Genomic DNA, 41,208 nt, shown 5'->3' with positions numbered 1-41,208 from the left:
ATCCGCCACAGGTGTTTTTGATTGCTACGGTGAAAGGGAAACTGGCGGATATGACAGTGAACTTGTTGGCACCCTTAGTGATGAATGGACTCAATCATACAGGTAGGCAGGTCATCTTAGACAAACCGGAATATTCTATCCGGCATCAACTATTTCCAGACGGCTTGCCAAATGAAGCTGTCAAAGGGGGAACGTAATATGTTAGCCCTTACCCGCAAAGTTGGCGAGCGAATCGTTATCGGTGACAACATTGTAGTGACGGTCGTGAGTATAAAAGGGGATAACATCCGTATGACCATTGAGGCACCTAAGGAAATCAAGATCTATCGTGGTGAAATTTTCGATGCCATCGCAGCAGAGAATAAACAAGCAGCTGTTTCCAATGATCTTTCGGAGTTAGATGTGCTAAAAGTATTGGGGCTGTCCTAGAACTTGTTGGTGTTGTTTTCACATTCCCACTTGTGCTTTGTTGTAACCACTTAGAATTTTGGGACTAAGTTTTCACACATCCCCTTAGGTAAGGATTAACAGCTTCCTTTGGTGGACCATACACAAGCATCCTTGAATGGCTAAGACTTGGCTTTTCTGGGATGCTTTAATTATTTGAATTGTCTTCTAATGCGTTGGGGTTGTACCCTTAGGGATTGACCGAAGGAAGCTCCCACGATTATGAAAGTTATCTACTATTCGCGTTCTTTCGCTGTCTTATCTCGTTGGTTTTGGAAAAGGAGACGAAAACAGGAGGAATTAGAAGAATGGTCGACTAATGAATGTATAAATGGTTATTTATGACCGGTATTAGCCCTAAGGTAAAAATCAAAAACTAGCGATATATCTAGTAAGCAATGTAGTAGAAACCTTTTCCCAACCGGCCGGAGGGTTTAAGTATTCTACAGCAAGCAATAGGAAATGCACGGGCAAGGATGCCTGGCATCAAAATCAAGGAGGAATATATAATGATTATTAATCACAACATCGCGTCGCTGAACACCTATAACAAATTGTCTGCTAACAATGCTGCTTCCGCAAAATCTCTGGAGAAATTGTCCTCAGGTCTCCGTATCAACCGTGCTGGTGACGATGCTGCAGGTCTGGCAATTTCGGAAAAAATGCGTGGTCAAATCCGCGGTTTAGACCAAGGTACCCGGAATGCTCAAGACAGTATCTCATTGATTCAAACAGCAGAAGGTGCATTGAGCGAAAGTCACAGCATCCTCCAACGGATGCGCGAGCTGGCTGTCCAATCTTCCAATGATACCAATACCACTGATGACCGCACACAGCTCCAGGGTGAGGTTAAACAGCTTCAGACAGAACTCGATCGTATTGGCAATACCACTGAATTTAACACCAAGAAATTGCTGGATGGTTCGGCCAAAGGTGTCGCTGCCGCAGTATTGGGTGGTGCTTCGATCAACAATAACAGTAGTACGACTGTTTCATTTTCCGCGGCTGTGGCTGCTACATTGACCAGGAATGCGGCCAGTGATGGCGCCTATATGATTGTAAAGGTATCCCAAGCTGGTGCTGGTTTTGCAGCCAGTGATTTCCAGATTATTGGCCCTAGTGGTTCTGCCTCTACTTCATTAACTCTTACTTCATCCATCGTAATCACCCTGAATTCTGGTATTGCTGGTGCTTCGACTGCAACTGCCGATGTTACCAACGGTACACTGAATACCATGAAAGTAGGCGAAAGCATTACTATGGTATTCAACAAATTCCAAGCTGCATCGAATACTCTGGGAGCTTCGGTTATGACCCAAATCGGTGCTAATGCCGGACAGACTGCCTTTATCTCAATGTCCGATATGCGCGCAACTGCTCTGGGTGTAGGTTCTATTGACATTTCCACAAAATTTGGAGCCCAAACAGCTATTGCTACAGTTGATGTCGCTACTGCGAAAGTATCTAGCCAACGGAGTTCTTTGGGTGCTATCCAGAACCGTCTGGAACACACCATTAACAATTTAGGCTCAGCTAGTGAAAATCTGACTGCTGCCGAATCCCGAGTTCGTGACGTAGATATGGCCAAAGAAATGATGAGCTTCCAAAAGAACAATATTCTTAGCCAGGCAGCTACTGCTATGCTAGCCCAAGCCAACCAACAACCGCAAGGCGTTTTGCAACTTCTAAGATAAGAACTTAACTTTATAACTGCATGCCGGGGGCAGAAACGCATGTTTCTGGCTCCGGCTTTAACATATTATTTGATATAACTGTAAGTATCAGCTTGTGAGCGGATTGACAAGACCGAAACAATATATAATATCATTACTTAAATATTGCAAATTCCTGAGAACAAAGTTTCAGTTTGAGATAGAAATAAAGTAATTTACAAAAAAAGGATGATTATTTTGAGGAAGCTCACTTTGAGTATATGTATGATGATAAAGAATGAAGAGATAAACCTGCGGCGTTGTCTGGAGAGTCTAAAACCTTTAATGAAAGAAGTGTCATCTGAACTTATAATTGTTGACACAGGCTCCACAGACAACAGTGTGGAAATCGTCAAGGAATATACCGATAAGCTATTTTTTCATCCTTGGAATAATGATTTTGCTGCCATGCGTAATACGACTATTGGCTATGCCACCGGGGAATGGGTTCTGATTATTGATGCAGATGAGGAATTGGAAAACTATAAAGGAATCGTTGAATTTGTTAAGGCTAAACATGGCAAAAGTGTGGGTGGGGCCTTAATGACAGTTATAAATATTACTGGCCGTAAAAATGAACGGCTCCCTTTAATGTCGGCTCGTGTTTTCCGACGGGCAGCAGATTTCTGTTATTCCGGAGTCATCCACAACCAGCCCCATGTGAAAGGACAATTATTGCCTACTGAGGCCAGTTTGTTGCACTATGGCTATATGACAACTGACTCGGAACTGATGAATAAAAAATTTCAGCGAACCAGCCTGTTGCTCAAAAAGGAATTGGAAAAGGATCCGGAAAATTTCTATTATCGCTATCAGTTGGCGGTAACCTATTCTATGTACGGAGATAACAAGCAGGCACTGCACGAAATCTTAAAGGCATACCATCTCATTAATAGGGATGAAGCATTGTTGAAGCAGAACATCTATATTTTAGGGGCAGTGGTTCAATTTTATGTTGCTGCTGGATATTATGATGAAGAAGTGGTAACCATCGCTCTTAAGACTCTGGAAATGCAACCTGAGTATGTGGATGTAATTTTCTTCCTTGCGCAGACCTATGCACTTCGAGAAGAGTTTGAAAAGTCGTATCAATATTATGATCGCTATTTACTGCTGGTAGAGAATTTTGCACAATTGAAAATCCGGTATGATATATCTATTAGCCATTACACATTAAATAATACAATAGAAGCCCATTTCAACATGGCAACGATGTCTATCAAAGTAGGCGAACTGGAACGTGCTAAAAAACATACTGCTATACTGATGAATTCGGAGATGAAAAACGAAGAGTTTCGCGGTAGTGTATATAAAATGATTGTTCAATTGGATTATGCTCTAGGTAGCTTTGCGGAGAACTATCAATTTTACCAATCAGTGATCAAGGCTGGAGATGAGTTGACGGCAGCTGTAGTGGAAGATGCTGAAACTAGGTGGCAGGGTGCATCAATAGAGGTTCGGGATGCGTACAGTAGTATGTTCGCCGAACTACCTGACCTTTACGGTACTCTGAACCGTGTGAGGTTGGGAAGAAGTACGGTCGCGGATTTGGCAAAGGAAATTTTCCGCAAAGATCCAAACCAAATGCAACCCTATTTTTCCCTTACGCTCTTTGCATTAATGCAAGATGATTTATTATGCGAGATCGGCGGACAGCTTCTAACTGAACAGACTATCCTGAATTTTATGAAACATTTGGAGGACTGCCACCGGCAGGAGTTCCTAAACCGCAGTCGTCAATACGTATTTTCCATCGAGTTGACTGGCGCAGTGACATATAGTAAAGCCCGATTGGCGAAGAATATTGCTAAATATTTGTTGTTTTCAGGTGCACTAGATGAACAAGAGTATAGGCAGGTATTTGCTGTTTATCTTTATAGCGGATCAATATATCTGCAAACTCTCTATAATGAAATTGTATTTGCCAAAGAGCTTGTTTTTGATCTAAAAAATGTGGAAGAAATATATTTGCTCTATATGATGCTTGCAGAACGATCTAAATCCGATGGTAGTAAGAGTGTTCAATATTTAAGGAAGGCTTTGGAAGTTTATCCGGATATGAGCAGAGGTGTTGAAATTATCCTTGGATCCCTATCAGACAAGGAAGATGATGGTGAGATGGAGCAGTTGACTAAACAACTGCTGGCAAATGTGGAGAGCCTTATCACCGCCGGGCAATTAGAGGAAGCACTTAATATGGTTAATGAGTGTGAAACCATCATTGGCGGAGACGTCAGGTTGTTTGCATATAAAACGTTAATTATCAAAAAAAGGCATGAGACAATCAATTAATATCGTCATTAATCGATACGAATAGAGGCAATAAAATGCAAAAAAAAGAAATTTCTAATGATATTGCCTGGTTACTAGAACATGGTTTAATCACCGAAGCTGAGGAAAGCTTACGCCAATACTGCGAGTTTTTTCCTGACGATGTGGAAGGGTACTCCCTGCAGGCGGGACTGCATCTGTCTAAAGGGAATGCCTGTGATGCCATGTTATCCATACGGCAAGGCTTGGAGATAGATCCGTATCATCAGGATTTGCTGCAAAATTTATTGTTTATGGCATCGGCAATTGACAACAACCCTGCGGAGGCAGTTCGTGCATATGCTTTGCTATACATGTTGGGGAATACTATGGCAACAGATGTTTTGGCTAGTTCAAGGTTACCGACGACAGGGTTTAAGGTTTTACAAGGAACAATGGAAATAGCCAATCAGATGAATACGTTGACGGCTGCATTGAAAAGAAAGGGAATTTCGGCCCAGGCGGTTAATTATTACAACAGCTATCTCGGCTATGATTCCGCGCAAGACATATCATTTAGCGACTGTCGAACACAAGAAGAAGCTAATCTGAAAGCGAAGGCATTTGCAGCCGATATGCTCAGTAATTATGATATTTTCCATTTTCATTTCGGTACAACATTAACATTTGATCATTCTGATCTGTCGTTATTGGAGCCATTAAGCAAAAAGAGAGTCATGCATTATTGGGGATCAGATGTGCGGCGTCTTTCTGTAGCACGTAAGCATAATCCGTATATATGCGTAAAAAATACAGATGAATTAAAAATGGTGAATGATATAAAAAAGACGGCTATCCATATTCAGGACTGTATTGTCGGTGATCACGAATTGTATCTTTATGTTAAGGATTATTTTCCCAGGGTCCATATCTTGCGGCAGGCGATAGATTTGAGTAGCTACTATCCAAAGCCAACCCAACCAAATCCCCGTCCGCTATTTGTGCATGCGCCGACAAGTCCGGAAGTTAAAGGAACGGAATATATTTTACGAGCTATTGATACGTTACGCCAAGAGTATGATTTTGACTTCCAACTAATTCAGGGAATGAGCCATAATCAAGCCAAAGCCACTTACCAACAGGCTGACTTAATTATTGATCAGATTCTGATTGGTTCATATGGGCTACTGGCTGTTGAAGCAATGGCCATGGGTAAACCTGTCGTTTGTTGGATTAGCGAATATATGAAGGATAAATATCCTGGGGAATTGCCATTGCTTATCGCTAATCCGGATACAATTACGGATGTGTTAAGAAACGTCCTAAACAATCAAGACATGCTACCTGACTTGGGGCTAAGAGGACGGGTGTATGCGGAACAGTACCATGATGCCAATGTTGTGGCGGAAAAATTGGTTTCTATTTACAAAGGATTATAGGTGCTGTATTCGAGATCGGAGATTAGGAAGTGGGTAGACGAAATGATAAAAAATAAGCGCATATTTATTACCGGTGGTGCGGGCTTTATTGGTTCTACTTTAATTGGTAGACTTATCGATGATAATGAAATTGTGGTATATGATAATTTTGACCGAGACTCTCTTCAGGGGAAACTATATGCGACACACAAAAATCTCCGATTAGTTAGAGGGGATATTTTAGACTATCGGATGCTCGAAAGTGTTATTCAGGGTTCACAGCTCGTTATTCATGCGGCAGCGATTGCTGGTATTGATAATACATTGAAAAACCCTGTAAATACAATGCGGGTGAATATGCTTGGAACCGCCAATGTTTTGGAAGCAGCCTGTAATGCTGGAACGGTTGAACGGTTTATAGATTTTTCGACGTCGGAAGTTTTTGGCTCTCATGCTTTTAAAGTGGACGAGGGGAGTCAGACGGTAACTGGGGCGGTGGGTGAAGCTCGTTGGACATACGCAGTCAGCAAGCTGGCAGGCGAACATTTAACTCATGCATATTATCGCCAGTATGGTTTGCCAACTGTAACTGTTAGGCCATTTAATATATATGGACCGGGCCAGCTCGGTGAAGGGGCCATACAAATATTTATACGCAAAGCGCTAAAAAATGAGGATATTTATATTTTTGGTGACGGAAATCAAATTCGTGCATGGTGTTATGTTGACGATATGATTGATGGAACTATGTTAGCATTAACACATAAGAATGCGGTTGGTGAATCATTCAATATTGGAAACGCTAGAGCAATAACGACAATTTATGGTCTAGCACAAGCTGTTTGTCGAGTATTGGACTCAAAGTCAAAAATAGTATTTCGCGAAGCGCTATCTGCAGACATCGAATTAAGAATTCCAAGTGTACAAAAATCAAGGGAATTACTTGGCTATCAAGCAAAAGTAGACTTGGATGAAGGGATTGTTCGGACGGCAGATTGGTATCGTAAACATATGGATGAGATGCCGGAATTACCAGAAATATTTAAAGCGAAGGTGACACCATGATCCGCTTATCAGTGCCAAGTATTGCTGATGAAGAATGTGCCGCCGTGGAGCGGGTATTGCGGAGCGGGCAATTAGTTCATGGGGAAGAATGTGAACTTTTTGAGCGGGAATTGGCTGAATATATTGGATGCAAAGAAGTGGTCGTGGTATCCTCAGGTACGGCGGCTTTGCATTTGGCTTTGCTGTCTTTGGGAGTAGGTCCAGGTGATGCGGTACTTGTGCCGGATTTTACCTTTCCAGCTACTGTTAATGTAGTAGAATTAGTTGGTGCACGACCTATCTTCGTAGATGTAGATTTATTTACTTACAATATTGCACCAGATAATATACGACGAGCAATTGCAGAATGGCATGGGCCTGAAACAATTCGTGCGATTATGCCTGTCCACGAATTTGGGTGTCCGGTAGATATAACGGCGATTATGCAGATCGCTAAGGAATACGATTTACTCGTAGTAGAAGATGCTGCCTGTGGATTAGGTGCGATACAAAATGGACAGAAGGTAGGCGCATTTGGACGAGTAGGTTGCTTTTCTTTCCATCCGCGTAAAGCAATTACCACTGGAGAAGGTGGCGCCATTGCTACTAATGATACTGAATTATCCGCTAAATTACGTGTATGGCGTAATCATGGCATTCAGCGTACTGAAAAAGGTTTGGACTTTATTTTGCCTGGATTTAATTACCGGATGACCAATATTCAAGCCGCCTTGGGTAGGGTTCAATTATTGAAATTTGATAATTGGCTAACTGAACGAAAAAAAATACAAAAAATATATAGAAATATTCTTATTTCTGATAAAGTCCAGTTGCCTGAAGAGGTAAATGGACATGCGTGGCAAACTTTCATGATTAGGTTAGCTGATTCATGTGACCGTGATCGAATAATATCAATTCTTCGGGAAAGAGGAATTGAAACGAATATAGGTGCTCATGCACTACATATGCTTTCATACTATGCTCGAAAATACAGTGTTGATTGTGAAAAAGCCATAGGTAATAATTCTGAGCGGTTATATAAGTTTGGGTTAGCGCTACCTCTATATCAAGGATTAGATATTAAAATGGTAGATTTTGTTTCAAGGAACACTTTAGATATTCTATCTTTGCAATAAAGGTGAAATGATGAAAGATAAAGTTGTAATTCTAACCTATGGTGGGACCGGTAGAGAGATAGGGGAGATTGCTTCAGAGCAATACACTGTGATTGGCTTTTTAGATGATGTTAAACACTGTAAGGAGATATTAGGTAAATTAGAAGAAATGAGCAATTTTGATGAGGAAGTAAAGTTTATTTCAGGATTAGGTAGCTATCGATCTATGAAACTGCGCAGGAGAAAGTTGGAAGAAATGGAACTGAATAGTTTTATAAATTTAATATCATTAGATGCTAAAATATATAAAACTGCAACTTTAGGACAAGGAGTTGTTGTCTTTCCGCAGACCATCATATCTGTAAATTCGATAATAGGAGACCATGTATTCATATATCATAATTGTGTAATTTCTCATGATGTAATTGTTAAGAACTATAGCATGATCTCTAATTCTGTCTGCGTGTCTGGTGGTGTAAAAATAGGAGAAAATTGTTATATTGGTGCAGGGTCTACGATTTTAGAAGGAGTATCAATAGGAGATAATTGTATAATTGCGGCAGGAGCAACGGTTCTGAATGATGTAGAAGAAAATAAGATTTATATTTCGAACTATGAAATCAAGGAGAATAAATATAACTTATAACATCTTTGTTTGAAGGTTAGGGAAAGTTCTGGCTTTTATTGAGATAGTTTTTATATTAAGACTAAAGATTTTAAACACTTATTACGATACATTTACTAGATGATTGAATTCAGAGGTGTTTAATTTGGATATTAGCATAGTAAAAACATCTGTAGATTTTGGTAGTTCAGCAATTGTAGCGCAGACAAATCCCCCTACTCAATCTATTGTCGGTGTTCCAACGAAGGAGTCAGGTGACATTGGGAATAAATTGCTGACTGCTTCAACTGACGACAAGGCCAAGAACAAGCCGGTAAATCTAAAAGATCTAACCCAGATGACGGAAGCCATGAATCGGTTTGTACAAGCAATGGATGCAACAATTCATTTTAAGGTTCATGAAAAATCGAACCAACTGATGGTTCAAGTAGTTGACCAAACTAATAATAAAGTACTGAAAGAATTTCCATCTAGTGAATTTCTTGATACAATGGCTGCAATTCGGGATTATGTTGGGATACTCTTGGATAAAAAAATATAGCTATTAGTTTTTCGATAGGAGGTTTTAAACATGTCAGTTAGTTCGGTAGGAGGAACTTATGGTCTGTCTGGTTCGGGCATGGACATTGACGCTCTCGTAACAAAGTTAATGGCTGGTCAGCAAGCAAAAAGTGATGCTTTGTTACAAAAGAAAACGGTAGCGCAATGGCAAAAGACTGCTTACAATACAGTGTATGATGATATCAGCAAATTCCGTGATACGTTGTTTAATTATAAACTTCAGGGGACTTTAAGCCCAAATAAGGTCACTTCCAGTAATACTTCGGTAGCAACCGTGACAGCTAATGCAGAGGCAGCAGCTGTGAATCATTCCTTAGTAGTTGCACAGTTAGCTAGTGGCGTGAATCTAACGAGTACGGCGTCTATTTCTAGTACGATACCACCGACGATGGGTACGCTTGCTACACAACTTGGTATGTCAACGACTGATCCATTTATTATAAATATTAAAAATGGTTCAGCTGTAAGCCAGCCGATTTCAATTGATCCTCTAACCGACACTATTAATGATGTTGTGAGTAAGTTTAATAAAGCTGGCGTTAATGTGAAGGCTAGTTATGATGGTATCTTAGATCGATTTTTCCTAACCACCACCAATACTGGAACATCTTCGGAAATTAACTTTGATGGTAGTGATCAGAATGGATTGAATTTTTTAGGGGGAGAGTTAAAGCTATCTGGGGGAACTACTGAGACTTCTGCAGGTTCTGGAATCTATTCAAGTACCCCAGTAAAAGGCTTAAATGCCGAATTTAAGCTTGACGGGGTTTCTTTGAGCCAAGCAAGCAATACTTTCACGATCTCCGGTGTGACATATAGTCTGACGGGTGTAACGCCTGATGCGACAGGAGTCGATATAGCCGCTAAGCTGGCTTCAGGAACGGCAATCAGCGTAAGCGTAATCAATGATACGGATGCTGCAGTTGCCAGTATCCAATCTTTAGTTGATTCGTATAACAAAATCCTAGCTGAGCTTAATAATAAGGTGAATGAAACACGTTATAAAGATTATTTGCCTCTTACAGATGCCCAAAAGTCGGCTATGAAGGAATCGGATATTACAGCCTGGGAGGCTAAGGCAAAGAGTGGCTTGCTCCATAATGACCGGACCTTGGCAAGCCTTGTGAACAGCATGCGGAATTCATTCTCTAGCCCTGTTTCCGGCATTAATGCCACCTATGATCCGAGTACTGGAAAATCTATCGCTTATAATAGTGCGGCCTCAATCGGTATTACTACTGGCAACTATTCCGAAAATGGAAAGCTATACTTAGATACTAATAAATTACGGAAAGCGTTAAGTGCAGATCCTGATGTACTGTATAAGTTGTTTGGTGCTAGTGGAGAGAAAACGGACGGCACTATCGATACCAGCAGCCAAGGGATCGCGGGGCGATTGTATGATAGTATCAAGACTACTATGGATCAATTGAATCAAATAGCTGGCACCACATCTAATACCCAATACGATACGCAAAGCAATTATGCTAAGAAAATTGAGGACTACACTGCGATGATATACAATGCAGCGGACAGATTTGATATTATGCAAGCTGCCTATTATAAGCAGTTCAATGCAATGGAAGTCGCATTGCAACAATTAAACTCCCAGAGCAGTTGGTTATCATCGGTTGGGAGCACTTCGTAGTGGCGGGGTACACAGGACAAAAGATCATTGGGAGGGTTTAGTATGGTGAATCCGCAAATGGCAAATGCCTATAAGAATCAACAGATCATGACGTCCTCGCCGGAACAATTAACGTTATTGCTCTATAATGGAGCTTTAAGATTTTTGACTGAAAGTATTTTGGCGATGGAACAGGGGGATATACCAAAATCCCACAACGCGAATATACGGGTGCAGGACATTGTACGTGAATTTGTACTCACGTTAGATATGAGCTATGAGTTATCGAAAACCTGGGCACAGCTTTATGAATATACGGAACATTGCCTGATTCAAGGGAACATTAAGAAAGATGTTACACTGTTGCAACAAGCTAAAGAGGTTCTACAGGAGTTAAGGGATGCCTGGGTAGAGGCCATGAAACAAACTCAAGTAGCACGAGCAGTTGGCAAGTAATGGTGGAGAAGACGGCGCAAGCCTTGTGGCAAGATTATCAGTTTTTAACCAAAGAAATGCTGAAATTCTTGGCTAAGCAGGATATGGAGCTCTTTTATGACCTTATGAATCAACGGGAGCAGTTACAGGTCATCCTTGAGCAGACTCCTGATAAGGGCTTTAAAATCTCCCCAATAGGGAAGAACTTAATTAGTGAAATCCAGCAAGATAGCCAAGCTATCATTGAGGCAATGCAGATTCGAATGGGTAGCAGCAAGCGACAACATCAGGTTTCAAAAGCCTATAGTGCTGCGAGTACCACGGCAGTCAGCCAAATGAATTGGAAACGATAATGGGCGATTTAGGAGGGATTAGTGATGATCAATCCCATTCAACCGAATACTCAGTCCACCATGATTCCGATGGATGCTTTTCCCGGGCAAAAGCTGGACCGTTCTTTAGAGACTCCTCGTAAGGTCATTAATCGTAAAGGTGAAATTCCCTCTGCCCGTGAAGAAATTCCGCGTGAACAAGTCGAAAGGGCAGCGGAAAAGCTCAATCGACTGATGGGAATTATTGATAAACGATTCGAGTTTAAGGTTCATGAAGATTCTGAGAGCTTCGTTGTTAAGATAATTGATCAATCAAGCGAAGATGTATTAGGTGAGATTACGCCTAAACAACTTTTGGATACTTTAGGTTCTTTTACTCAAATAGCCGGGTTATTGTTCGACGAACTAGTCTAAAAATGAACGAAGCACGTTAATGAAACTCAAAAACTCTCATCATTATACAGTATTATACAGGCAGGGTGCATGCGAATTATGCACTCTGCCTGTTTTCTTTACCCGAAAGTCCTATCGAGTTATGACGAATATACTATTTCTGGGGTCGTTTTTAGATGCTATTCTTAACGCAATACAAAAAGGAGCAAATTTTCGTATTATATGGATGTATACAAAAATATTTTTAAGAGTTTTGTCGAACGAACTATATACGATTTTGCAACTTGATGCTACTATTAGAAAATGGAGTTAAATGACGTTTATTGGTTTTTTTTTGGAGGAATTCGGAAAAAGATAGCGAATTAAAAATAATTAGACCTATTATCTTATAAACCTGTGTCGAAAGTTGCGTACATAAGAGATTAGATAACAGTTTTTCATAGAATGGACTCCCGTTTTAAGGAGATCCAAAAGATAGGAGTGGGCATAGTATGAGCCAAGATGGCGACCAAAACCAGGGGGTCGATCTGGAGGAATTTTTAGAGTTTTACCTATTAGATTCCCAGGAACAGATCGAAAGGCTCGGATCAGGTCTTTTGCAATTGGAGAAAGAGGGAGGGAATATAGGACTCATTAATGATCTTTTCCGCTCAGCTCACAGCTTGAAGGGAGCTTCAGGGACAATGGGTTTCACACCGATTGTTGCACTGACCCATGCGGCTGAAGACTTATTGGATCGGTTACGTCAGGGTAAAATCGAAGTTTCCCTTGAAATGATTGATATTTTATTGGCGGTGACTGATCGAGTTAAAGCGATGCTGGCGCAAGTAGGACAGCGGCAAGAGATTACGATTGGGTTCGAGGATTTAGTTTCCTCGATGCGGTTGTTATTAAATAGAGAAGAACCAGATGTTTCAGCGACCGATTATGCAGTTCAAGAAGAAGTTTTGGAAAATTATGTCCCACTTGATTTCTCCTTAACCCAGCCTGAGCGAGAAAAAGTAAACGATGGTTCTAGCTTGGGACGCGGTGTATATCAGGTGGACATAACCTTAGAGCCGAATACGTTAATGAAGGCAGTTCGCGCTGTCATGGCTACCCAGCGGATCGAGGGAATGGGAACTGTAATTAAGCTTCTTCCGAGTGTTGAAGAGCTGGAAACTGGGAATGCAGAAAGTTTTTCAATGCTCATTATTTGTGATGAATCCAAGAAAGAGATCCAACGGGAACTGTTGGAAATTTCGGAGTTGGTAGATGTGTTCGTCCATCCCTATCTAAATATTGAGGGGATAGAAGAACTGGATAAAACGATCAACGTTATCGATAATGTGTTGGCTGAAGAAAAAATGAAGCCCCTTTCTATTCCAAAGGCGGTCGTTGTACCAAAAGAGTCCGGGAAGGCACTCTCGGCTCCGAATATCGAAGCACCGAATGGAGAAGGGAATACTCAAGTACATACGATTCGCGTGGATACGGCACGGATGGACAACCTTATTAACCTTGTGGGAGAAATGGTTATTACTCGGACTCGTTTGGTACAAATCGGTTTAGATCTGAAGGGTCAGTATAGCACGGACGGTATGGTCAACAATTTGAATGAAGCCAATGTTTACTTGGGTCGTTTAATGAATGACCTCCAAGAAAGTGTTATGCGCTTACGTATGGTGGCGATCGGGACAGTCTTTAATCGTTTTCCTCGTTTAGTTCGAGATCTAGCTAAAAAGACAGGGAAAGAAATAGAGCTTATCCTAAAAGGGGAAGATACAGAACTGGATAAGACGGTCGTGGAAGTTATCGGGGATCCGTTAATGCATCTGATTCGGAACTCGGTGGATCATGGGATCGAGTCACCTGCAGAGCGTCGTGAGGCAGGTAAATCAGATTTTGGTACGATTACACTGAATGCATATCATGAAGGCAATCATATAGCTATTCTTATCTCGGATGACGGGGCAGGGTTAGACCTCGATAAAATACGCCAAATAGCGGTTTCTAAAAGCCTAATTGGAGAGCGAGAGGAACTCTCTGAACGGGATATCGCCAATCTTATCTTTTTGCCGGGCTTTAGCACGGCAGATGTGGTGACAGATATTTCCGGCAGAGGGGTCGGGATGGACGTTGTTAAGAAGGCTCTGAACAGTCTTGGGGGAATGGTGGATATCACAACTCGGAAAGGGAAGGGGAGTACCTTTACCATTCGTTTGCCCTTGACTTTAGCGATCATTCAGGCTCTTCTTGTAGAAGTTGGTCAAGAAATTTATGCTGTTCCACTTTCCTCCGTTTTAGAGACTCTTCTAGTCAATCGAGAGGATATCAAAACCGTGGGTGGACTGCCAATGGTTCAATTGCGTGGCAACACGTTACCACTTATTTCTTTACAGGAGAAGTTCGATCTTCCAACCCCAGAAACCGAAAGTAGTGAAGTCTTTGTCGTCGTTGTCGGCTTTGGCGATAAAGCATTGGGTCTGATTGTGGATGAACTGCGTGGACAACAAGAAGTCGTTATTAAATCTTTGGGTGATTTACTCAATAATCTCCCCGGAATTGCCGGTGCCACGATCCTTGGAGATGGTAAAGTCACCTTGATTCTGGATATCGGATCCCTAATCCAAGACGTTTTAGTCACACGCAGAGCTTAATTCGATGTTCGTGGTTCGAAGTTCGAGGTTCGAATAAGAATAAAAACTTATCAGTTTTTAATACGATTTACATCTGAATCTCACTTCGATCAATCAACATTTCCAGCGCGCATCGAAAAAGGAAACTTAAATAAATTCCTGAAAACTTTTTAAGTTTTTAATCCAGTTCGAACAACGAATATCGAATCACGAACATCGATAAAGGGAGGGTTTAACAATGGCAGAAGAACAATTAGTTACTTTTAGCTTAGGAACTGAGGAGTTTGGCGTTGATATTATGCGTGTTCAGGAGATTATCCGAATTCCGCCGATTACTCGGGTGCCTAAAGCTTCTGATTATGTAGAGGGAGTTATTAATCTGCGTGGAAATGTTATTCCTGTGATCAGCTTGCGTACCCGGTTCGGAATGGAACGAGTGGAAGAGACTGACCTAAGTCGGATCATTGTCTTACAAGTGCAGACGAAGGTTTTTGGTATTCGAGTGGATGCGGTAACCGAAGTTTTGCGTTTAGAAAGTGAAGCAATTGAGCCACCTCCACCGATTGCGTTAGGCATGGATGCTCAGTTCATACGTGGTGTTGGAAAAATTGGAGAGCGCTTGCTCATTCTCTTGGACCTTGATCACATCATGGGTGGAGAAGCAAGCCATGACGTCAGCGCTTAAAACACCTATTGGGGTTCTAATCGTCGATGATTCTCCCTTCATGCGGCTAACCCTACAAAAAATACTCAGTCAGGATCCTGGTATTAAAGTATTGGATACCGCGCGAGATGGGCGCGAAGGGATTTTGAAACTCCAGGCTCTTCGTCCCCAAGTTGTAACAATGGATGTTGAGATGCCGATCATGGATGGGCTGCAAGCGCTGGAAGAAATTATGCGTTGGCAACCGACTCCCGTGATTATCTTAAGCTCGGTGACGACGGAAGGGGCAAAAGACACGTTGAAAGCCCTTGATCTGGGGGCTGTCGATGTTGTGGCCAAACCGTCAGGAAGGCCGGGCGCGGATCTACAGGCGCTTTCCAGTGATCTGATAGAGAAGGTAAAAGCGGCAGCTTTAGTAAATCCTGCTAGGCTCGGGGGTAAAGGGCCAACGATTCAAATTCCTACCTCAAAGGTAGCGGTTCCCGCTTCAACGGTTGTGCCAGGTATATTGCAAAGCTTACGTCCGGCAAGCACGGGTAAAGTGGGCCTGTTACCAAAGCATGCGATTGAAATTGTAGCTATTGGTACGTCGACTGGAGGGCCCTCTGCGTTACAAGCGGTACTGCCGACTCTGCCTGTCAATTTTCCGGTTCCGGTGCTAGTCGCTCAACATATGCCTCCAGGGTTTACTGGACCGCTCGCCCAACGGTTGAATGGACTTTGTGCTCTCAATGTTAGGGAAGGAATACACGGAGAAACGCTGAAAGCAGGAATTGTGTATGTCGCTCCGGCGGGTAAACAGCTTCAGGTCCAGCGTCGATCGGGACAGCTGATCCTTCATATTGGAGATGAAGCTCCAATTCCCACTCTCTATCATCCTTCTGTGGATGTCATGTTTCTTTCTTTGGCGAAGGAAGTCGGAAAAGGTACCCTTGGAGTGGTGATGACTGGAATGGGAAGCGATGGTACGAAAGGTATGAAAGAAGTTAAGGGCTTAGAAGGGTTTGGAATCGCTGAGTCTGAAGAGACCTGTGTTGTCTACGGGATGCCTAGATCTATGGTAGATGCGGGTCTAGCAGATCGAATTGTACCGCTCGGAGAGATTGGGCGAACGATTGTTGAGTGTGTGATGAGGAGGGGATGAATCCGTGGGTCTTTTTGGAGCAATTGATATTAGTGCCTCAGGTTTAACCGCCCAGCGTTTAAGAATGGATCTCACCGCTAGTAACATAGCCAATATCAATACTACACGCACGGGAGAATTAACCGCAGCAGGAAATCAGATACCCTATAGTCGACAAGTGGCCGTGTTCGTTCCGCGTCCCTCGGAATCACCGTTTTCTAAAGTGCTCGGGGATACTCTGGGGAGTAAAAATGTCGGAAACGGAAATGGGAATGGAGTGCAAGTAGCTAGTATTTATAATGAAGTAACTGAACCCTTCCGCTTAGAATATAATCCCGATTCTCCAGATGCCGCTAAAGTAGCTGAGGCAGGATTGCCAGTAGGATATGTGCGGCATCCGAATGTGAATATTGTCACTGAAATGGTCGATATGATGTCTGCTTCACGAGCATATGAAGCCAATGTTACCGCCCTTAATGTTAGTAAGACAATGGCGTCCAGAGCACTTGAAATTGGAAAGGGGTAAAATAGATGAGTATTCAACCCATTGCCCCCATTATGCCCCTCGGAATAATTAATACAATGACTCCAACAGGCGTTGAGGCTTCACCTCATGTCAGTTCTGGAGACGGTGCGTATAAGGCAGGAACAGATTTCTCAAAATTCTTAAGTAATGCTTTGGGTCAAGTGAATGCTTTACAAACAAAAGCAGATGCAGGCAGTCTGGCACTGGCGACCGGCCAAGTTCAAGATTTGTCCGAAGTAATGGTGGCGTTAGAAAAGGCCAACCTATCGTTATCCTTAACCGTAGCAACGCGTGATAAGGTATTAGACGCGTACAATCAGATAATGCGTATGCAGATATAATTCGAGGCACGATGCTCGAAGCACGAGGTTCGATGTTGGAAACGTTCTATAACGAACGTCTCGATTCGTGTATTAGTAGGTTGTTATAAAGAGATACGTTTTTAAGCGTGCTTTTTCAGGGGGTATTAAGAACCCCCATAGATTTATAGAAAATAATTTAATGCGAGGCGCGAGGCACGAGGTTCGTTGTTTGAATCGTTCGAAACGAACGGCTCCATTCGAGCATCGAACATCGAACTTCGTGCATCGAAAATGAAAGGAGGAGCCGAGGGTGGATTTTTCTTGGGCCGGAATTAAGCAATCAGTACAAACCTTTTGGAATAACCTTTCTAGCCCACAGAAAATTATAACGGTGCTTGCTCCTCTTTTAGTTGCTGGAGCGTTGATTTACCTGGTTATGTGGGCTGGGCGCCCACAGTATGTGGCGATCTTTACCAAGCTTAATGATGCTGATGCTGGAGCGATCACGACGAAACTAAAAGACTTGAAAGCGGATTATCAGCTGGCGGATAATGGGTCAACCGTCATGGTCCCGCAACAGTCTGCTGCAGACCTGCGTTTGCAACTTGCCGGTGCAGGGCTCCCTCAAGAAAGTAAATTCAGCTTTAGTAATTTGGATACCATGCGCCTGGGTGAGACGGATGCTGATCGGAAATTGCGTTATGCGCTTGGATTACAGAACGAATTAGAGAATACTTTAAAGACATTGAACGGTGTGGAGGATGCACGCGTACATATCGTGATGCCTGAACCGTCACTCTTTGTGGATAACCAAAAAACGGCAACTGCAGCGGTAACCTTGAAACTTGCCCCGAGCACGAAACTTGGGGAAGATCAGGTGCGTGCCATTGCCAACTTGTTGGCTGGTTCAGTGGAAGGTCTGAAACCGGAGAACGTGACGATTGTGGATGCTGGCGGAAATGTTTTATCAGATGTCTTAGGAAAAAAAAATGACCCTGAAAAATTGACAGTTACCCAATATCAGCTTAAACAAACGATCGAAGAAGATACTCGGAAATCACTTCAGAGTATGCTCGATCGAGTGCTGGGCTCGGGTAAGACGGTTGTTCGAATCAGTGCGGTATTGGACTTTGATCAGAAAAAAATAACTAAACAGATCAATGGACCGGGTGCAGTGGTCAGTGAGCAGAGTTCTAATGAAAGTATTACAAATGGCACTTTAGCGGCCGGAGGGACACCGGGATTGCCTGCCAATGGAGCTCCGACGTATCCTACTGCCCAGGGTGTAAATTCTACTTCTACGAAAATCACCAGTACTAAAAACTATCAGGTGGACACAACACAAGAAGAACAAATGGTCAGTCCTGGTAGTGTTAAACGCCTTTCCGTCTCGGTGATGGCAGATGCAGATATAGTTACCCAGAGCCAGCTGGACCAAATCAAAACGATAGTAGCTTCTGCAGCAGGAGTGGATGCTAACCGTGGAGATGATATTCAAGTTGCTGCTATACCCTTTAATAAAACAGATTTACAGAAAGAATTATCGGCAATGGAAAGCGCTCAAAAACGGCAGCAGCTTGTCTTATATGCCGAAATTGGAGCCGTCGCATTACTCGGCCTTATACTATTTCTCGTTTACTTACGAAAACGTTCACGAAAAGCAAGTGCTGACAAAATGTTAAATCTAAATGGTTCAGAGCCCGTGTCACTCGCTACTGCAGAACTACTCATGGCACAACAGTTAGCAGAAGAAGAGGCGAAACTGAATTTTGCTCAGAAAAGTGCAAAGACCGTGGAAGAAATCCAAAAGCAAAAGACAAAAGAGGCTGTTGAACAATATTCCCGCGATAACCCGGATGAGGCTGCCCGTTTAATGAAAACATGGCTATCGGAGGAGAAGTAGATGGCGCAAACTTTAACGGGAACCCAAAAAGCTGCGATTCTAATGATTGCCTTAGGTTCGGAAAATTCGGCCAACGTGATAAAACATCTTGGGGACTCAGAAATTGAACAGTTGACTCTTGAAATGGCTAATGTCGGGAAAATATCACCCGAACAGCGGGATCATGTCGTAGAAGAATTCCATCAGTTGTGTATGGCGAATGACTATATTTCTCGAGGGGGCATCGATTATGCGCGAGAAGTATTAGAACGGGCTCTTGGAGAAACTCGAGCGTTCGATATCATCAGTCGCTTGTCGACTTCGCTGAAGATGAGGCCTTTTGACCTTGTACGCCGGACAGATCCCAAACAGCTTTTTTCCTTTATTCAAGGTGAACACCCCCAGACGATCGCTCTGATCATGACCCACCTCCCAGTTGAAAAAGCAGCAACTTTACTCGCTAGCCTCAACCAAGACCGACAGGCAGATGTGGCAAAACGGATAGCGACTATGGGCCGCACGAGTCCGGAAGTGCTCAAAGAAATAGAAAAAGTCTTAGAACGCAAGATTTCCAGCTTAGCCCCGACCGATTATACGGCCTCGGGTGGGATCCAAAGTATCGTGGACGTTCTTAATAGGACGGATCCAGGAACAGTTAAAGTTGTCATGGATGCCCTGGAGGTAGATGATCCTGATTTAGCCGAACAAATCAAGCGACAGATGTTTGTCTTCGAAGATATCGTCGTTCTGGACGACCGCGGCATTCAGTTGGTCTTGCGCGAAGTGGAAACTAAAGATTTGGGGTTGGCTCTCAAAGGTTCCAATCCCGAAGTGGCTCAAAAAATTATGGCGAATATGTCCTCACGGGCTGGTCAAATGCTCAAAGACGATATGGAATTCATGGGCCCAGTGCGTTTGCGTGATGTTGAAGAAGCTCAGCAGCGCATTGTAAAGGTAATACGTAAGATTGAGGAAAGTGGTGCGATTGTCATTTCCCGAGGAGGTAGTGATGAGATTATCTATTAACGGGTGCGTTGTCAAAAGTTACGATGTACAGATATCCACACCTCGAATAGTGGAATGCCTGGAAGGGTTTCGCCAGTTGGACACATGTTTAGCGGTTGTCAATATTGGAGAAGAGAGCCAGAACTCTAAAACTGAACTTTTTGAGGATAGGGATACCCTTTTAGTAGTGGAGGAAATCGACCAAGCGGGAAGGATTCTTGGAGACGCTCAAGAGCAGGCGGCGAAAATCCTTGCTGATGCAAAAGCAGATGCGCAGAAAATTTTAGCTCAGGCTGAAGCTAGTGCTCAGGAAATCGTTGCTCAATCTCAAACCGACTTGGAGCGCTTACGTCAAGAAGTTATCGAGAGTGCACAAGCAGAGATTTATCCCGCAGCCCAAGCGGAGGGTTATCAAGCGGGACGGCAAGCGGGAGAAACTGAGGGAAACCGATTGACCGAAAATGCCAATCAACTCTTACTATTAGTAAAGAGGGCGGTTCAAGAGGAATATGCAAAAGTTGACAGTGAGTTACTTCATCTCGCGATAAAAATTGCCGAACGCATTGTTCGTTCAACCATAGCGGTTGAACCCCAACGCTTGCTTGACATCATTCAAGCCTTAACCCTTTTACCCTTGGAACGTCAAGGATGGCGGCTTCACGTGGCTCCCACTGATACTTATTTGCTCGAAGGGAACCTACCCTGTCCTTGGATTATTGATGAGTCTTTGAATTCTGGAGACTGTTTCCTAGAGTGTCAAGAAGGTGTTTTTGACGGTCGACTAGAAGCCCAATTAGATAAATTGGAACATACCCTACGAGAGGAGCTCGAACATGGGGGCCTGGAATCGATTAGCCCAGACTGTGGAACAGACAGAACCGATCTCGGCTCAAGGAAGGGTCTCAAAAATTGTCGGCCTGATGGTGGAGGCAGCTGGCCCGCGAGCCAGTGTGGGTGAATATTGCCATATCATCACGCGTGATGGACGAGAACTTCCAGCTGAAGTTGTTGGCTTTCGGGATTCAACCACTTTGCTCATGCCGTTAGGGGAGCTCGAAGGGATTGCACCGGGAGACCGTGTGCTTTCTCAGCGACAAAAGCTGACCGTGCCAGTAGGGCCAGCACTCCTCGGTCGAATTCTCGATGGATTGGGACACCCGCTTGATGAGCGTCCGCTGCAGACAGAAACAGCGTACCCACTGCAAAACAAACCACCCAACGCTTTATTGCGTCCTCGAATCTTGGACATGTTGAGTGTCGGGGTTCGAACAATCGATGGGCTTCTTACAATTGGCCGTGGACAACGGATGGGAATTTTCGCTGGGTCTGGTGTGGGCAAGAGCACTTTGCTGGGCATGATGGCTAGAAATACCGTCGCTGATGTCAATGTTATCGCTTTGATTGGAGAGCGGGGCCGAGAACTGCGTGACTTTATTGAAAAGGATTTAGGTCCTGAGGGTTTAACCCGATCAGTTATTATTGTAGCAACGTCAGATCAACCTGCTTTAGTCCGTTTAAAGGCTGCGTTTACGGCTACAGCGATCGCTGAGTATTTCCGAGATCAAGGGGAAAATGTGCTCCTTATGATGGATTCGGTGACCCGTTTTGCGATGGCACAGCGGGAAGTGGGCCTTACGGTGGGTGAACCACCTGCGACCCGTGGATATCCACCCTCGGTCTTTGCTCTTTTACCAAAACTATTGGAACGTTCAGGTATGGCGGAGAAAGGAAGTATTACCGGTATCTATACCGTGTTAGTGGATGGGGACGATCATAATGAACCAATTGCGGATTCAGTTCGCGGAATTCTTGATGGGCATATTGTTTTGACTAGGGAACTCGCTATGCAAAATCAGTTTCCGGCGATTGATATTTTACAATCTGTTAGTCGAGTTATGAATGATGTTATCAGTACGGAACAAATGGAATTAGCAGGTAAGGCTCGTGAACATATTGCAATTTACCGTGATGCCAAAGATCTCATTGACATTGGGGCGTATACACAGGGAAGTAACCCCAAGATTGATGCCTCCATCGCCCATATGGACAGCATTCAAGCGTTCACTCGACAAAGGGTAGATGAACATGTCAAATATCAAGAAACGCTTCAACAATTACGGGAAATCTTTACGTGAGGGTTAGGGTCTAACCCAGCACTCAACTTTATCTATCCCAAAAGGTAAATAAAGTTGAGTGCTGGATAAGGAGTGAAAATAATGGCACGATTTCGCTTTCGCTTGGACGCAAGCCTCCAACTAGCTAAACAGGTTTTAGAGTCGGCACAAAGGGAGTACGCGCTAGAACTTCAGCGCTGGCAAGCCTGTGTCATGGCCTGCATGGGACAACAAGCGTGTTATAATGAAGCTCAAGAAGGTCAACGGGAAGCTGGACGTCATCGGCCAGAAGAACTGAAACTTTGCCAACAGTTTGCAGTGCTACAATTGCGGCGCTTACATCACTATGAAGCAGAACGAAGAGAGCAAGAAATTGTCATGGAGACGGCACGGAGAGGTTTATTTGAAGCACATCGTGAGGTCGAGAAATATGAGCGTCTTAAAGAAAAACAAGCTACAGCCTTTCGAGTTGCAGAGTTGCAGAAGGAACAAAAGGTATTGGATGAAACTGGCCAAATTCTTCACTGGCTTGGAAAAAAATCTGTTAAATAACGAGTTAAATTAACGGAGGATTCAAAGATGATTTACGTCACTCGCTTAAATGGAAAAACATTTTCTTTAAATTCCGACCTAATTGAAACGATGGAAGAAACCCCAGATACGGTCATTACGTTGGCGGGTGGAAATAAATACGTGGTGTCAGAACGGATTGAGGAGCTGATTGAGCGGATCGCCGAATTTCGTAGGTGCTGCCAGATTTGCAAAGTGGAGGATTGATCAATTTTATGAAACGAAAATCTCTTATTATTACGATTCTTACGATACTTTTAAGCGTGGGAATAGGTGTGGGTGGAACAATTGGGGCACAAAAGTATATTTTTAAGACTTCGGACAGTACAAGAACTTTAGCTAGCGCACCTAAGAAGTCGGGGCCTTTGCTGCCTATCGGCGAGTTCACCGTAAATTTGCAGGGGGGGGCCTTTCTCAAGACGTCCATTACGCTTCAACTCATCGATACTAAAGCGGAAGTTACCTTAAAGAACGAGGATGCGTTTTTAAAAGACCGAGTTAATACGGTCTTAGCCAACAAATCCCTCAATGATGTACAAACCCCAGCTGCTCGCGAAAAGTTGAGAGAAGAGTTAATAAAACGGCTTAATGAAGTTGCAGAAAACAAAGTAACAGATGTTCTATTTCTGTCGTTAGTCTACCAGTAAAGTGGCGGTACGATATTCGTAGTTTGAATCCCGGGCTACAAACCTCAACTTCAAGTATGAGGTTCGAACCACGAATATCGAACCACGAACATCGATAAAGAGAAGGGGGGGATTTGATGGGAGACGTCTTGACTCAAGCTGAAATTGATGCACTGCTGAGTGCGCTGTCCGAAGGACAAGTTGATGTGGAGGAAATGAAGACAACCAAGATTCAAAAGCGGATTCGAGTGTACGATTTTAAGCGTCCGAATAAGTTTTCCAAGGATCATATTCACTCCCTCCATAATATTCACGAGAATTTTTGCAGAGGGCTTACCACTTATCTTTCTGGAAACTTGCATTCTGTTGTTGAAAGCTCTGTCCTTTCCATTGAGCAAATCACCTATGATGAATTTATTCGTTCTTTACCTAGCCCCACTGTCTTAGGCCTTTACTCATTGGAGCCGTTGGAAGGGACTGTTTTAATTGAGGTCAGCCCTGCACTCACGTTTGCTGTGGTGGATCGCCTTTTGGGAGGGCAAGGGCAAGGAGGAACAGAAAAGAACCGTGATTTAACGGAAATTGAAAGGACTATCATTGAAAATCGATTAAGCCAAATGATTTTAATTTCTGAAGAGGCTTGGGGAGAGGTTTATCAACTTAAGCCACAGTTTTTGTCAATGGAATCAAACCCTCAGTTTACTCAAATTGTAGCGCCGAACGAAATGATCGTACTCATAACTCTTGAAGTCCGGATTGGAGAAGCGGTGGGGATGATTAATATATGCATGCCCTATCTTGTGCTCGAGCCTATTTTAGATAAGTTAAGTACATTTTTCCTTTTTTCCACAAAGGCTAAGGTCACTTCTCCAGAACAGGTACAGGCGATTCGAAAAAAAATCGAATGGGCGAAGGTGGATATGGTTGCGTATTTAGGTAATTCTGAAATCCTCGTTAGGGACCTCTTAGACCTTGCGAAGGGAGATGTTATCCCACTGAACCAATCCGTTCAGGATCCGCTGCCAATCTATGTGGGAGAATTTATGAAATTTAAGTCAGTCCCTGGTTTACACGGAGAACATATCGCCGTTCAGATTACAGAAATAATAAAGGAAGGAGGGGAACAAGATGAGTAATGGGATGCTCTCTCAGGAAGAGATTGACGCGTTGCTTCGGGGAACGCTAGAAACAGACTTGGAGACACCGCCGGAATCGGCCCCAGAGATATCGCCATCAGAGGATCTTCTTAATGAGATAGAACAAGATACACTTGGAGAAATTGCCAATATATCGATGGGTACTGCGGCCACGACATTATCGCAGCTCTTAGGCAAAAAAGTGGATATTACCACGCCGAAAGTCGACTTAACGACCTCGGCTCAGATTCGCCAGGATTATCCTATCCCTTCCGTGATTTGTGATGTTAAATACAAAGCAGGAATTGAGGGCTCAAATCTCTTGATTCTCTCCCAACGAGACGGTTCAGTGATTGTGGATCTGATGATGGGGGGGGATGGGAAAAATCCATCTGAAGGACTTTCGGAACTTCAAATTAGTGGAATTTCTGAGGCGATGAACCAAATGATGGGTTCCGCTGCCACCTCCATGTCAACCATGTTTAATGCTATGGTCGATATTACTCCTCCAAATTTAGTGCTCAATGATATGTCGTCAGGGAGAGATGTCATTCAGGATTTCCTGTCTCCGGATGATACGCTGGTACGGATCTCGTTCCGGATGGTTGTGGAAGATGTCATCGACAGTACTCTTGTTCAGGTAATCCCGCTCAGTGTAGCGAAAGGGATGGTTGATAAGCTAATGGGCGCTATGAGTGGTGGTACCTCTGCAGCGCCGACCGCACAGCCTGCTGCCGCTGTTCAACCTAAGACTACAACCGTAGCCTATCAGACTCCACCCCCATTACAACAACCTGTCTATGATGCACCACCCTATTCAGCACCCACCGAGTATCCCTCTTATGGGGTGGTACAGCCCAATTCACAAGCAAGAATGCAAACACCAGTTCAACCAGCACAATTTGGCACACTACAACCTGGACCCCAGATGATACAACCTGATAACCTGAGCTTGATTCTGGATGTTCCGTTACAAATAAGTGTTGAATTGGGACGCGCCAAAAAAACAATTAAGGAAATCCTAGAAATGGGCCCGGGTTCAGTCGTTGAGCTGGATCGTCTGGCAGGGGAATCAGTGGATATGATCGTCAATGGCAAGTTGATTGCTAAATGTGAAGTGGTAGTCGTTAATGAGACGTTTGGGATTCGAATCACGGATATAGTCCATCCCATTGAACGAATGAATTCACTGAAATAAAGGAGGAATTGTAAGTGAGTGATACAATAATGATTGTTGATGACGCGGCGTTTATGCGAATGATGCTTAAAGACATCTTAACCAAAAATGGGTTTAACGTGGTTGGTGAAGCAGAAAATGGTGCCGTAGCCGTGGAGAAGTTTAAGGAGTGTCAACCGAACCTAACAATTATGGACATAACTATGCCAGAGATGGACGGACTTCAGGCAGTTAAAGAAATACGTAAATTTGATTCGAAGGCCCGGATCATCATGTGTAGTGCCATGGGCCAACAATCCATGGTTATAGAAGCGATTCAGTCGGGTGCCAAAGACTTTGTCGTTAAGCCTTTTCAAGCTGAGCGCGTGGTTGAGGCTGTCACGAAGGCGTTGAAATAAAATGTCATTCAACGAAGACCTGCCGTTACCTTCAAGTGGAGCTTCTCCGGTTGTGACTCAGCCCGTTTTTTCGTGGTGGGGGCTTCTAGGAATGTTGCTGGTTTTTCTCATTATTTTGCTTGTGTCCCTTTGGATTATCCGACGTCTGAGCAAGATGAATAATCGAAGGATAAATGCACCATGGGCTAGGGTTCTAGACCGCCAAGTATTGAGTGGGCAGCAAAGCCTTTACCTTGTAGAGATTGCTGGTCAGTTGCAGGTCCTCGGTGGATCGGATCACCACCTGGTGAAAATCAGTGAGATCCATGATCCGCGTATTGCAGCTGAAATCTTGGAAGAGATTACTACACGCCCCACAGAACGAATGGAAGGGTGGGTCCAAAGTGTCCAAAAGCTTTGGCGGAGGCAGTCACAACAGAAAGAAGAGCCCTTTTCCATAGAGTTGGAACGTTTGCTTGAGGAGGTTGAAAAGTAATGGCTTCTTCAGGCCGATTCATTAAATTCATCACATTTGGGTTACCCTTTGGCATTACCCTGGGATTTGGAATGCTGTCAAGTCCTAAAATTGCTCGGGCGGCAGGAATTACATTAGACCTAGGAAACTCTGCGACACAACAAACAGGGACGTCATTGCAAATTTTGATGCTCCTGACAGTGCTCTCGTTAGCTCCAGCCATCCTCATGATGATGACTTCCTTTACTCGGATTATCATCGTATTATCGTTTGTGAGAAATGCACTAGGAACGCAGCAACTTCCCCCGAACCAAGTGCTCGTGGGGTTATCCCTTTTTCTTACGTTCTTTATTATGACTCCTACGTGGAACCAGATTAATACGAATGCAGTTCAACCCTATATGAAGAATCAGATCACACAGACGGAAGCCCTTGTCAAAGCAGAAGAACCTATTCGGATGTTTATGTTTAAACAGACTCGGGAGAAGGATTTAGAGCTTTTTGTAGGGTTATCTAAAATGGAGCGGCCTAAAACCTATAGAAACGTTCCAACCTACGTATTGATTCCAGCCTTTGTGATTAGCGAATTAAAGACGGCTTTTCAAATGGGATTCGCGATCTTTATTCCCTTCATCGTAATCGATATGATTGTATCCAGTACCCTTATGTCAATTGGGATGATGATGCTTCCCCCGATGATGATTTCCCTGCCCTTTAAATTACTTTTGTTCGTGTTAGTGGATGGGTGGCATTTAGTCGTTGAGTCGTTGGTGACGAGTTTCCATTAGAAGAGCGTGAGATAAAGGGGGAGGACAGTGACCCAAAATCAGGTATTATATATGGCGAAGGAAGCAGTGGGAGCTGTGCTTCTAGTAGGAGGGCCCATTCTTGGAGTTTCTTTGTTGGTGGGTCTTCTGGTTAGTATCTTTCAATCTATGACGCAGATCCAGGAGCAAACGCTGTCTTTTATACCCAAAGTAATCTCAGTGGCAGTTGTCATTCTTTTGCTGGGTCCGTGGATGTTATCTGTTTTGACAGCATACACCTCAAATATATTGACCCAGCTTGCTACATTTGGAGGCATGTAAAACTCGATATTCGATATTCGATATTCGAAATTCGAACCTTGAATCAAGACTCTCAGACTTGGGACTTCTGACTGCGAACTATGAATCAACCGCGGACTTCCACACATGAATTGCAGACCTCGAACACCGAACAACGAATATCGAACATCGAGTAAGGGGGGGACAAAATTTGAGTCTAGCCCAGCTGCTCCAATGGAACCTCTCTTTATTTCTTCTGGTTTTATCTCGTTGGGCTGGAATGATTATGTTAGCACCAGTCTTCGGCGCCAGGGGCGTCCCTGCCATGGTGAGGTTGATTTTGGCTGCAAGTATTACTGTCATTATCTATCCGCTAATTCAGGCAACATATCCTTCAATTCCAATCGAACTATTACCTTATGTTGCAGTAGTGATCAAGGAAGGTTTAGTAGGGTTGGTCATTGGATTTATAATATATTTGCTAACTGCAGTTTTACAAGGGGCAGGACAATTAATTGATTTCCAAATGGGTTTTACCATGGGGGCGGCGATTGACCCTGTCTATGGAGTTCAAAGTCCTATGATGGGCAACTTTCAGATTATTTTAGCTACAATGCTTTTGCTTTCAACTAATTCACATCACTATCTTATCGCAGCGATGGTCAAAAGTTATGCTTATATTCCGATCAACCCGTCGAATCTGCCGAGTAATTACCTCTTTTACGTTCAGCTCGTCTCTCATGTATTTGCTTTAGCTATTCAATTAGCAATGCCAATTTTTGGAGCGCTTTTAGTATCAGATGTCGGGGTCGGGCTTTTATCTAGGACAGTACCTCAACTCAATATTTTTGCGGTTATTTTCCCAGTCAAGATTGTTTTTGGGCTTACTATTTTATTTCTCTCGATACCTTTTTTAGGGGAAACTGTCGCTAGACTGTTTAACACCAACATGTCTTGGATCTTAGAACTTTACCAGGGGTGGAAACAGTGAGTGAAAAAAAACATCCCGCGACGTCCAAGCGCAAAGAGGATGCGCGAAAAAAGGGGCAGGTTTTTAAAAGCCAAGAAGTGATCTCTGCTTTAATGCTCTTAGGTCTCGTGGCTCTTCTTAAGTTCTGGATTCCTGCCATGTTACTTCGTATGGAATACCTTTTTACTTACGTCCTAGGCTTTTCTTCAGAGTGGACTGAACGTTCTGCGTCAAGCCTAATGGTCAATATTCTTTGGTTGGGGATACAAATCATGGCGCCAATTTTTGGTGCAGGTTTTATGATTGCTTTAATCTCTAATTATATCCAAGTGGGGTTCTTATTCACGGGAGAGTCCATGAAGCCTCAAATTTCCCGTTTAAGTCTGATCAGTGGCGCAAAACGAATGTTTGGCATAAAGGCCTGGGTTGAATTGGCAAAATCCTTAATGAAAGTGATATTAATTGGTTACTTTCTTTATGGAAGTGTCCGTGATCGCCTGCATATTTATCCTGCTCTGCAGCAACTGAGTGTGGAGCAAGGGGCAACTTTTTTAGGCCAAGCCTTGATGGAACTTGCTTGGAATATTTCGCTTTCTTTTTTAGGCATAGCGGCATTTGATTACATCTATCAGCGGTGGGAACATGAGAAAAGCTTACGAATGTCTGACGAAGACTTAAAACAGGAATACAAACAAACTGAGGGAAACCCTGAACTTAAGAGTGAACTCAAGAAACGGCAACGAGCCTTGGCCATGAGCCGAATGATGCAAGATTTAAAAACTGCAGATGTTGTCGTCACGAATCCAACCCACTTCGCCGTCGCTCTTCGCTATGACCTAAAAGTACAGAAAGCACCCTACGTTGTCGCCAAAGGACAAGACCAGGTTGCCCTGCGAATGCGGGAGTTAGCGAAAGAATATGACCTTGTGATCATGGAAAACAAGCCGCTGGCCCGTGCCCTCTATGCTCAGGTAGACATTGGACAAGGGATTCCAGCGGATCTTTATAAAGCGGTTGCCGAAGTTTTGGCATTTGTATATCGGTTGAAGAAGAAGAAGTCTCTAAGGGCATAAATGACTTCCCACGAAAGGAGGGAAACCGTGGCCACGACAATTAAACATCGGTTCTTGAATAATACAGACATTATTGCGGCATTGGGACTAGTTGGCATCGTGGTCATGATGGTTGTTCCGTTGCCTGCGGGATTGCTCGACATTTTAATTACCCTAAATATCACTGCTTCTGTCCTAACCCTGATGCTCGCAGTTTTTGCAAAAGATCCTTTGGAATTCTCAGCCTTGCCTTCGCTCTTGTTAACCTTGACGTTGTACCGATTATCTTTGAATATTTCGGCGACTCGTCTCATTCTTCTGGATGGCCATGCAGGAAATATTATTCAGCAGTTTGGGGAATTTGTGATTCGTGGAAATGCTGTCGTTGGTTTTATTATCTTTATTATTTTAGTGTTGGTTCAATTTATTGTCATCACAAAAGGTGCCGAGCGTGTCTCAGAAGTAGCTGCGCGTTTTACTTTGGATGCTATGCCAGGCAAGCAGATGTCAATCGATGCTGATCTTAACGCTGGTATGATAAACGAACAACAAGCTCGGGATCGGCGTAAAGCGATTCAACAGGAAGCAGATTTTTATGGGGCAATGGATGGTTCAACCAAGTTTGTTAAAGGGGATGCCATCGCCGCAATTATTATTTTATTTATTAATATTATCGGAGGTTTTATTACCGGGGTTGTTATGCAGGGCATGCCATTGTTAGAAGCTCTTCATAAGTATACCTTGTTGACGATCGGGGATGGGCTTGTCTCTCAGATTCCTGCCCTTCTCATCTCTACTGCGACAGGCCTTGTAGTCACCCGAGCAGCTTCGGAAAGCAACTTAGGAGAAGATTTAGTCAAACAATTGTTTAGAAAACCAAAGGCTTTATTCATTACTGCCGGGGTATTGAGCATGCTAGCGTTGCTTGGTTTGCCGAAATTCCCACTGTTTCTTGTGGCTGCTGCTTTAATTGCCATGGGAGTAATGCTCCAACGAAACTCTAAGGTTTCGGTCGTCGAGGAGTCAGCAGCAGCTCGGGAAACGGAAATTGCAGAGAGTAAGAAACCGGAAAATGTCCTAAACCTCTTAAATGTTGACCATATGGAACTTGAATTAGGCTATGCGTTGATTGCCTTAGTGGATGTCCAACAAGGGGGGGATCTCCTCGAACGGATTGTGCTAATTCGCCGTCAGATTGCCAGTGAGCTGGGGTTCATCGTTCCGGTGATTAGGGTGCGCGACAATATGAACTTACAACCTAATCAATATGTTATAAAAATACGAGGCGCAGAAATCGCTACAGGCGAAATTTTGGCGGACCATTACATGGCAATGAGTAATGGGGCAGATGATGCTGAGATTCCGGGGACCCCTACTAAAGAGCCAGCCTTCGGTCTCGATGCCAAATGGATTAATTCGATATACCGAGAGCAAGCAGAACTTAGTGGGTGGATGGTGGTGGATGCGCCAACCGTGCTGGCAACCCATATTACGGAAGTGATTAAGACTCAAGCCTGGGAAATTCTAAATCGTCAAGATGTTAAAACGCTCATTGAGCATGCCAAGGAATTAGCCCCCGCCGTTGTGGATGAGTTAATACCAGAAACGCTAAGTCTGGGTCAAGTTCAGAAGGTTCTAGCTAACTTGCTGCGTGAGAGGGTTTCCATAAGGGATATGGTATCAATTCTGGAGACTCTAGCAGACTATGCTATGGTTACCAAAGATCCGGACCGCTTGACTGAACATGTCCGGCAGGCATTAGCTCGACAGATTCTGCAGCCACTTCTTGGGAAAGATAAAAGTTTACCAGTGATGACTTTAGATCCACAAGTTGAACAGCAAATTCTGGATAGCATTCAACCGTCTGATTACGGCACTTATTTAGCACTAGATCCGAAGGTGCTCCATGTACTTATGCAAAACCTCACGCGCGAGGTTGAAAAGGTTATGCTTAAAGGGTTAACGCCAGTAATTGTGTGTGCACCGCTGGTGAGAATTAATTTAAAACGGGTCACGGAGCGTCAACTGCCACAACTCATGGTGCTATCATATAATGAATTAGTCCAGGGGGTACAAGTTCAAGCTGTAGGAATGGTGGGGATGGAACGTGCGAGTTAGGCGATTTGTGGGAGATAGTGTGTCAGAAACCATGGGAAAAGTGAAACGGGAACTGGGATCCGAAGCCGTTATCCTTCAGACGCGTGAATTTCGTGATGGAAGTTTCTTAGGCTTCTTTGGCAAAAAGAAAGTTGAAATCACGGCGGCCATTGAAGAAGAACCAGTTGCTGCGCAGAAGACTTCAGCCTCGAATTATGGGTATGTCGAAGCAACAAAACCTATAGTTACTAATCATGTGCCTGAGCAAAAGGAGCAAAAGGAGCAAAAGGAGCAAAAGGAGCAAAAGGAACAAATAGAGCAAAAGGAGCAAACAGAGGACCTTCAAATTCAAATTAAGTCGATGCATCTGTTGCTTGAGCAAATGAACAAGCATATGGAGGTGCTCGGAGATGAAAAAGGTGTTTGGCCGCTCGTACTTCAAAAATGGGCAGATCATTTACAGAACAGAGGAATAAGCGAAAACTTAGTTAAGCGCTTGATAAGTCATGTTCAACAAACATTGTCGCCAGAAGAATGGAATGACAATTCTCAGGTATACGCCCGGATTGAAGCCAATGTTCGTCAGATATGTGGACAGATCGGGCTTATTCAACCTGGAATTGACAAGCCTAGGATTGTCGCTTTGATTGGACCTACTGGAGTTGGAAAAACTACGACAATTGGTAAGCTCGCAGCGGGCTTCAGTATTGTCGATAAACGTAAGGTTGCTTTGATTACGGCAGATACTTATCGGGTTGCTGCCGTTGAGCAGCTTAAAACGTTTGGGGAAATTATTGGGGTACCTGTTGAAGTCGTTATGACGCCAGCGGGGCTTAACGAAGCGTTACATATACATGCTGATAAAGAACTTATTTTTATTGATACTGCTGGACGAAGTCCTCACCATGATGTGCATATGTCTGAATTACGTGCATTTTTGGATGAGGCTAAACCAGATTTTACAATGCTTGTGATGAGCGCCACCACTCAATCAGCTGATCAACATCGGATTTACCAACGCTTCCAAGACCTAACTAGTCATCTCATCTTTACTAAGTTGGACGAGACAGGGAGTGCAGGCGCTATACTGAATTTCCTGAGCCAGACAACACTCCCAACAGCTTATGTGACAAACGGACAGAATGTCCCGGATGACATAGAGGCGGCAACACCATACCGTTTGGCGCGCTATGTGATCGGGGAGGAAATGCCCAATGAATGATCAAGCGAGTGTCTTGCGAGATATGGCCTCTCGTAAAAACTTCAGACACAGTAAAATGAGGGTGATTGCGGTAACTAGCGGCAAAGGAGGAGTGGGCAAAACTAGTTTCACGATTAACTTAGCACTCGCCTTGGCTGAATATGGACAGCGGATTGTGATTCTTGATGGAGATTTAGGTCTAGCTAACGTAGATATTGCCTTTGGGTTAACGGCGCGTTATACGATTGAGCATTTATTATCGGGAGAAAAAACAATTGAACAGATTCTTTTGACGGGTCCTCGGGGAATACAAATTATCCCGGGTGGTTCTGGAGTACAGAGACTTGCTAATTTAGAGAGGAATAGGTTAACTAATGTTATAGCCAATCTTGGGCGTTTAGAAACGATTGCAGATCTGCTGATTATTGATACAGGAGCGGGTCTCGGACATACGGTCACAAATTTTTTGCAAGCAGCGGACGATATTATTATGGTGACTACGCCAGAACCTACGGCGTTAACTGATGGGTATGGTTTACTTAAGTCCTTAAAACAAGAAGCCGGTGAGGTCCCTATCCATGTGGTGATTAATCGGGTACAGAGTAAAGCAGACGCTCTGGACACGTTTAATCGGCTGGAAACGGCTGTTCATAAATTTTTAGACGGGTCACTTAACTTCATAGGTTGGGTTTACGATGACCCGCTCGTAGGACGCTCGGTTATGAAACAGGAACCTCTGGGAATCAGTTTTCCAGAAAGTTCAGCCTATCAGTGCATACAGTGGATTGCCGGTAAAGTTACCGGAATTTATCTTCGTCCGCCTCGTCAAGCGGGAGGGGTACGAGGTTTCCTAAGCAAGTTGCTTCGATCGTTTTAGATTATAGAAGATGTTATCTAGGAGCTAATCAATATTCGATATTCACCATGAACATCGAACCTCGAACTTCGAAAAGGGGGGTAGCGATTTGTCATATAAAAAGAAGCTTTTTCACGGTCTGGCGGTGGAACTTATCGCGCTGGAAGGCGAGTATACAGGGAACTATCGGACGTGCATTGAAGAAGTGGGAGAGAGACTCCTTTCAGTGGGTGCTCCGTTTCAACATGGTCAGCTAGTTCCTTTGCGCGAGGGGACAAAGGTAAAGCTAACGTTTTGTGACGAAACAGCAGTTTACTCGTTTGAAGGGAAAATCATGCAAAGGATCGCAGTCCCGGTCCCAATGTTCGTGTTGGAATTGCCAGATACTGTTGCCAAGGTTCAACGCCGTAACTTTGTGCGAGTTAACGCCTCATTTCCGATCATGTTCCGAATGGTAACTCGAGAAGGACTCAGTGATTCTTATAACGCGATGATGCTTGACCTAAGTGGCGGAGGAATGCGGTTTACCACGAAGGAACGAGTGGAAGATAGATCATTACTCTATGTTCATATAACCTTGCCAATGGGAGAGCTACAGACCCCTGTCCGTGTAATCAGGACTGAAAAGATGGAGGAAACCAACTTATACAGTGTTTCCGCTGAGTTTTATGAAATCTCGGAACGAGAGCGAGATACTATCATTCGCTGCGTCTTTGATATACAAAGGGAAATGCGTAAGAAAGGTTTGGTATAATCATGAAAGTTACCCAGTTCCAACTGGACGCCTTGCGTGAAATAGGAAACGTTGGTTCCGGACATGCAGCGACGGCCTTGTCCACCCTTTTACAACGCCGAATTGATATGTCGGTACCAGAAGTATGGGCAGTCGAATTTGAACAGGTTTCAGCTATAGTGGGACAACTTGATACACCTCAGGCTGTCATCTATGTGAAAGTTGAAGGGGAGGCCTCGGGAAAAGCTGTTTTTTTCTTTCCCGTAGAAAGTGCCGAAATCGTCGTTCAAGCTTTGTTTGGGACGAGTGAGCCGATGGATCTCTATTCGGATGAGATGGCACAATCTGCTTTAAAAGAAGTTGGAAATATCTTAGTGAGTTCCTTCATTATGGCCTTAACTCAATTTTCAGGGATTCCCCTTCAACCTTCTGTCCCAGCTTTAGCGGTGGATATGATTGGCGCTAGTCTGGATGCAATTTTCCTTGAAGAAGGGGTACTGGACGATACGGTGTTATTTATCGATACACAACTGACTGGAATTCCTAAAATTGAAGGGCAGTTTATCTTTTTACCAGATGATGGTTCATTGAATAAATTGTTAGAGGCTATGGGAGTATGAATGGAGTTATTACTGTCGGGATGGCCGATTATAAAACCGCTACTGCCCCAGAACTTTTGTTAACGGCCGGGTTAGGATCTTGTATCGGGATTTGTATTCATGACCCCGTTCTTAAAGTCGGTGGGATGGCCCATATTATGCTACCGACAGCTAATGGAAGCTTAGGGGGCAATCCAGCGAAATATGCGGACACTGCGCTGGAACTATTGCTCAAAGAAATATCAAGTATGGGCGCCAATAAATCTCGCCTCAGGGCTAAAATGGCCGGTGGTGCTCAGATGTTTTCCTTTCCAGGCAAACCTCCGGTTCTTAAAATCGGGGATCGCAATGCCGAAGCAGTGGAGCAGGAACTAAAAAAGCATAAAATTCCCCTTTTGGTAGCTGATGTGGGAGGAAGTTTTGGGCGTACGATTCATTTTGATGTCGGGACAGGGGAATTACGCATACGAACGATTAATCATGGGGAAAAGGTGGTATGATGGCCGCCCAGAACAGGGAACTATATCAGCTTTGGGCCATGCGACTCTCGATTGTTACTACGGTGATTGTCGTGATGCTTAGCTGGATCAATAGGTTGAGTTTATTGAATTTAATGATTCGGGCCGCAGTTTCATTTGGAGTCATGCATCTCTTAATGGCTGGAATATTAAACTTGTTTGAAAGAACGGCACCTCCGGAAACTGAGAATAGTCTGCCTGACTCGGATTCTGGATGTGGTAGCAATATAGACTTCTCTGTTGGAGACGTTGAGCTTCTTGGGGTACAGGGGCAAGAAGCAGAATTTCCCGGACAAATTGATCGTGATTTAAGCTCAGGCCTACCGGATAGTAAGCAACAAGCGGAAATTGTGCGCCGTATGGGTTGGAACTAGATCGATGCACGATGATCGATGCACGATGCTCGAACTATGAACTATGAAACTTGAACTATAAACCACGAACCATGAACATCGAGCCTCGTGCCTCGAGCCTCGAATAAGGGAGGTGAGTAAAACTTGGTACCGAAAGCTTATGAAGCCGCCTCACGCGGGCCTTGGAAACGAGATCATGTCGAACAATACTTGCCATTGGTAAAGCGTATTGCGGGTCGCTTAGCAATTTCTCTTCCCCCCCATGTCGACGAGGATGATATCATCGGCTATGGTGTCTTTGGGTTACTTGATGCCTTAGAACGATTTGAAGCGGCCAGAGGGTGGAAATTTGAAACCTATGCTTCAATACGCATTCGCGGGGCCATGATTGATGGACTCAGAACCATGGACTGGGTTCCACATTCTGCAAGGCAGAAAGTGAAGCGAGTTCAAGACGGTTTTGCAGAGTTAGAATATCGGCTTGGACGGGCGGTTACTGCCGAAGAAGTCGCGGAATTACTACAAGTGGAGGTTCGGGAGATAGAAGGGATTTTGGTCCAAGCCCAAATTCTTACCCTAACTTCGTTCGATGAAACCACTGTTGATAATGAAGGGGACAATAGTGGCACGCCACTCAACTTACTCGTGGACCCAGAAGCTCAAGAAGCTTATCAAGTAGTAGAGAAAGACGAACAAAAACAGATCCTAGCTATAGCAGTAGAGAAATTGCCGGACAAAGAGAAATTAGTCGTTGCGCTATATTATCAAGAAGAACTAACCCTCAAAGAGATTGCCGCTGTCATGAAGCTCTCTGAATCTAGGATATCCCAACTCCATTCTCAAGCGATCTTGCGCTTAAGAGGAAGGCTTAGTCGACAAAAGAAGAATTTGTTTTAGTGGAAATAATTGTCCTAATGTTTTTATAGGATTTTGCCGATATAACCATAGAAGTTTAATTGGAGGTGATGGCAAATGAGTGGTATTCCGGTCCTTTCGGTTCCTTTAAAGGGTGGCCAAAAAGTAGAGAATAAGGCAACCTCACAGGGAAAAGAGACATCAGACGGCTATGAAAACGCGGCAGCAGTATTTGCTGCTATGCTTAATGGCAAAATGAATTTATGCTCAAATACGAAAGGACAAAGCTCCTCTTTAGCAAACCAAGATTCGGAGGAAAAGCAAGGTTATGCTAATCCGGTGCAAAGTGACCCGAACTCTAATAGCGTGGATAGTATTCTAGGATACGGTAACTTTGTGCTTCCGTTTCTTACACAGATGATGCTTCAGAGTGATCTTCCGGCAGGCAAGGAGGCCAATTCCGGAGAAAGTGTGAGTCAGGGGATTGAGAATTCATTATTAGTCAATGCAGTCTTACCCAATAAGTCGGATGAAGCGGGTAAGAATCTCAACATGGCGTTGTTGAATTTAGTTTCTCTGACCTCAAATGAGGGTATAGCGTCGACAGGGATGACGACACCTGACCCTCAGGGTGATAATCCAGGAATCACGGAATTGGATAAATATAGACAGGTAATAACTAATCTTTTGGTGGCACTTTCAGGAAAGATTACTGACTCTACTCCTGTGGAGAATCTCATAGGTGTAAATAGCATGGGGACAAGGGATATAGGTCAGGAAATAGCGAAGATTATGCAAGGCTGGACAAACGTGACGGGTAATGCTGGAGAAGAGACAACTACTTTGGTTAATTCTTCAGTGGCTAGTAGTATTGGAACAAAGGATTTTCACCAGGAATTAGCGAAGGTCGTTCAAGGTTTGATGACGTTGACTGAGGATGGCGGAGAAGAGTCAAGTTCTTTGGTTAAATCGACAGTCGCTAATAGTGCTGGAACAAAGACTTTTGACCGGGAATTACGGCAAAATGTACTTCAGCGGTTGCTTGAGGTTCTATCTGCAGGGAGTGGTTACGGGGGTAATCCTGAGCTGAACACAAAGGCAGTCAATCTCTTGGCAGCTCTTTACCCTAGCCTTATAGAAGGGGCTGAAGAAGCCAAAGTACCTCAAGGAGTCAATGAAACACTCATTAATCAGCCGAAGGGCATTGGGATTGACTTAGAATCAATTGTGAATGCTTCGAAAGATACTGATTTCTCGACTAAAGTTCAACAGAAACCCGAGGGAACGGGTCTTCGGGAAAATGAGTTTTTAAAAATATTTCAGGATTTTAATAAAGAAGTTAGCAAAGCTAATTTTACGGAATCTAAGGAACCCATTGGAACAAAAGATGGTCAAAGTCAGGCTTCAAGCACAGGGGTTGGGGTAGTAGTTGCTAACGTAGTACCTGTAACCTTGGCAGACGGAAAAATTGTGGCGATTCCTGTATGGGAACAGATCTCTACAGTAGTGCGTGAGCAAGTCATAAACAAGCAACAGGCTTTGAAGGAGTTAGATATTCAACTGCATCCAGAAGATTTGGGCAAAATCCGGATTTTCTTACGTTGGGAGAGTGGACAGGTTCACTTACAAGTGCATCCTTCTGAAGCAGCGACTGGACAACTCCTTCAGAATCAGCTCTCAGAGTTACGCCAAAACCTAATAAGTCAAGGTGTAAACTGTGGTTCGTTGCAAATGGGACAAGGTGGAGCAGGGCATCAACAGCCTCAGGGTGATGAGGCCAATAAGACCTTTCATCAAAGTAATACACTTTCTAACGAAGAAGAGGGTCTGTACCCAATCACTAATCTCAACTCCGTAGGACAGGATGGAATCAATCGGATTAATATCACGGCATAGGAGGTCGCTATGGGTAACACAATTGAAGGGACAACTTCTAAAACTAATTCATCGAATAATTTGAGCGGAAGCCAAGGGATCGTAACCAATGATACACTGGGAAAAGATGATTTTCTCAAGCTACTTATTGCGCAGATGCAAAATCAAGATCCCTTGAATCCAACAGATAACAAAGATTCGATAGCGCAATTGGCCCAGTTCAGCTCTTTGGAGCAGATGAACAATATCGCTACATCCATGGACGCCTTGAACAAAAGTATGACTTTCTTCTCCCAACAATCAGCGCTTACGCAAGGGTCTGCCATGATCGGCAAATGGGCGAGTGGTGTGGATACTGATGGTGAGACCGTAATTGAAGGCACTGTTGAAGCAGTGAAGTGGCTTGACGGTGATCCAAAGTTACAGATTCGCAAGGAAGACGGGACAGTGGTGGATTTGGAGATGGGTCTGATTACACTGGTTAAAGAGCAAACTCCTGAAACAACAATTTAACCGTCACCAAAGATATTATCCTGCTAATTTAGCAGAGTTTAAGCAATAGGGAGGACATACGTCTTATGATGCGTTCGTTATATTCCGCCATTTCGGGGTTAAAAAATCACCAAGTGAAAATGGATGTTATCGGGAATAACATTGCCAACGTTAATACAACAGGTTTTAAGCGGAGTCGAGTGTCTTTTGCGACCGCACTGAGCCAAACAATGAAGGGGGCATCAGCTCCTTCTCCAACAATGGGGGGAACAAACGCGACGCAAGTCGGTTTGGGTGCGATGATAGGCTCTATTGATCAAATTATGACTCAGGGAAGTTCACAAACCACGGGAAACCCAACGGACATGATGTTACAAGGAACGGGATTCTTTGTGTTGAATAATAACGGGCAGCCAGTTTACACTCGAGCTGGTGGGTTTGGTCAGGATAGTGCAGGTACTCTTGTAGATCCAGCAACTGGAGCTAAGGTTCAAGGCTACAGCTGGGGAGCAGATGATACAACGCCGGTTGTGTGGGGAGCAGCGTCGGATATAAGGTTTAAGATAGGGGATAGATTGGCGACGGATAATGGCATGCCGGTGACGACTACTCCCGTGTTTTTAAACGATGCAACGACAGGGTTTACCCCCGAAGATACCACAACAACACCTGTGACTCCTGCAAAATACGTTGATGCTGGATTAGTTGGTGCAGCGAATGTTAAGATTGACGGAATGACGATAGTTCCTTTGACAACGACACCTTCAACAGGTCAATTCACCTTTGACCCAACGAGCGGAACTATAACCTTTGCATCAGGTTTTATCGCTCCTACTACTCCATCAGGGTTGAACATGAGTTATGTGCCTCTTGCCAATATGGGGCCTGTTTCTATTTCGGGTAATACAGCAACAGTGGATTTTCCTCCTTTACCCGGGGCACCTATCTATATTGATGCTGGCGTTACGAATAAAAAATATACATTAGCTACTTCTGACAAGCCAGGAAATGGGGAATATACAGTAAAAGCTGTGAGTGGAAAATATCAAATTACTATTGGGGCAAATGATGCGAGCGGTACTGCTACTACAATGACTGCACCACTCTGTTATGATTTTACGAACAAACCTCACGTTCTAACAGAATTTAGCATTGGTCCAAGTGGTGTGATTACTGGAAAATATAGTAATGGAGTAGACACATTGAGCCATAATATAGCCCAAATCGCTGTAGCTTCTTTCGCAAATGCTGCGGGTCTTCAGAATGTGGGTGGGAATTTCTACACGACAACCAATAACTCTGGTATGGCTAGTGTTGGCGCTGCAGGGGAGGATGGCCGAGCAAGCATCGTCTCTAACACCATAGAAATGTCTAACGTCGATCTTTCAACAGAATTCACAGATATGATCGTGGCTCAACGTGGCTTCCAAGCCAATTCTCGCGTAATCACGGTTTCAGATACTCTCTTAGAAGAACTTATTAATCTAAAACGCTAATACAAATAAGCTTTAAACTCATTTCGAGAAGACGGAGGGATGCTTCATGCGCCTTGTAGGAACTGCTGCGTCGGGACTCCGTGCGCAGCAGTTAGCGATAGACACCATAGGGAACAACTTAGCAAATTCCAACACGCCGGGATTTAAGGCCAATCAGATGGTTTTCGCTGAAGCTTTGGCGACAGAGGTGCGTTCTGGAAATACAAAAACCGAAGTAAATACAGTAAATACTGTTAAGGTTGGAGCAGGAGTGCTTTCTAGCGCCAGTGGGACGAATCTTCAACAAGGGATTTTGAACCATACTGATCGCCCTTTAGATTTAGGAATAGATGGTTCGGGGTTCTTTCAGGTCAAGACACCGAATGGAGAAACGAGCTATACTCGTGTAGGGACATTTCAAGTAGATGGGGATGGGCAACTTGCGGATATGCAAGGAAATGTAGTACAACCGAGCATTCTGATTCCCTCAGGCGCAACAGAAGTAGCGGTTGCCGAGAATGGGGATATAACT

Annotated in this window: 45 protein-coding genes; all 45 read left to right on the top strand. The window is 43.8% G+C overall.

Annotated features, from left to right (window positions below):
- Positions 1 to 197: flagellar assembly protein FliW (locus tag UF75_RS08590; protein WP_045574197.1), on the top strand; the 197-nt coding region annotated here is incomplete at its 5' end.
- A 1-nt stretch (position 198) separates the two neighbouring features.
- Positions 199 to 429, top strand: coding sequence for a carbon storage regulator CsrA (csrA, locus tag UF75_RS08585; protein WP_045574194.1), 231 nt, complete (start codon positions 199 to 201; stop codon positions 427 to 429).
- 527 nt (positions 430 to 956) lie between these two features.
- The gene (locus UF75_RS08580) at positions 957 to 2,141 is read left to right on the top strand and encodes a flagellin (RefSeq protein WP_045574193.1); all 1,185 of its coding nucleotides are present in this window, start codon (positions 957 to 959) and stop codon (positions 2,139 to 2,141) included.
- A gap of 243 nt (positions 2,142 to 2,384) precedes the next feature.
- Entirely contained in the window at positions 2,385 to 4,451 is a 2,067-nt protein-coding gene (locus UF75_RS08575) for a glycosyltransferase family 2 protein (protein WP_045574192.1), read from the top strand.
- A gap of 35 nt (positions 4,452 to 4,486) precedes the next feature.
- Complete coding sequence (locus UF75_RS08570) at positions 4,487 to 5,848, top strand: glycosyltransferase family 4 protein (protein WP_045574191.1); 1,362 nt, start codon at positions 4,487 to 4,489, stop codon at positions 5,846 to 5,848.
- A gap of 42 nt (positions 5,849 to 5,890) precedes the next feature.
- The gene (locus UF75_RS08565) at positions 5,891 to 6,892 is read left to right on the top strand and encodes an NAD-dependent epimerase/dehydratase family protein (protein WP_045574190.1); all 1,002 of its coding nucleotides are present in this window, start codon (positions 5,891 to 5,893) and stop codon (positions 6,890 to 6,892) included.
- On the top strand, positions 6,889 to 8,007 hold the full coding sequence (locus UF75_RS08560) for a DegT/DnrJ/EryC1/StrS family aminotransferase (protein ID WP_045574189.1): 1,119 nt from the start codon (positions 6,889 to 6,891) through the stop codon (positions 8,005 to 8,007). Before UF75_RS08565 ends, UF75_RS08560 begins: the two co-directional genes overlap by 4 nt.
- A 7-nt stretch (positions 8,008 to 8,014) precedes the next feature.
- Positions 8,015 to 8,632: a NeuD/PglB/VioB family sugar acetyltransferase gene (locus tag UF75_RS08555; RefSeq protein ID WP_082075070.1), complete on the top strand. Its 618-nt coding sequence runs from the start codon at positions 8,015 to 8,017 to the stop codon at positions 8,630 to 8,632.
- Positions 8,633 to 8,756: 124 nt separating this feature from the next.
- Complete coding sequence (locus UF75_RS08550; RefSeq protein ID WP_045574187.1) at positions 8,757 to 9,152, top strand: flagellar protein FlaG; 396 nt, start codon at positions 8,757 to 8,759, stop codon at positions 9,150 to 9,152.
- Between the two features lie 30 nt (positions 9,153 to 9,182).
- Positions 9,183 to 10,820 carry a flagellar filament capping protein FliD gene (fliD, locus tag UF75_RS08545; protein WP_045574186.1) on the top strand — a complete coding sequence of 546 codons (1,638 nt, stop codon included), beginning with the start codon at positions 9,183 to 9,185 and terminating at the stop codon, positions 10,818 to 10,820.
- A 42-nt stretch (positions 10,821 to 10,862) separates the two neighbouring features.
- Positions 10,863 to 11,255: a flagellar export chaperone FliS gene (fliS, locus tag UF75_RS08540; RefSeq protein WP_045574185.1), complete on the top strand. Its 393-nt coding sequence runs from the start codon at positions 10,863 to 10,865 to the stop codon at positions 11,253 to 11,255.
- Entirely contained in the window at positions 11,255 to 11,587 is a 333-nt protein-coding gene (locus UF75_RS08535) for a hypothetical protein (RefSeq protein WP_045574184.1), read from the top strand. Before fliS ends, UF75_RS08535 begins: the two co-directional genes overlap by 1 nt.
- 24 nt (positions 11,588 to 11,611) lie before the next feature.
- Positions 11,612 to 11,980, top strand: coding sequence for a flagellar protein FlaG (locus UF75_RS08530; RefSeq protein ID WP_045574183.1), 369 nt, complete (start codon positions 11,612 to 11,614; stop codon positions 11,978 to 11,980).
- 470 nt (positions 11,981 to 12,450) lie between these two features.
- Positions 12,451 to 14,598, top strand: coding sequence for a chemotaxis protein CheA (locus UF75_RS08525; RefSeq protein WP_045574182.1), 2,148 nt, complete (start codon positions 12,451 to 12,453; stop codon positions 14,596 to 14,598).
- A 217-nt stretch (positions 14,599 to 14,815) separates the two neighbouring features.
- Complete coding sequence (locus UF75_RS08520) at positions 14,816 to 15,262, top strand: chemotaxis protein CheW (RefSeq protein WP_045574181.1); 447 nt, start codon at positions 14,816 to 14,818, stop codon at positions 15,260 to 15,262.
- Entirely contained in the window at positions 15,246 to 16,385 is a 1,140-nt protein-coding gene (locus UF75_RS08515; protein WP_045574180.1) for a chemotaxis response regulator protein-glutamate methylesterase, read from the top strand. Before UF75_RS08520 ends, UF75_RS08515 begins: the two co-directional genes overlap by 17 nt.
- 4 nt (positions 16,386 to 16,389) lie before the next feature.
- Positions 16,390 to 16,890: a flagellar basal body rod protein FlgC gene (gene flgC / locus UF75_RS08510; RefSeq protein WP_045574179.1), complete on the top strand. Its 501-nt coding sequence runs from the start codon at positions 16,390 to 16,392 to the stop codon at positions 16,888 to 16,890.
- Positions 16,891 to 16,895: 5 nt separating this feature from the next.
- A complete protein-coding gene (gene fliE / locus UF75_RS08505; protein ID WP_045574178.1) occupies positions 16,896 to 17,231 on the top strand; it encodes a flagellar hook-basal body complex protein FliE in 336 nt (111 codons plus the stop codon).
- A 271-nt stretch (positions 17,232 to 17,502) separates the two neighbouring features.
- A complete protein-coding gene (gene fliF, locus UF75_RS08500; protein WP_045574177.1) occupies positions 17,503 to 19,095 on the top strand; it encodes a flagellar basal-body MS-ring/collar protein FliF in 1,593 nt (530 codons plus the stop codon).
- Complete coding sequence (fliG, locus tag UF75_RS08495; protein ID WP_045574176.1) at positions 19,096 to 20,100, top strand: flagellar motor switch protein FliG; 1,005 nt, start codon at positions 19,096 to 19,098, stop codon at positions 20,098 to 20,100.
- Positions 20,084 to 21,037: a FliH/SctL family protein gene (locus tag UF75_RS08490; protein ID WP_242860167.1), complete on the top strand. Its 954-nt coding sequence runs from the start codon at positions 20,084 to 20,086 to the stop codon at positions 21,035 to 21,037. The genes fliG and UF75_RS08490 overlap by 17 nt, the downstream gene beginning before the upstream one ends.
- The gene (fliI, locus tag UF75_RS08485) at positions 20,943 to 22,214 is read left to right on the top strand and encodes a flagellar protein export ATPase FliI (protein WP_242860168.1); all 1,272 of its coding nucleotides are present in this window, start codon (positions 20,943 to 20,945) and stop codon (positions 22,212 to 22,214) included. Before UF75_RS08490 ends, fliI begins: the two co-directional genes overlap by 95 nt.
- An 81-nt stretch (positions 22,215 to 22,295) precedes the next feature.
- A complete protein-coding gene (locus UF75_RS08480; protein ID WP_045574174.1) occupies positions 22,296 to 22,745 on the top strand; it encodes a flagellar FliJ family protein in 450 nt (149 codons plus the stop codon).
- Positions 22,746 to 22,772: 27 nt separating this feature from the next.
- Positions 22,773 to 22,970, top strand: coding sequence for a flagellar FlbD family protein (locus UF75_RS08475; RefSeq protein ID WP_045574173.1), 198 nt, complete (start codon positions 22,773 to 22,775; stop codon positions 22,968 to 22,970).
- Positions 22,971 to 22,978: 8 nt separating this feature from the next.
- The gene (locus tag UF75_RS08470; RefSeq protein WP_045574172.1) at positions 22,979 to 23,410 is read left to right on the top strand and encodes a flagellar basal body-associated FliL family protein; all 432 of its coding nucleotides are present in this window, start codon (positions 22,979 to 22,981) and stop codon (positions 23,408 to 23,410) included.
- A 116-nt stretch (positions 23,411 to 23,526) separates the two neighbouring features.
- A complete protein-coding gene (gene fliM / locus UF75_RS08465; protein ID WP_045574171.1) occupies positions 23,527 to 24,525 on the top strand; it encodes a flagellar motor switch protein FliM in 999 nt (332 codons plus the stop codon).
- Positions 24,518 to 25,723, top strand: a complete 1,206-nt coding sequence (gene fliY, locus UF75_RS08460) for a flagellar motor switch phosphatase FliY (protein ID WP_045574170.1) — start codon at positions 24,518 to 24,520, stop codon at positions 25,721 to 25,723. Before fliM ends, fliY begins: the two co-directional genes overlap by 8 nt.
- Positions 25,724 to 25,737: 14 nt before the next feature.
- On the top strand, positions 25,738 to 26,100 hold the full coding sequence (locus UF75_RS08455; protein WP_045574169.1) for a response regulator: 363 nt from the start codon (positions 25,738 to 25,740) through the stop codon (positions 26,098 to 26,100).
- Position 26,101: 1 nt separating this feature from the next.
- Entirely contained in the window at positions 26,102 to 26,575 is a 474-nt protein-coding gene (locus tag UF75_RS08450) for a flagellar biosynthetic protein FliO (RefSeq protein WP_045574168.1), read from the top strand.
- Positions 26,575 to 27,342 (top strand): flagellar type III secretion system pore protein FliP, encoded by a 768-nt coding sequence (gene fliP, locus UF75_RS08445; RefSeq protein ID WP_045574167.1) that lies wholly within the window; start codon positions 26,575 to 26,577, stop codon positions 27,340 to 27,342. Before UF75_RS08450 ends, fliP begins: the two co-directional genes overlap by 1 nt.
- 27 nt (positions 27,343 to 27,369) lie before the next feature.
- Complete coding sequence (gene fliQ / locus UF75_RS08440) at positions 27,370 to 27,642, top strand: flagellar biosynthesis protein FliQ (protein WP_045574166.1); 273 nt, start codon at positions 27,370 to 27,372, stop codon at positions 27,640 to 27,642.
- A 169-nt stretch (positions 27,643 to 27,811) separates the two neighbouring features.
- Complete coding sequence (gene fliR, locus UF75_RS08435) at positions 27,812 to 28,591, top strand: flagellar biosynthetic protein FliR (protein ID WP_045574165.1); 780 nt, start codon at positions 27,812 to 27,814, stop codon at positions 28,589 to 28,591.
- On the top strand, positions 28,588 to 29,643 hold the full coding sequence (gene flhB / locus UF75_RS08430; RefSeq protein ID WP_045574164.1) for a flagellar biosynthesis protein FlhB: 1,056 nt from the start codon (positions 28,588 to 28,590) through the stop codon (positions 29,641 to 29,643). Before fliR ends, flhB begins: the two co-directional genes overlap by 4 nt.
- Positions 29,644 to 29,670: 27 nt before the next feature.
- Positions 29,671 to 31,740: a flagellar biosynthesis protein FlhA gene (gene flhA / locus UF75_RS08425; protein WP_045574163.1), complete on the top strand. Its 2,070-nt coding sequence runs from the start codon at positions 29,671 to 29,673 to the stop codon at positions 31,738 to 31,740.
- A complete protein-coding gene (flhF, locus tag UF75_RS08420; RefSeq protein ID WP_045574162.1) occupies positions 31,730 to 32,941 on the top strand; it encodes a flagellar biosynthesis protein FlhF in 1,212 nt (403 codons plus the stop codon). Before flhA ends, flhF begins: the two co-directional genes overlap by 11 nt.
- On the top strand, positions 32,934 to 33,797 hold the full coding sequence (locus tag UF75_RS08415) for a MinD/ParA family protein (protein ID WP_045574161.1): 864 nt from the start codon (positions 32,934 to 32,936) through the stop codon (positions 33,795 to 33,797). Before flhF ends, UF75_RS08415 begins: the two co-directional genes overlap by 8 nt.
- A gap of 88 nt (positions 33,798 to 33,885) precedes the next feature.
- Positions 33,886 to 34,530: a flagellar brake domain-containing protein gene (locus UF75_RS08410; protein ID WP_045574160.1), complete on the top strand. Its 645-nt coding sequence runs from the start codon at positions 33,886 to 33,888 to the stop codon at positions 34,528 to 34,530.
- A 2-nt stretch (positions 34,531 to 34,532) separates the two neighbouring features.
- A complete protein-coding gene (locus tag UF75_RS08405; RefSeq protein ID WP_045574159.1) occupies positions 34,533 to 35,129 on the top strand; it encodes a chemotaxis protein CheC in 597 nt (198 codons plus the stop codon).
- Entirely contained in the window at positions 35,126 to 35,608 is a 483-nt protein-coding gene (locus UF75_RS08400; RefSeq protein ID WP_045574158.1) for a chemotaxis protein CheD, read from the top strand. Before UF75_RS08405 ends, UF75_RS08400 begins: the two co-directional genes overlap by 4 nt.
- Positions 35,605 to 36,000 (top strand): hypothetical protein, encoded by a 396-nt coding sequence (locus tag UF75_RS08395; RefSeq protein WP_242860166.1) that lies wholly within the window; start codon positions 35,605 to 35,607, stop codon positions 35,998 to 36,000. Before UF75_RS08400 ends, UF75_RS08395 begins: the two co-directional genes overlap by 4 nt.
- A gap of 123 nt (positions 36,001 to 36,123) precedes the next feature.
- On the top strand, positions 36,124 to 36,876 hold the full coding sequence (locus UF75_RS08390; protein ID WP_045574157.1) for a FliA/WhiG family RNA polymerase sigma factor: 753 nt from the start codon (positions 36,124 to 36,126) through the stop codon (positions 36,874 to 36,876).
- A gap of 75 nt (positions 36,877 to 36,951) precedes the next feature.
- The gene (locus tag UF75_RS08385) at positions 36,952 to 38,730 is read left to right on the top strand and encodes a flagellar hook-length control protein FliK (RefSeq protein WP_045574156.1); all 1,779 of its coding nucleotides are present in this window, start codon (positions 36,952 to 36,954) and stop codon (positions 38,728 to 38,730) included.
- A gap of 9 nt (positions 38,731 to 38,739) precedes the next feature.
- A complete protein-coding gene (locus tag UF75_RS08380) occupies positions 38,740 to 39,222 on the top strand; it encodes a flagellar hook capping FlgD N-terminal domain-containing protein (protein WP_045574155.1) in 483 nt (160 codons plus the stop codon).
- A gap of 65 nt (positions 39,223 to 39,287) precedes the next feature.
- On the top strand, positions 39,288 to 40,697 hold the full coding sequence (locus UF75_RS08375) for a flagellar hook-basal body complex protein (RefSeq protein ID WP_045574154.1): 1,410 nt from the start codon (positions 39,288 to 39,290) through the stop codon (positions 40,695 to 40,697).
- Positions 40,698 to 40,743: 46 nt separating this feature from the next.
- A partial coding sequence (locus UF75_RS08370) for a flagellar hook-basal body complex protein (protein WP_045574153.1) occupies positions 40,744 to 41,208 on the top strand: 465 nt, incomplete at its 3' end.

Source organism: Desulfosporosinus sp. I2, assembly GCF_000960765.1.
Taxonomy (GTDB): Bacteria; Bacillota; Desulfitobacteriia; order Desulfitobacteriales; family Desulfitobacteriaceae; genus Desulfosporosinus.
Note: the sequence above shows the minus strand (reverse complement) of the source record. Positions and strands in the feature narration are given on the sequence as shown.

Coding starts and splice junctions, on each gene's coding strand:
- UF75_RS08580 (WP_045574193.1), top strand. CDS start 957: ATGATTATTAATCACAACATCGCGTCGCTGAACACCTATAACAAATTG.
- UF75_RS08565 (WP_045574190.1), top strand. CDS start 5,891: ATGATAAAAAATAAGCGCATATTTATTACCGGTGGTGCGGGCTTTATT.
- UF75_RS08555 (WP_082075070.1), top strand. CDS start 8,015: ATGATGAAAGATAAAGTTGTAATTCTAACCTATGGTGGGACCGGTAGA.
- UF75_RS08570 (WP_045574191.1), top strand. CDS start 4,487: ATGCAAAAAAAAGAAATTTCTAATGATATTGCCTGGTTACTAGAACAT.
- UF75_RS08415 (WP_045574161.1), top strand. CDS start 32,934: ATGAATGATCAAGCGAGTGTCTTGCGAGATATGGCCTCTCGTAAAAAC.
- UF75_RS08380 (WP_045574155.1), top strand. CDS start 38,740: ATGGGTAACACAATTGAAGGGACAACTTCTAAAACTAATTCATCGAAT.
- UF75_RS08520 (WP_045574181.1), top strand. CDS start 14,816: ATGGCAGAAGAACAATTAGTTACTTTTAGCTTAGGAACTGAGGAGTTT.
- UF75_RS08490 (WP_242860167.1), top strand. CDS start 20,084: ATGAGATTATCTATTAACGGGTGCGTTGTCAAAAGTTACGATGTACAG.
- UF75_RS08375 (WP_045574154.1), top strand. CDS start 39,288: ATGATGCGTTCGTTATATTCCGCCATTTCGGGGTTAAAAAATCACCAA.
- csrA (WP_045574194.1), top strand. CDS start 199: ATGTTAGCCCTTACCCGCAAAGTTGGCGAGCGAATCGTTATCGGTGAC.
- UF75_RS08400 (WP_045574158.1), top strand. CDS start 35,126: ATGAATGGAGTTATTACTGTCGGGATGGCCGATTATAAAACCGCTACT.
- UF75_RS08575 (WP_045574192.1), top strand. CDS start 2,385: ATGATGATAAAGAATGAAGAGATAAACCTGCGGCGTTGTCTGGAGAGT.
- UF75_RS08560 (WP_045574189.1), top strand. CDS start 6,889: ATGATCCGCTTATCAGTGCCAAGTATTGCTGATGAAGAATGTGCCGCC.
- fliE (WP_045574178.1), top strand. CDS start 16,896: ATGAGTATTCAACCCATTGCCCCCATTATGCCCCTCGGAATAATTAAT.
- fliY (WP_045574170.1), top strand. CDS start 24,518: ATGAGTAATGGGATGCTCTCTCAGGAAGAGATTGACGCGTTGCTTCGG.
- UF75_RS08535 (WP_045574184.1), top strand. CDS start 11,255: ATGGTGGAGAAGACGGCGCAAGCCTTGTGGCAAGATTATCAGTTTTTA.
- UF75_RS08470 (WP_045574172.1), top strand. CDS start 22,979: ATGAAACGAAAATCTCTTATTATTACGATTCTTACGATACTTTTAAGC.
- UF75_RS08515 (WP_045574180.1), top strand. CDS start 15,246: ATGACGTCAGCGCTTAAAACACCTATTGGGGTTCTAATCGTCGATGAT.
- fliG (WP_045574176.1), top strand. CDS start 19,096: ATGGCGCAAACTTTAACGGGAACCCAAAAAGCTGCGATTCTAATGATT.
- fliP (WP_045574167.1), top strand. CDS start 26,575: ATGGCTTCTTCAGGCCGATTCATTAAATTCATCACATTTGGGTTACCC.
- UF75_RS08450 (WP_045574168.1), top strand. CDS start 26,102: ATGTCATTCAACGAAGACCTGCCGTTACCTTCAAGTGGAGCTTCTCCG.
- UF75_RS08475 (WP_045574173.1), top strand. CDS start 22,773: ATGATTTACGTCACTCGCTTAAATGGAAAAACATTTTCTTTAAATTCC.
- fliM (WP_045574171.1), top strand. CDS start 23,527: ATGGGAGACGTCTTGACTCAAGCTGAAATTGATGCACTGCTGAGTGCG.
- UF75_RS08530 (WP_045574183.1), top strand. CDS start 11,612: ATGATCAATCCCATTCAACCGAATACTCAGTCCACCATGATTCCGATG.
- fliD (WP_045574186.1), top strand. CDS start 9,183: ATGTCAGTTAGTTCGGTAGGAGGAACTTATGGTCTGTCTGGTTCGGGC.
- fliS (WP_045574185.1), top strand. CDS start 10,863: ATGGTGAATCCGCAAATGGCAAATGCCTATAAGAATCAACAGATCATG.
- UF75_RS08395 (WP_242860166.1), top strand. CDS start 35,605: ATGATGGCCGCCCAGAACAGGGAACTATATCAGCTTTGGGCCATGCGA.
- UF75_RS08385 (WP_045574156.1), top strand. CDS start 36,952: ATGAGTGGTATTCCGGTCCTTTCGGTTCCTTTAAAGGGTGGCCAAAAA.
- UF75_RS08405 (WP_045574159.1), top strand. CDS start 34,533: ATGAAAGTTACCCAGTTCCAACTGGACGCCTTGCGTGAAATAGGAAAC.
- UF75_RS08525 (WP_045574182.1), top strand. CDS start 12,451: ATGAGCCAAGATGGCGACCAAAACCAGGGGGTCGATCTGGAGGAATTT.
- UF75_RS08480 (WP_045574174.1), top strand. CDS start 22,296: ATGGCACGATTTCGCTTTCGCTTGGACGCAAGCCTCCAACTAGCTAAA.